General features: G+C 73.0%; 48 protein-coding genes and 1 riboswitch (1 of these 49 running past the window's edge). Of the genes, 25 read left to right on the top strand and 23 right to left on the bottom strand.

From position 1 onward, the window contains the following. The 3 genes in view from ACI782_RS15960 to ACI782_RS15950 are tightly spaced (at most 24 nt apart) and all read left to right on the top strand, a layout consistent with a single transcriptional unit that may run on beyond the window. Window positions 1–1,577, top strand: partial view of a branched-chain amino acid ABC transporter ATP-binding protein/permease gene (locus ACI782_RS15960; protein ID WP_456910894.1) — the 3' portion only. The gene continues 163 nt to the left of window position 1, outside the view; only the last 1,577 of its 1,740 coding nucleotides appear in the window; its start codon lies beyond the left edge, outside the window; the stop codon is at window positions 1,575–1,577. 2 nt (window positions 1,578–1,579) lie between these two features. Continuing rightward, window positions 1,580–2,269 (top strand): ATP-binding cassette domain-containing protein, encoded by a 690-nt coding sequence (locus ACI782_RS15955; protein ID WP_456910990.1) that lies wholly within the window; start codon window positions 1,580–1,582, stop codon window positions 2,267–2,269. Window positions 2,270–2,293: 24 nt separating this feature from the next. Beyond that, entirely contained in the window at window positions 2,294–3,730 is a 1,437-nt protein-coding gene (locus ACI782_RS15950; protein WP_456910892.1) for an amidase family protein, read from the top strand. A gap of 814 nt (window positions 3,731–4,544) precedes the next feature. Here the strand turns inward: ACI782_RS15950 and ACI782_RS15945 are convergent. Then, complete coding sequence (locus ACI782_RS15945; RefSeq protein ID WP_456910890.1) at window positions 4,545–5,435, bottom strand: universal stress protein; 891 nt, start codon at window positions 5,433–5,435, stop codon at window positions 4,545–4,547. A gap of 230 nt (window positions 5,436–5,665) precedes the next feature. Here ACI782_RS15945 and ACI782_RS15940 point away from each other — a divergent pair, with 230 nt between their 5' ends. After that, window positions 5,666–5,824, top strand: coding sequence for a 2TM domain-containing protein (locus tag ACI782_RS15940; protein ID WP_456910888.1), 159 nt, complete (start codon window positions 5,666–5,668; stop codon window positions 5,822–5,824). A gap of 491 nt (window positions 5,825–6,315) precedes the next feature. Here ACI782_RS15940 and ACI782_RS15935 read toward each other — a convergent pair whose 3' ends face one another. The 3 genes from ACI782_RS15935 to glgC form a co-directional block, all read right to left on the bottom strand. Further along, a complete protein-coding gene (locus ACI782_RS15935; protein WP_456910886.1) occupies window positions 6,316–6,882 on the bottom strand; it encodes a DDE-type integrase/transposase/recombinase in 567 nt (188 codons plus the stop codon). A gap of 58 nt (window positions 6,883–6,940) precedes the next feature. Beyond that, window positions 6,941–7,399 (bottom strand): hypothetical protein, encoded by a 459-nt coding sequence (locus ACI782_RS15930; RefSeq protein ID WP_456910884.1) that lies wholly within the window; start codon window positions 7,397–7,399, stop codon window positions 6,941–6,943. A gap of 175 nt (window positions 7,400–7,574) precedes the next feature. Then, window positions 7,575–8,813 carry a glucose-1-phosphate adenylyltransferase gene (gene glgC, locus ACI782_RS15925; protein WP_456910882.1) on the bottom strand — a complete coding sequence of 413 codons (1,239 nt, stop codon included), beginning with the start codon at window positions 8,811–8,813 and terminating at the stop codon, window positions 7,575–7,577. 285 nt (window positions 8,814–9,098) lie between these two features. On the opposite strand from glgC, the gene ACI782_RS15920 reads away from it, so the two are divergent. The 3 genes from ACI782_RS15920 to ACI782_RS15910 all read left to right on the top strand — a co-directional run bounded on the left by ACI782_RS15920 (window position 9,099) and on the right by ACI782_RS15910 (window position 12,198). Further along, complete coding sequence (locus ACI782_RS15920) at window positions 9,099–10,061, top strand: ROK family glucokinase (protein WP_456910880.1); 963 nt, start codon at window positions 9,099–9,101, stop codon at window positions 10,059–10,061. Between the two features lie 93 nt (window positions 10,062–10,154). Beyond that, window positions 10,155–11,630 carry a sugar porter family MFS transporter gene (locus ACI782_RS15915; RefSeq protein WP_456910878.1) on the top strand — a complete coding sequence of 492 codons (1,476 nt, stop codon included), beginning with the start codon at window positions 10,155–10,157 and terminating at the stop codon, window positions 11,628–11,630. Window positions 11,631–11,730: 100 nt separating this feature from the next. Then, on the top strand, window positions 11,731–12,198 hold the full coding sequence (locus ACI782_RS15910) for a hypothetical protein (RefSeq protein WP_456910876.1): 468 nt from the start codon (window positions 11,731–11,733) through the stop codon (window positions 12,196–12,198). A gap of 804 nt (window positions 12,199–13,002) precedes the next feature. Here ACI782_RS15910 and ACI782_RS15905 read toward each other — a convergent pair. The 4 genes from ACI782_RS15905 to ACI782_RS15890 all read right to left on the bottom strand — a co-directional run bounded on the left by ACI782_RS15905 (window position 13,003) and on the right by ACI782_RS15890 (window position 17,512). Continuing rightward, complete coding sequence (locus tag ACI782_RS15905) at window positions 13,003–14,070, bottom strand: DNA polymerase domain-containing protein (RefSeq protein ID WP_456910874.1); 1,068 nt, start codon at window positions 14,068–14,070, stop codon at window positions 13,003–13,005. A gap of 48 nt (window positions 14,071–14,118) precedes the next feature. Next, the gene (locus ACI782_RS15900; RefSeq protein ID WP_456910872.1) at window positions 14,119–15,675 is read right to left on the bottom strand and encodes an alpha/beta hydrolase; all 1,557 of its coding nucleotides are present in this window, start codon (window positions 15,673–15,675) and stop codon (window positions 14,119–14,121) included. A 62-nt stretch (window positions 15,676–15,737) separates the two neighbouring features. After that, complete coding sequence (locus tag ACI782_RS15895) at window positions 15,738–16,823, bottom strand: ATP-dependent DNA ligase (protein WP_456910870.1); 1,086 nt, start codon at window positions 16,821–16,823, stop codon at window positions 15,738–15,740. A gap of 5 nt (window positions 16,824–16,828) precedes the next feature. Continuing rightward, window positions 16,829–17,512 carry a signal peptidase I gene (locus ACI782_RS15890; protein ID WP_456910868.1) on the bottom strand — a complete coding sequence of 228 codons (684 nt, stop codon included), beginning with the start codon at window positions 17,510–17,512 and terminating at the stop codon, window positions 16,829–16,831. 85 nt (window positions 17,513–17,597) lie between these two features. Here ACI782_RS15890 and ACI782_RS15885 point away from each other — a divergent pair, with 85 nt between their 5' ends. Further along, window positions 17,598–18,554: a hypothetical protein gene (locus tag ACI782_RS15885; RefSeq protein ID WP_456910866.1), complete on the top strand. Its 957-nt coding sequence runs from the start codon at window positions 17,598–17,600 to the stop codon at window positions 18,552–18,554. Then, window positions 18,551–19,396 carry a hypothetical protein gene (locus ACI782_RS15880; protein WP_456910864.1) on the top strand — a complete coding sequence of 282 codons (846 nt, stop codon included), beginning with the start codon at window positions 18,551–18,553 and terminating at the stop codon, window positions 19,394–19,396. The genes ACI782_RS15885 and ACI782_RS15880 overlap by 4 nt, the downstream gene beginning before the upstream one ends. 16 nt (window positions 19,397–19,412) lie before the next feature. Here ACI782_RS15880 and ACI782_RS15875 read toward each other — a convergent pair whose 3' ends face one another. Both ACI782_RS15875 and ACI782_RS15870 read right to left on the bottom strand, forming a co-directional pair. Next, window positions 19,413–20,096, bottom strand: a complete 684-nt coding sequence (locus ACI782_RS15875) for a LuxR C-terminal-related transcriptional regulator (RefSeq protein ID WP_456910862.1) — start codon at window positions 20,094–20,096, stop codon at window positions 19,413–19,415. Then, entirely contained in the window at window positions 20,093–21,625 is a 1,533-nt protein-coding gene (locus ACI782_RS15870) for a sensor histidine kinase (RefSeq protein WP_456910860.1), read from the bottom strand. Before ACI782_RS15870 ends, ACI782_RS15875 begins: the two co-directional genes overlap by 4 nt. 251 nt (window positions 21,626–21,876) lie before the next feature. Between ACI782_RS15870 and ACI782_RS15865 the strand changes: the two genes are divergently transcribed. Beyond that, window positions 21,877–22,518 carry a hypothetical protein gene (locus tag ACI782_RS15865; RefSeq protein WP_456910858.1) on the top strand — a complete coding sequence of 214 codons (642 nt, stop codon included), beginning with the start codon at window positions 21,877–21,879 and terminating at the stop codon, window positions 22,516–22,518. A gap of 129 nt (window positions 22,519–22,647) precedes the next feature. Here ACI782_RS15865 and ACI782_RS15860 read toward each other — a convergent pair whose 3' ends face one another. Then, window positions 22,648–23,010: a peroxiredoxin gene (locus ACI782_RS15860; RefSeq protein WP_456910856.1), complete on the bottom strand. Its 363-nt coding sequence runs from the start codon at window positions 23,008–23,010 to the stop codon at window positions 22,648–22,650. 134 nt (window positions 23,011–23,144) lie between these two features. Between ACI782_RS15860 and ACI782_RS15855 the strand changes: the two genes are divergently transcribed. After that, entirely contained in the window at window positions 23,145–23,372 is a 228-nt protein-coding gene (locus ACI782_RS15855; RefSeq protein WP_456910854.1) for a type II toxin-antitoxin system Phd/YefM family antitoxin, read from the top strand. Window positions 23,373–23,387: 15 nt separating this feature from the next. Here the strand turns inward: ACI782_RS15855 and ACI782_RS15850 are convergent, their stop codons facing one another. Then, window positions 23,388–24,122: a dihydrofolate reductase family protein gene (locus ACI782_RS15850; RefSeq protein WP_456910852.1), complete on the bottom strand. Its 735-nt coding sequence runs from the start codon at window positions 24,120–24,122 to the stop codon at window positions 23,388–23,390. 1 nt (window position 24,123) lies between these two features. Next, the gene (gene treZ, locus ACI782_RS15845; RefSeq protein WP_456910850.1) at window positions 24,124–25,875 is read right to left on the bottom strand and encodes a malto-oligosyltrehalose trehalohydrolase; all 1,752 of its coding nucleotides are present in this window, start codon (window positions 25,873–25,875) and stop codon (window positions 24,124–24,126) included. Window positions 25,876–25,998: 123 nt separating this feature from the next. Here treZ and ACI782_RS15840 point away from each other — a divergent pair, with 123 nt between their 5' ends. Beyond that, entirely contained in the window at window positions 25,999–28,407 is a 2,409-nt protein-coding gene (locus ACI782_RS15840; protein WP_456910848.1) for a hypothetical protein, read from the top strand. A gap of 19 nt (window positions 28,408–28,426) precedes the next feature. Here ACI782_RS15840 and ACI782_RS15835 read toward each other — a convergent pair whose 3' ends face one another. From ACI782_RS15835 to glgX, 3 genes are all read right to left on the bottom strand, one after another. Continuing rightward, on the bottom strand, window positions 28,427–29,002 hold the full coding sequence (locus tag ACI782_RS15835) for a LysM peptidoglycan-binding domain-containing protein (RefSeq protein WP_456910846.1): 576 nt from the start codon (window positions 29,000–29,002) through the stop codon (window positions 28,427–28,429). Window positions 29,003–29,005: 3 nt separating this feature from the next. Next, window positions 29,006–29,166: riboswitch (cyclic di-AMP (ydaO/yuaA leader) on the bottom strand. A gap of 306 nt (window positions 29,167–29,472) precedes the next feature. Beyond that, window positions 29,473–31,818 carry a malto-oligosyltrehalose synthase gene (gene treY / locus ACI782_RS15830; RefSeq protein ID WP_456910844.1) on the bottom strand — a complete coding sequence of 782 codons (2,346 nt, stop codon included), beginning with the start codon at window positions 31,816–31,818 and terminating at the stop codon, window positions 29,473–29,475. A gap of 1 nt (window position 31,819) precedes the next feature. Continuing rightward, the gene (glgX, locus tag ACI782_RS15825) at window positions 31,820–33,934 is read right to left on the bottom strand and encodes a glycogen debranching protein GlgX (RefSeq protein WP_456910842.1); all 2,115 of its coding nucleotides are present in this window, start codon (window positions 33,932–33,934) and stop codon (window positions 31,820–31,822) included. A 441-nt stretch (window positions 33,935–34,375) separates the two neighbouring features. On the opposite strand from glgX, the gene uvrB reads away from it, so the two are divergent. The 5 genes from uvrB to ACI782_RS15800 all read left to right on the top strand — a co-directional run bounded on the left by uvrB (window position 34,376) and on the right by ACI782_RS15800 (window position 41,711). Beyond that, window positions 34,376–36,490, top strand: coding sequence for an excinuclease ABC subunit UvrB (gene uvrB, locus ACI782_RS15820; RefSeq protein WP_456910840.1), 2,115 nt, complete (start codon window positions 34,376–34,378; stop codon window positions 36,488–36,490). Between the two features lie 119 nt (window positions 36,491–36,609). Next, complete coding sequence (locus tag ACI782_RS15815) at window positions 36,610–36,963, top strand: MmcQ/YjbR family DNA-binding protein (RefSeq protein WP_456910838.1); 354 nt, start codon at window positions 36,610–36,612, stop codon at window positions 36,961–36,963. A gap of 281 nt (window positions 36,964–37,244) precedes the next feature. After that, window positions 37,245–38,426: a TerC family protein gene (locus ACI782_RS15810; protein ID WP_456910836.1), complete on the top strand. Its 1,182-nt coding sequence runs from the start codon at window positions 37,245–37,247 to the stop codon at window positions 38,424–38,426. A gap of 168 nt (window positions 38,427–38,594) precedes the next feature. Continuing rightward, window positions 38,595–39,701, top strand: a complete 1,107-nt coding sequence (locus ACI782_RS15805; protein ID WP_456910834.1) for a TerC family protein — start codon at window positions 38,595–38,597, stop codon at window positions 39,699–39,701. Window positions 39,702–39,746: 45 nt separating this feature from the next. Then, window positions 39,747–41,711: a S9 family peptidase gene (locus ACI782_RS15800; protein ID WP_456910832.1), complete on the top strand. Its 1,965-nt coding sequence runs from the start codon at window positions 39,747–39,749 to the stop codon at window positions 41,709–41,711. A gap of 125 nt (window positions 41,712–41,836) precedes the next feature. On the opposite strand, the gene ACI782_RS15795 is transcribed toward ACI782_RS15800, so the two are convergent. Next, on the bottom strand, window positions 41,837–43,075 hold the full coding sequence (locus tag ACI782_RS15795) for a polyhydroxyalkanoate depolymerase (protein WP_456910830.1): 1,239 nt from the start codon (window positions 43,073–43,075) through the stop codon (window positions 41,837–41,839). A gap of 171 nt (window positions 43,076–43,246) precedes the next feature. On the opposite strand from ACI782_RS15795, the gene ACI782_RS15790 reads away from it, so the two are divergent. From ACI782_RS15790 to ACI782_RS15770, 5 genes are read left to right on the top strand one after another with little or no spacing between them, the layout of a single operon-like run. Further along, window positions 43,247–44,500, top strand: coding sequence for an alpha-hydroxy acid oxidase (locus tag ACI782_RS15790; RefSeq protein WP_456910828.1), 1,254 nt, complete (start codon window positions 43,247–43,249; stop codon window positions 44,498–44,500). A gap of 8 nt (window positions 44,501–44,508) precedes the next feature. Beyond that, the gene (locus ACI782_RS15785) at window positions 44,509–45,510 is read left to right on the top strand and encodes an acetamidase/formamidase family protein (RefSeq protein ID WP_456910826.1); all 1,002 of its coding nucleotides are present in this window, start codon (window positions 44,509–44,511) and stop codon (window positions 45,508–45,510) included. Window positions 45,511–45,525: 15 nt separating this feature from the next. Beyond that, a complete protein-coding gene (locus ACI782_RS15780; RefSeq protein WP_456910824.1) occupies window positions 45,526–46,287 on the top strand; it encodes an SDR family NAD(P)-dependent oxidoreductase in 762 nt (253 codons plus the stop codon). Between the two features lie 9 nt (window positions 46,288–46,296). Then, window positions 46,297–46,578 (top strand): hypothetical protein, encoded by a 282-nt coding sequence (locus ACI782_RS15775; RefSeq protein WP_456910822.1) that lies wholly within the window; start codon window positions 46,297–46,299, stop codon window positions 46,576–46,578. Between the two features lie 28 nt (window positions 46,579–46,606). Continuing rightward, window positions 46,607–47,035 (top strand): ester cyclase, encoded by a 429-nt coding sequence (locus ACI782_RS15770; protein ID WP_456910820.1) that lies wholly within the window; start codon window positions 46,607–46,609, stop codon window positions 47,033–47,035. Window positions 47,036–47,050: 15 nt separating this feature from the next. Here ACI782_RS15770 and ACI782_RS15765 read toward each other — a convergent pair whose 3' ends face one another. The 6 genes from ACI782_RS15765 to ACI782_RS15740 all read right to left on the bottom strand — a co-directional run bounded on the left by ACI782_RS15765 (window position 47,051) and on the right by ACI782_RS15740 (window position 53,686). Then, on the bottom strand, window positions 47,051–47,476 hold the full coding sequence (locus ACI782_RS15765) for a hypothetical protein (RefSeq protein ID WP_456910818.1): 426 nt from the start codon (window positions 47,474–47,476) through the stop codon (window positions 47,051–47,053). 247 nt (window positions 47,477–47,723) lie between these two features. Next, on the bottom strand, window positions 47,724–48,161 hold the full coding sequence (locus tag ACI782_RS15760) for a PPOX class F420-dependent oxidoreductase (protein WP_456910816.1): 438 nt from the start codon (window positions 48,159–48,161) through the stop codon (window positions 47,724–47,726). A 190-nt stretch (window positions 48,162–48,351) separates the two neighbouring features. Further along, a complete protein-coding gene (gene tkt / locus ACI782_RS15755) occupies window positions 48,352–50,460 on the bottom strand; it encodes a transketolase (RefSeq protein ID WP_456910814.1) in 2,109 nt (702 codons plus the stop codon). Window positions 50,461–50,503: 43 nt separating this feature from the next. Then, window positions 50,504–51,025, bottom strand: coding sequence for a ribose-5-phosphate isomerase (locus tag ACI782_RS15750; RefSeq protein ID WP_456910812.1), 522 nt, complete (start codon window positions 51,023–51,025; stop codon window positions 50,504–50,506). 45 nt (window positions 51,026–51,070) lie between these two features. Then, window positions 51,071–52,795: a dihydroxyacetone kinase family protein gene (locus ACI782_RS15745; RefSeq protein ID WP_456910810.1), complete on the bottom strand. Its 1,725-nt coding sequence runs from the start codon at window positions 52,793–52,795 to the stop codon at window positions 51,071–51,073. 78 nt (window positions 52,796–52,873) lie between these two features. Beyond that, window positions 52,874–53,686: a GolD/DthD family dehydrogenase gene (locus tag ACI782_RS15740; protein ID WP_456910808.1), complete on the bottom strand. Its 813-nt coding sequence runs from the start codon at window positions 53,684–53,686 to the stop codon at window positions 52,874–52,876. Between the two features lie 156 nt (window positions 53,687–53,842). Here ACI782_RS15740 and ACI782_RS15735 point away from each other — a divergent pair, with 156 nt between their 5' ends. The 3 genes from ACI782_RS15735 to ACI782_RS15725 all read left to right on the top strand — a co-directional run bounded on the left by ACI782_RS15735 (window position 53,843) and on the right by ACI782_RS15725 (window position 57,568). After that, window positions 53,843–55,378, top strand: a complete 1,536-nt coding sequence (locus ACI782_RS15735; protein WP_456910806.1) for a sugar ABC transporter ATP-binding protein — start codon at window positions 53,843–53,845, stop codon at window positions 55,376–55,378. Between the two features lie 46 nt (window positions 55,379–55,424). Further along, window positions 55,425–56,444 carry an ABC transporter permease gene (locus ACI782_RS15730; RefSeq protein ID WP_456910804.1) on the top strand — a complete coding sequence of 340 codons (1,020 nt, stop codon included), beginning with the start codon at window positions 55,425–55,427 and terminating at the stop codon, window positions 56,442–56,444. A gap of 83 nt (window positions 56,445–56,527) precedes the next feature. Further along, complete coding sequence (locus ACI782_RS15725; protein ID WP_456910802.1) at window positions 56,528–57,568, top strand: substrate-binding domain-containing protein; 1,041 nt, start codon at window positions 56,528–56,530, stop codon at window positions 57,566–57,568. Window positions 57,569–57,671: the final 103 nt, after the last annotated feature.

The following is a 57,671-nucleotide window of genomic DNA, read 5'->3' as shown; positions in this document are numbered from 1 at the left end:
TCGACCTCGCCTGGGGCCGGGCGGGGGTGATCAGCATCGGCCACGCCGCGTTCTTCGGCGTCGGTGCCTACGGCGTCGCCATCGCCACGGAGCGGGACATCGCGCTGGCGCTCGCCGTTCCGGTCACGCTCGTGGTGGCCGCGGCCGTGGCCCTCGCCGTGGGGCTGGCCGGTCTCCGGCAGGGCACGTCGCCCTCGACCATGGCGGTGCTCACGCTCGCCCTGACGCTGCTCGTCGAGCAGGCGGCCCGCTCCCTGCTCGAGCTCACGAACGGCACGAACGGCCTGTTCGTCGCGTCGGGCGGGATCGTGGGCGCGTTCTACCTCGTCGCAGTCGTGGTCGTCCTCGTGGTGGCGGTGGTCTGGGTCGTCGTCCTGCGGGGGCGGTTCGGCCGGCGGCTGCTCGCCGTGCGCATCAACGAGGCTCGTTCCGAGCACTTGGGGATCGACCCGCGCCAGGTCAAGATCACGGCATTCGTCCTCAGCGCGGTCGTGGCCGCCGTGGCGGGCATGCTCGCCGCGCCCGTCGTCGGGCTGGTGTCCCCGGGGATCGCCGGCATCGTCATGTCCACCCAGGTGCTGGTGTTCCTCGCCGTCGGCGGGCGCGGCTCCATCGCCGGTGCCTTCCTCGGCGCCGCGCTCGTGACCATCGGCCAGGAGTACCTCGGTGCGGCGATCGGCAGCTGGTACCTCTTCGTGATCGGCGTGCTCTTCGTGCTCGTCGTCCGGTTCGCGCCGGGCGGCCTGGTCGGGCTCGCGACAGCTCGTCTCCGCCGGCCGGTGGCCCAGGCCGCGGCCCAGGGCGCGGTGCTCCGGGCCCGGGCGGAGCAGCCGGTCCGCGCTCCGTCACATCCTCCGCGGCGCGGGAGCGACGAGCCCGGGACGCCGGCGGTCGAGGTCCGCGGCCTCGTCAAGAGCTTCGGTGCGATGCCGGTCATCCGCGGCGTCGACCTCGCCATCGCGCCCGGTGAGGTGGTGTGCCTCATCGGCCCCAACGGGGCGGGCAAGACGACCCTGCTCAACCTCGTCGCGGGTGACCTCGAGCCGACCCGCGGGGAGATCCTCCTCAAGGGGCAGGCCGTCACGGGGTCGAGCCCCCACCACCGGGCGGCCCTCGGCCTGGGCCGGCTCTTCCAGACGCCGAGCGTCTACCCGGAGCTCACCCCGGCGCAGAACCTCGCGATCGCCCGGGCGGAGGCCCACCAGCCGGTGGCCCTGCCCGCCGAGCTCGGACGCTTCGCCGACAACGACGACGTCCTGACCCGAGACCTCTCGCTGGCCGACCAGCGGGCCCTCGAACTGGCCCTCACGATCGCGTGGGGTCCGGAGATCGTGCTCCTGGACGAGCCAGCCGCGGGGCTGTCCCACGAGGACTCCACGCGCCTGGCCCACACGCTCCGGGCGATCAGCCGGGAGCTGGGCTGCACGCTCGTCGTCGTCGAGCACGACATGGACATCGTCAAGCAGTTGGGCGACCGGGTGGTGGTCCTCGCCGACGGCAGGGTCCTGGTCAGCGGGGACATGGACGAGGTGGCCGACCACGACGAGGTCCGGGCCGCCTACATCGGGGCGGTGTGACGATGCTGAGGATCGAGCACTTGACGGCCGGGTACGGCAAGACCCGCATCGTCGACGACGTCACCGTCGAGTTCGCGACCGGCGAGGTCGTCGCGCTCCTGGGCCGCAACGGCATGGGCAAGACAACTCTGCTGCGGGCTCTCTTCGGGCAGTGCGACGTCTTCTCCGGCACGCTCTCGTCGGGGGACGTCCCCCTCCCGCTGGGGAGTCCCGACGGTCTTGCTCGGCGAGGGCTGTCCTTCCTGCCCGACGACCGGGGTGTCTTCCCCAGCCTGACGGTCGAGGAGAACCTCCGCCTCGCCCGGCGACGCGGGCACACCCCGCCCGTGGACGTCTTCTCGGTGTTCCCGGTGCTCCGAGAGCGTCTCTCGCAGCCGGCCGGTCAGATGTCCGGCGGCCAGAAGCAGCAGCTGGGCCTCGCCCGCGCGATGCTGGCGGGCGAACACGCCATCGTGGTGGACGAGTTCTCCCAGGGCCTGCAGCCCTCCATCGCCAAGGGCGCGCTGGAGGCCCTGCGCACCATCGCCGCGACCGGGGTGACCGTCCTCCTCGTCGAGCAGGGACCGCAGCTCCCGCTCACGTTCGCCGACCGGGTCCTCGGCATGGTCAAGGGCCGCCTCGTCTTCGATGAGCGCGTGCTCCGGCTGCGGACCAACCCCGAGCCCCTGACGAACCTGCTCGTCGTCGGCTGATCCGTCTCCCAGAGAGGAACCCCCTTGTCCGACACCATCTGGCAGTGGTCCGCCGTCGAGACGGCCGCCGCCATCCGCAACGGCCTCATCTCCTCCCGCGAGGCCGTGGCCTCGACGCTCGAGCGGATCTCCGCGGTCAACCCGACGGTCAACGCGCTCGCGGAGGTGCTGGCCGACGACGCGCTCGCCGCAGCCGACAAGGCCGACGCCCGCCGCCGGGCGGGTGAGCCGCTGGCCCCTCTGCACGGCGTGCCCGTCACCACGAAGATCAACAGCGACCAGGCAGGACTGGCGACGACGGGTGGAGTGACCGCCTTCGCCGAAGCGGTCGTCGAGCAGGACGCCCCGCACATCGAGAACCTGCGCAACGCCGGCGCGGTCTTCGTCGGCCGGTCGAACACGCCTGCCTTCTCCATCCGGTGGTTCACCGACAACGAACTGCACGGACGGACCCTCAACCCCTGGGATCCAGCCAGGACGCCCGGGGGCTCCAGCGGCGGTGCCGCCGCTGCGGTCGCCACCGGGATGGGGGTCATCGCGCACGGCAACGACATCGGTGGCTCGATCCGCTACCCCGCGGCCAGCTGCGGAGTGGTGGGGCTCCGCCCGACCCCGGGCCGGGTGCCGACCTGGTACGGGCCCTGGGAGGATGACCAGCTCCTCGGGGTCCAGGCGATGCTGGTCCAGGGCCCGTTGGCGCGATCGGTGGACGACGTCGCCCTGGGCCTGCGAGCCATGGCGACCTACAACCCCCGCGACCCGTTCAACGTCCCGGCACCGCTCGAGGGGCCGCCGCTGCCGAGGCGCCGCGTGGCCGTCCTCCGCGACGTGGGGGTGGCCGCGATCGACCCGGCCGTCGACGCGGCCATCACGTCCGCCGCTCGCTGGCTGGAGGACGCCGGGTACGAGGTCGAGGAGGTCCGGCTGCCGCTGTTCGCCGAGGCGTGGCGTCTCTGGTGGCTGCTCGTCCAGGGCGTCGAGTTCGAGGACCTCGGCCTGGCCATCGAGGAGCACGGCGACGAGGCGATCCGTCGGTCGGCGGACAACCAGTTCGCCGTCACCAAGCGCATGCACAGCGACTTCGGCCTCGACGCCTACGTGCGCGGCTATGCGCGGCGGGGGACGCTCATGCGCGAGCTCCAACTCTTCCTGCAGCGCTACCCGGTGCTGCTCACGCCCGTCTCCGCGGAGCGGACGTTCGAGATCGACGCCGACGTCAAGGACGTCGACCGCATGGAGCAGGTCATCAAGGCGCAGTGGCCGATGATGTCCCTGGCCCTGCTCGGCTTCCCGGGCCTGTCCGTCCCGGTGACGAGCGGCGGTGGCCTCCCCATCGGCGTGCAGCTCGTCGGCCAGAAGTTCCGCGAGGACGTGCTGCTGGAGGCGGGCCGCGTCCTCGAGGCGCGCAACGACGTCGCGACACCGATCACGCCGTCGTTCCATCCCGGCGCCGCGGCCTGACACCGTCTGACAGCGAGGCCCCTGGGCGGCAGTCGCCGTTCAGGGGCCTCGCTGTGCCGGGCGGGTTGAGGCGGTGGGCCGCCGGTGACACCGCGAGGCCCAGGTAGGTTGAGACGTCGGCGTCGGACTGATCGAGCTGTCAGTCGTCTCCGCTGGCAGGACGCCTCGCTCGGCTGGGCTGCACGCGCATGGGCTCGCCCGGCATCTTCGGGGAGCGGGACCCGAAAGCGCTGTTCACAGCGGCATGACCGCAGGTGGCGCCGGAGCGTAAGCCGGTGGGTTATCGGGCGAGTTCTCGGGCCCAGCTCCGCGCCTGCTGCTGTTGCCGGTGCCACACGGTCCACGTGCACGGTAGCCGGTCGCTGCGCCGGGTCTCCGGTCCGTCTCCAGTTCTGGTGCAGCCGCGCTCCGGCGGGAGGCCGGAGGCACCCTCGTCTGGGGCTCGGCGGTCTCAAGGTGCTGGACAGCGGGGTGGGCCCCGACCTGCTTGGCGATGGCAACTGCGCAAACCCCGGCGGTCCCAGGACCACGTACCTGCCGGCGCCAGGCCCTCTCATCGTCCTGCCGCCGGGACGCCGCGGGTGCGCCGACGGCTCATCGACCCGGGCGTTCGCCGGCTCGCCCAGGGTCAGCGCGGAGGGGTTAGCCCAGCTACCCGAGGCGGCCCGCCGGGTCCATGATCCGGTGGCCCCGGTGAGTGAACCCAGCGCCCACCTGCGGGACCTGCACGCGCGGACCGTCGCGGACCTTCGCGCGGCGGTGTCCGGAACGTGGGCGTCCGAGAATGGGGTCTGAACGCCCCCATGACGAGAGGTCACGACTCCCGCGCGGGCTGGATCTCCGGCGCGCCGGGGTGGACGACGACGGAGCACGACGCGTGCGTCACCACGTGCCGGCTCACCGACCCCCGTCGCATGCCGGCGAAGCCGCCACGGCCCCGCCGACCGACCACCAGGAGGTCGGCCCCCTCCGCGGCGTCCAGGAGCGCGGTCGCCGGGTCGTCCTCCACGACGTCCTGCTCGACCCCGATGGCGCCCTCTCCGCCGAGTGCTTCGGCGACGCTCATGGCCAGGATGTGCGTGCTGTGCGCGGCCCAGTCGAGCTCCTTGCCCGCCGTGACCCCGTAGGCGACCGGAACGTGCCAGGCGATGACCGCGCGGAGGTGCGCTCCGGTGGTGCGGGCCTGCCGGCCCGCCCAGCGCAGCGCCTGCTCCGACTCGGAGGACCCGTCCACGCCGACGACGACCAGACCGGTCGGGGCCCGGTGCCCGTGGACCACCACCACGGGACAGGCGGCGCGGGCCGTCACGTGCTGGCTCACTGAGCCCAGGAGGAGGCCGGGGAGGCGGCCGTGCCCCCGGGAGCCCACGACCAGCAGGTCGGCGTCGCGGCCAACGTCCATCAGCACCTGCGCGGGGTGCCCCTGCTGCACGTGCCGGACGACCCGCGCGGCATCGGCCGCGCCCAGGGCGTTCCCCACCGTCTTCTCCAGCAGAGCGGCGGTGTCCCCGGACAGGTCGAGGTCTCCGATGACCGGCCCGTCGTACGGCATCGGGACCTCCCAGGCGCTGACGGCGTGCAACTCCTGGCCGGTCAGCCGCGCCTGTTCCGCGGCCCAGCGCAGCGCATCCTCGGAGGAGGCAGACCCGTCAACCCCGACGACGATCCCTCCGGCGGCCTGCTGACCGGTGCTCGGAACGCTCACGAGGACCTCCTGAGAGACGCTGGCGGCGCGGTGCAGCCCCGTACGTGGTGTGGCCGCGTCATCGGACGTCCGGTGGGGAAGGTCCGACAGGGCCGAAGGTCGTCACGCCGCACGGCCGTCGGCCGTCACCTGGTGAGGCGGGCCCGGCGTGCCCGTGGACTGCTCGACTGGGATGGCGCATCCACGCGACATGTACGTCCTCGTGCTGACGGGTCCTCAGCATCGTCCTGGTGACGCAGACCGACGAGGACTTCCTCTGGTTCTTCTTCCCCCTCGTGGGCTGGGGAATCGGCCTGAGCGCGCACTACCTGCACGCCGTCCGGTGGGCCCGCCGCGAACTGCAGGTCCGTCAGTCCACGATCGAACGGTGGGCGCCCAGCCGGGGCTGAAGGGGCGCTCGCGGCCACCGAGCCACGGAGGAACCAGGCGCAGACCCGTCACTCCCGCGGCGTCTCGGTCGCCATGGTCCTCGCCGCGGCGGTCGCCGCGGGTCAGCTCGTCGAGCACCGGCGCGCGGCCGCGGTCTGTCAGCCGGCGGGCGTAGCGGACGTTCTGGCTGTCGAGGTCGATCGTCCGTGGTGCTCCGGGAGCAGCCCCAGGCGCCCGGAACGGCGACTGGATGAGTACGCCAGATCCACTGCAGGACGTGGGCTGTCTGTCGAGTGAGCCCTGTGCTTCCCTGGCATCGAGCGCTGGATCGACCGTTCTCGCTGGTGGGACGCTTGGCGCGGCTCGGTTGGACCCGCATCGGTTCTCCTAGCATCTTCGGGGAGCGGGACCCGGAAGCGCTGTTCAGAGCAGTGAAAGCGCAGGTCGCACGTGAGCGTAAGTAGGTGAGTTGTCGGGCGAGTGAACCGTCCCCGGTTCTGCAGCGGGGCGGTCATGCCGGTAGCGGATGCTGCTCGGCGGTGATGGAACGGTTGCACTCCTGGTCGACCTCGCTCGGCGGCCTGTGCCCGAGGGCGCTGTGCAGGCGGGTGGTGTTGAGGCAGTGCACCCAGGACAGGGTGGCCAGCTCGAGGTCGCCGACGCTGCGCCAGGGTCCGTCGGGACGGGTGCACTCGGTTTCGTACAGGCCGATCAGGCTCTCCGCCTGGGCTTTGTCATAGGAGCCCCCCACGCTGCCGATCGAGGCGACCGCGCCGGCCTCGGCCAGCCGAGCCTGGTATCGAATCGCGGTGTATCGACTGCCGGCGTCGCTGTGTTGAACCACGCCGGTGACGTCTTGACCTGCTCGCTCCCGGATCCTCAGGGCCACCTCGAGTGCGTCCAGCGGCAGCTTGGTGGACATCGCCGAGGCGGTGCGCCAGCCGACGATGCGGCGGCTGAACGCGTCGCAGACGAAGGCGGTGAAGGACATGCCCGACCAGGTCGGCACCCAGGTGAAGTCCACCAGCCACGACCGGTTGGGTGCCGACGCGGTGAAGTTGCGTTGCAAGAGGTCCACCAGCCGGCCGTCGCGGCATCCGGGCGGCTGTCCGGAGCGTCCGGCCGCGGCGGGCTCCCTACTGCCCGTCGGCGCGCATGAGGTGCTCCGCCTGTCGGCGCGAGACCGGCCGGCTGTTCACGCCGCCCTCGGGGCGCAGCTGGGCGTGCACCTTGCGCATCCCATACAGGCCGCGGCCGATCTCGCGGTCGCCGTGCACGGCGCGGATCCGCTCAGAGACGACCGCGTCCCGCTGGGCGCGGGCCGACGGTGGGGGGTTCTGGCCGCCAGGTAGGTGCTCGGGGGGCGATCTCAGGCCGTGCTCGCGCGGCACCCGGCAGATCGGCTCGACTCCGAACTCCAGCCGATGCACTCGTGAGGATCGCTTCGCCCGGCGCAGTTCGCGAACCTCCCGCTGCAGCTCGCGCAGCCGAGTGCGCTCGTCGCTGGTCAGTCCCGGCTCGGCGCCGGCGTCGACGCGGGCCTGCCTGGCCCAGTGCCGCAGCGTGTCGCTGTTGGTCCCCAACTGCTCGCCCACCCGGATGCACGCCGCCGTTCACGCTCAACCTCTCCGGGCCGTCGACGAGGTCGCTGCCGAGGCGGATCGACCGGTCACGCAGCTCGTCCGGGTACTTCCTCGGTGCAGGCACGATCCCACTCTCCCGTGGATTCGGACCCGCTATGAGACAGGGGACGGTTCACCGGCGTCGCACTCACTTCATGATCTCCCGTCCCTTGCCGACCACGGTGATGCCCGCCTCGGAGACGACGAGGCCGCGGGCACGGTCGTCGTCTTTGTCGACGCCGATCTCGACGCCCTCGCCGATGCGGACGTTCTTGTCGACGATCGCATCGCGGAGCACGGCCCGGCGGCCGACGTGCGTGCCGTCCAGGACCACGGACCTCTCGAGGGACGCCCAGCTGTGCACGACCACGCCGGGGGAGAGCACCGACTCGCGGACACAGCCACCGGAGACGATGACGCCGTTGGACACGATGCTGCTGATCGCCCGGCCGACCCGGTCGCCGTCGTCGTGCACGAACTTCGCTGGCGGCCGGGACGGGATGTGGGTGAGGATCGGCCAGCGCTCGTTGTAGAGGTCGAATGCCGGGGTCGCCGCGCAGAGATCCATGTGGGCGTCGAAGTAGGAGTCCAGCGTGCCGACGTCGCGCCAGTAGCGCTCGGTGCCGGCCTTCTCCCCAGGGACGTCGTTCGACTTGAAGTCGTACACCTGCGCCGCGCCCTGCCCGACCAGCATCGGGACGATGTTGCCGCCCATGTCGTGCTTGCTGTCCTCGTCGGCGGCGTCGGTGCGCAGGGCGTCGAGCAGCGCCTCGGTGCTGAAGACGTAGTTGCCCATGGACGCGAAGGTCTCATCGGGGCGGCCGGGCAGCGCGGGCGGATCGGCGGGCTTCTCCAGGAAAGCCTCGATCCGCTGTCCGTCGTCCGCCGTCTGGATGACGCCGAAGGCGGTGGCCTCCCGGCGAGGCACAGGGATGCCCGCGACCGTCACCCCGGCGCCCCCGTCCAGGTGCTGGCGCCACATCTGCCCCGGGTCCATGCGGTACACGTGGTCGGCGCCGAAGACGACGACGAGGTCGGGGCGCTCGTCGTTGATGAGGTTCAGCGACTGGAGGATCGCGTCGGCCGAGCCGGTGTACCAGCGGGGGCCGAGGCGCTGCTGGGCCGGCACCGTGGTGACGTAGTTGCCGAGCAGGTTCGACAGTCGCCAGGTCGTCGTGATGTGGCGGTCGAGGCTGTGGCTCTTGTACTGCGTGAGCACAGCGATCTTGAGGATGCCGGCGTTGACGAGGTTGGACAGGGCGAAGTCGATCAGCCGGTAGAGGCCACCGAAGGGTACGGCGGGCTTGGCCCGGTCCTCGGTCAACGGCGCGAGCCGCGTGCCCGCACCACCGGCCAGCACGATCCCGAGGATCCTCGGCTCCGCCATTCCGCACCTCCTGGGCCGCCCGCCAAGGGCCTCGACGACCTGTTGTCCCCGTGGTGGACGGACGTGTGGCTCCGAGCCTGGAACGAGGCCTCATCTCGAGCCGGATCACATCATGCTCGTAGGGCCTCCTGATCGGAACCGGAGCCGGGGACATCCACGGGAGTCCCCGATGCCGGGCGTTTCCCGGCGATCTCCGGTCCGACCACCAGACGGCGGACCCGCTTCCGGTGGCATGGGGTGCGGGGAGGGAGCAGAGTCCACAGTGCTTTGGATCACACCGCACCCATGACCGGGGGGGCGACCATGGCACTCGCGATCGGCGTCGACATCGGCGGCACCAAGGTCGCCGCCGGGCTGGTCGACGAGCAGGGCGGCATCGTCGCCAGCGCCCGGCGCGACACACCGTCGCACGACCCGGCCAGGATCGAGGAGATCATCGCCGACGTCGTCCGAGAGCTGCAGGCCTCCCACGAGGTCGAGGCCGTCGGCATCGGGGCGGCCGGGTTCGTCGACGCCGCACGATCCACCGTGGTCTTCGCGCCCAACCTGGCCTGGCGTGACGAGCCGCTGCGCGTCAACGTCGAGAAACGGTGTGGGCTGCCGGTCGTCGTGGAGAACGACGCCAACGCGGCGGCCTGGGCCGAGGCCCGCTTCGGCGCCGGGCGGGGGCAGCAGTACCTCGTCGTCCTCACGGTCGGGACCGGCCTCGGCGGCGGCCTGGTGACCGGCGGGGAGCTGTACCGGGGGCGGCAGGGGATCGCCGCGGAGTTCGGGCACGTGACGGTGGAGCCGGGCGGACGGCGGTGCGGCTGCGGTGGCCGTGGTTGCTGGGAGCGCTACGCCAGCGGCCGGGCGCTCATCCTCGAGGCCCAGGAGCTCGCCACGGTCTCGCCGGCCATCGCCGGTCGGTTGCTGGAGCTGGCCGGTGGCCGGCCGGAGGCGATCTCCGGGCTGCACGTCACGCGCGCGGCCCAGGACGGGGACGAGGCCGCGCTCGAGGCGTTCCGGGTGATCGGCACCTGGCTGGGCCAGGGCATGGCCGCCCTCACCGCGGTCCTGGACCCGGAGGTGTTCGTCCTCGGCGGTGGGGTCTCCGCCGCCGGGGAGCTGCTGCGCGAGCCCGCAGAGCGGTCGCTGCACGAGCGGATCACGGCGCGCGCGTACCGGCAGGTACCGGACGTACGGCTCGCCGAGTTCGGCCCCGAGGCCGGGATCGTCGGCGCGGCCGACCTGGCACGACGCCGGTGAGGCAGGACGGGGGAGTGGACTCGCGGGGGTGTGAGACGGCACGGCCAGGCGGCACAGGGGTGTGGCGCGGGAGGGACGGCGGAGGGGGATCCGGTGAGCGAGCACGGTTCGTTTGATCAGCACGCGTCCATCTACGACGAGACGGACACCGGCAGCGGTCGCAGCGCGGTGCGGATCGCGTCCGTGGCCGCGCTCGGCGGCTTCCTCTTCGGCTACGACAGCGCGGTCATCAACGGTGCCGTCGCCGCCGTCGAGGACCGGTTCAACGCGGCCCCCGGCCCCCTGGGCTTCGCCGTGGCCTCGGCCCTGCTCGGCGCCGCGGCCGGTGCCCTGACCGCCGGGAGGTTCGCCGACCGCTTCGGCCGGCTGTTCACCATGAAGGTGGCCGCGGTGCTGTTCTTCGTCAGCGCGCTGGTCACCGGGTTCGCGCCCAACCTGATCGTCCTGATCATCGGCCGCATCGTCGGCGGCATCGGCGTCGGCGTGGCCTCGGTCATCGCCCCGGCCTACATCGCGGAGGTCGCGCCGGCGCGGATCCGGGGCCGACTCGGCTCGCTGCAGCAGCTGGCCATCGTCAGCGGCATCTTCCTCTCCCTGCTGGTCGATTTCGCCTTCGCGGCCGCGGCCGGGGGATCGCGCGAGCCGTTCTGGTTCGGCCTCGAGGCGTGGCGGTGGATGTTCCTCGCCATGGCCGTCCCGGCTGTGGCCTACGGCCTGCTCACCCTGACCATCCCCGAGTCCCCCCGCTACCTCATCGCCACGCACCGGATCCCCGAGGCGCGCCGGATCCTGGGCACCCTGCTGGGCGAGCGCGGTCTCGACATCAAGATCAACCGAATCCGGGAGACGATGCAGCGGGAGAAGCCGCCCTCCTGGGCCGACCTGCGCGCGCCACGGAGCGGGCTGCTGCCGATCGTCTGGGTGGGCCTGGGCCTGTCGGTCTTCCAGCAGTTCGTCGGGATCAACGTGATCTTCTACTACTCGAACGTGCTGTGGGAGGCCGTCGGCTTCAGCGAGGCCGACGCCTTCGTCATCACCGTGATCACCTCCGTGGTGAACATCGCGACCACCCTGATCGCGATCGCGTCCGTGGACCGTTTCGGCCGGCGACCGCTGTTGCTCATCGGCTCGGTGGGCATGGCCGTCACGCTGGGCACCCTTGCCGTGATCTTCGGGACCGCGCCGCTGAACGCCGAGGGCAACCCGGTGCTCTCGGGCGCCACCGGTCCGATCGCGCTGCTCGCCGCAAACCTGTTCGTCGTCGCTTTCGGCATGTCCTGGGGGCCGGTCGTCTGGGTCCTGCTGGGGGAGAAGTTCCCGAACCGGATCCGCGCGGCAGCGCTGGCCTTCGCCGCCGGCGGTCAGTGGGTGGCCAACTGGCTGATCACCGTGAGCTTCCCGGTGTTGAGCGACGTGTCCCTGGGCCTGGCGTACGGCTTCTACACCGTCTGCGCGGTGCTGTCGTTCATCTTCGTGCTGCGCTGGGTGCGGGAGACCAAGGGTGTGGAGCTGGAGGAGATGCACGCCGGCGCCGGTGCCGTCCGCGGCGGTGCTCGCCAACCCCGCTGAGGGCTCGCCGGCCGCGGGCGCGGACGTCGAGCGGATCCTCGATCCGGCGGCATGTCGGGTCAGAACACGTCCCGTAGGTCGACGAGCGGAGGTCGATCACATGCGCAGGTACCTCGTCGTGGCGAACCAGACCCTCTGTGAGAGGGAGCTCCGGGAGGAGATCGGCAAGCGGGCAGAGGCGGGTGATACCTCGTTCTACGTGCTCGTACCGAACACCCCCGCTGCCCACTACCACGTGGTCCCGGCGGCCGGTGGCTTCGTGCCCATGGCCAGCATGGTCACCGGCTACGGCGGGCCGGAGACCGACGAGGAGGCGACCGAGGAGGCTCGGGATCGACTCTCCCGGTTTCTCGCCGATCTGGCCGGGCTCGGCGTCCAGGCCGAGGGACACGTCGGCAGTGCCCACCCGCTCGACGCCGTCGAGGAGACAGTCTGCGACCGGGACTTCGACGAGATCATCGTGGCGACCCTGCCCAAGCGGATCTCGCGCTGGCTCGGCTCGGACGTCCCGCACCAGATCGAGCGCCGCTACGGGCTGCCGGTCACCACGGTCGTCAGTCGAGCCTGACCGGCAGACTCCAGGGCGGCCAGCACATCACCACCATCGGAGCGATCGAGAGGGAACGCCGTCACCACCTGCCGTGCAGACACCACCTCCCTCCTCGCGGTCACCGACCTCCAGCAGGGAGAGGCGGCGACCTGCTGGTCAGCCAACGCGGAGCGTTCGAGCCACGGGGGCCCTCGATGATCTCGCCGTTTCGTGGTCAACCTCGCGGTAGACGTCTGGGGCACGCTCGGCGGCGACATCGAGGGTCGGATGAGATGCCGTGCAGGCGGACGCGGCAGGGTCCGACCGGCGGTCGGACAGCCATCGGCTGAAACGGCGGACGCTCTGGCTGTACGGCTCGATCGTCCGCGGCGCTCTCGCGGTGGCGCGCAGGTGCCGCTGGAAGGACGCCACCAGGTCCTCGAGCCGGATCGCCACGGCGGCGGTTCATCGAGCGAGTGAGCGCTGTGCCAGGCCTGCGGTCGCGCCGGGAACAGGCGTCCTCGCTGGCAGGACGCTTGGCGTGGCTGGGCTGGACCCGCATCGGCCCGACGGTCGACGGGGCCCTACCGTCGCCGTTCACGGTCGACGGGGCCGGCATCCCGGGCGGAACCAGGCTGTGGGCGACCCACGACAACGGCGGCCCGGCGATGGAGCCGAAGCGCTCGCCGAGCCGGCAACTCATCCGCGGACCGACCGTCTCCGCATCGAGCTCGGCACACAGCGCACGACTGGAGAACGACTGCAGAGGTACACGAGAAGCCCGCACAGGCTCGTGATCGCCCGGTGGAAGCGCGCTGAGGGCGTGCGTCGTCCAGCGTCCGATCACTCGTTCCCGCTGGTGGGGCGCTTGGCGCGGCTCGGTTGGACCCGCATCGGTTCTCCCGGCATCTTCGGGTAGTCCGGGGGATAGGGCAGGTCGCCGAGCCCCTCGTCCTTCGCCTGCCGCTCGGCCAGCTCCAGCAGGGGCTCGATGCCGAAAGCGTGGTCGGCCAGGCCGGCGTGCTTGTCGCCGGCCTCCTTGAACCGGGCCGGCATGGTCAGGACGTCGAAGTCGGTCGGGTGGACGTCGGGCAACTCGTCCCAGTCCACCGGGGCCGAGACCGGGGCGTGCGGCTTGGGCCGGATGGAGTACGCCGAGGCGATCGTGCGGTCCCGGGCCATCTGGTTGTAGTCGATGAAGATCTTCTCGCCGCGCTCCTCCTTCCACCACGACATGGTCACGCGGTCGGGGAGCCGGCGTTCCAGCTCGCGGCCGAAGGCGATGACCGCCCGGCGCACCTCGGGGAAGGTCCAGCGCGGCTGGATCGGCACGTAGACGTGCACCCCGCGCCCCCCGGACGTCTTCGGCCACCCCTGCATGCCGAACTCCGCCAGCAGCTCGCGCACGTGCGGGGCGACCCACACGGCGTCGGAGAAGTCGGTGCCCGGCTGCGGGTCGAGGTCGATGCGGATCTGGTCGGGAGACTCGACGTCCGACTTCGACACCGGCCACGGGTGGAAGGTCAGCGTCCCGAGGTTGGCGCACCACGCCACGACGGCGACCGAGTCGGGCGCGACCTCGTCGGCGGTCCGGCCGCTGGGGAAGGTGATGTGCGCCGTCGGCACCCAGTCGGGGGCGTTCTTCGGCACCCGCTTCTGGTAGAAGGCGTCGCCGGTGTTGTCCACCCGCGTGGAGAGCCGGGCGCCCTCGAACACGCCGCCGGGCCAGCGCTCGAGCGTCGTCGGCCGGTCCCGCAGCGCGTGCAGGATGCCCTCGCCGACCGAGACGAAGTACTCGACGACGTCGATCTTCCGGATGCCGCGCTGGGCGAAGTACGGCTTCTCCGGGTTGGAGACCCGCACCTCGTGCCCGTCCACCTGCAGGAGGACGGCGTCCTTCGCCGCGGCCATCACCGCACCGCCCCGTGGTCGATCTTCACCCGGCGCACCCTAGGGGGCTCAGGCCGGGCACGTCAGCCCGTCCTGCGGCACGGTCAGGTCGATGAGGTAGGCGTCGACCGCCGCGTTGACGCAGTCGGTCTTCGGGTACGCGGTGTGCCCCTGGCCCTGCCAGGTCATCAGGACGCCGGAGGTGAGGTCCTCGGCCATGTCCTGCGCGCCGGGCAGCGGGGTCACGGGGTCACCGGAGTTGCCCACGACGAGGATCGGCGCGCTGCCCTCGGCGTCGCGCTCCGGCACCGGCGTGCGCTCGGCGTCCCACACCGAGCACGTGTAGAGGCTGGCCGCGGAGCCCGCGCCGAACAGCGGGTAGCGCTGCCCCCAGTCGGCGGCGAGGGTGCGGACCTCGTCCTCCGGCACCTGCTGTTCGGGGTCGCTGTCGGCGCAGTTGATCGCCAGGTTGGCGTCGATGAGGTTGGAGTACGTGCCGTCCTGGAGCCGGCCGTAGTAGGAGTCGGCCAGGGAGAACAGCTGCTGGGAGTCGCCCTGCTGCGCGGCGGCCAGTCCCTGCGCCAGCTGCGGCCACGCGCTGGTCGTGTAGAGCGCCGCCTGGATCGCGGTCATCACCACGCCCGGGGTGGCCTGCCGGGTCTCGCCCTGGCGCGCGCTGGGGATCGGGGTCTGCCCGGCTTGGGCGAGCAGGTCGGTGACGAACTTCCGCGGGTCCGCGCCGAGGGGGCAGCCGGCGACCAGTCCGGTGCAGTTGGCGGCGAAGGCGTCGAACCCGGCCTCGAAGCCGGCGGCGCTCGCCTCGGCGTCCGCCCGCGGGTCGGTGTCGGGGTCGACGGCGGCGTCGAGCACCAGCGCGCGCACCCGGTCGGGGAACAGCTCGGCGTAGGTCGAGCCCAGCGTGGTGCCGTACGAGTAGCCGAGGTAGGTCAGCTGCTCGTCGCCGAGGGACTGGCGGATCAGGTCCATGTCCCGCGCGGTGTCGACGGTGGTGAAGCTGCCGAGTGCGTCGCCGTACTCCTCCGCGCAGCCGTCGGCGGCCTCCTCGGCCAGCGCGAACACCGTGTCGAGTTGCTCGTCGCTGACCGGGCGCGGCTCGGCGGCCACCATCCGGTCCTTCAGCTCGTCGGGGACGCACTCCACCGGCGTGGACAGCCCGACCCCGCGCGGGTCGAAGCCGACCAGGTCGAAGCGGCGCAGCACGTCCTCCGGCAGGGTCAGCGCCCGGCCGATCGCGGCGTCGGCGCCGGACGCACCCGGGCCGCCGGGGTTCATCACCAGCGAGCCGATCCGGTCGGTCTGCCCGGCCAGCCGCGCTCGCACCAGGAAGATCGGCATCGTCGCGCCCTGCGGCTCGTCGTAGCTGATCGGCACCTCGGTGCGACCGCACTCGAACAGGATGTCCCGCTCGCTGCCCGGGGTGCCGGCGACCAGGCCGGAGATCTGCTCGTCGCAGTCGCTCCACGAGATGTCCTGCGCCTCGGGCGCGGCCGGGGTCGTGGGGGACGGCGAGGGGTCCGCGGAGGTCGAGTCGGAGAACGAGGTGCAGCCGGAGGCGGCCAGGAGCACTCCGGAGACGGCGGCGACCAGGCCGCGGGACAGACGCATGATCACGAGCCTAGGAGGGTCTCGGCGGCCCCGCAGGGACGGCCGTCGATCTCACCGGGCTCCTACCCCGCGAGCACCTCGGCCAGGTCGTACCGGACCGGCACCTCCAGTTGCTCGTACGTGCAGCTGCGCGGCTCGCGGTCCGGGCGCCAGCGCAGGAACTGCCCGGTGTGCCGCAGCCGGCGACCCTCCAGCTGGTCGTACTTGATCTCGACGACGAGCTCCGGCCGCAGCGGCACCCAGGAGAGGTCCTTGCCGGCGTTCCACCGGCTCTGCGCCCCGGGCATGCGGTCCCCGTTGCCGTTGCCGTTGCCGGTGCTGGTGTCGGCGTTCGCCCAGTCCTGCCAGGGGTGTCCCTCGAGGGCCTCGGTGCGGTAGGGGGCCAGCTCCTCGACCAGCTCGGCCCGCCGGGCCATGGGGAAGGACGCCGCGACACCGATGGACTGCAGGGTGCCGGCGTCGTCGTACAGGCCGAGCAGCAGCGAGCCCACGATCGGCCCGCTCTTGTGCCACCGGAAGCCGGCGACGACGCAGTCGGCGGTCCGCACGTGCTTGACCTTGGTCATCAGCCGCTGGTCGGGGCCGTAGGGCAGGTCGGGGGCCTTGGCGAGGACGCCGTCCAGCCCCGCGCCCTCGAACTCCTCGAACCAGCGCTGAGCGGTGGCGGCGTCCTGCGTGATGGCGGTGACGTGCACCGACTGGGTGCCCTTGCCGATCACCTCCCGCAGCCGCGCCTGCCGCTCGGCGAAGGGCCTCTCCATGAGCGACTCGTCGCCGATCGCCAGCAGGTCGAAGGCGACGAAGGACGCCGGGGTCTGCTCGGCCAGCAGGTCGACCCGCGACTTGGCGGGGTGGATGCGCTGCAGCAGCGCCTCGAAGTGCAGCCGGTCGCCCTGCGGCACGATGATCTCGCCGTCCACCACGCACTTCTCGGGCAGCGCGGCCTTGACCGCGGCCACCACCTCCGGGAAGTAGCGGGTCAGCGGGCGCTCGTTGCGGCTGCCCAGCTCCACCTCGTCGCCGTCCCGGAAGACGATGCAACGGAAGCCGTCCCACTTGGGCTCGTAGTACATGCCCTCGGCCGTGGGCACCTTGGTGACGGCCTTGGCCAGCATCGGCTTGACGGGCGGCAGAACGGGCAGGTCCATGCGGGTCAGTCAAGCAGTCCGATCCGGGAAGGGGGCGGCGGAACGGCCGGGCGGGCCATCTGGAGGTGCACCGTGTCGGCGTCCACCGGGGGTGCGGACGCCGTCCGCTCGCCGTCAGCAGTGGCCGCCGGGTCGTCGGGGCGCTTGCGTTCCGGCCGGGGTCCGGGCGCCACGGCCAGGACGGCGCACACGAGGACGACGAGGAAGCCCAGCCCCTTCGGCGAGTGGAGGACAGCGGCCGCCCGGCCGAGCTCCGGGACGCCGAACCACAGCTCGCCGCGGACGGCGGAGGCGGGGACCGGGTCGATGTCCGGGGCGTTGTTTGCGTCGCCCTGGGTGGTGAAGACGGGGGCGTCCCCGGGGTCGTCCACGGCGATGATGCGGTGGGTGACGAGCTCCGGGGCGTCGGGACGGCGCTGGAACGTGATGACGTCGCCCACCTGCAGCGAGGTCGGGTCCTCGACCGGCTTGGTGAAGACCATGGCGCCGACCGGGAGCCCCGGGGTCATGCTGCCGGTGAGCACGGCGAGCGCCGCGCCGCCGGTCACCATCGGGTAGACGACCACGCCCAGCGCGGCTCCCGACCCGACGAGCAGGACCAGGCCGAGCACCCACGAGGCCACGCGGCGCAGGGCGTGCACCGCCAGGCTGCCGGTGGGCGCATCCGGGGCAGGGGCAGGGGAGGGCACGCTCCGATGCTCCCCGGTGCGCGGAGCCCCGGCATCATCGATTTTGTCGATGCGCGCCTCTCTCCCCCCGCACGAGCATGGGCGCGTGCGCCGATCCCTGTCCGCCCTCGGCGCCGTGCTGACCGCCGGAGCCGTGCTCCTGCCGGCCGGCCCGGCGGCGGCCGGCGAGACCCTCGCCCCCGGCGGCACCCAGACCTTGACCGTCACCCTCCCGGACTGGGCTCCCCGGGCGGACCGGCTCGGCGTCTCCGTCAGCGGGCTCGTCCAGCTCGAGAACGACTGCGTCGAGCCGGAGTCCGAGTCCGGCGACACGACCTGCAACAAGCGGCAGGGTGAACTCGCCGACTTCCTGGAGGCCACGGTCGCTGCGGGAGTCGGTGGCGAGAACTGCCAGGCCGGTGAGGGCGTCACGTTGTACCTGTTCGGCGCGCCCACCGCTTTCGACGTCAGGGACGTCGACTGCCTGGTCCTGCGCCTGCACTTCCCGGACGGGGAGAGGGCGGTGCCGGACAACGTCGCGCAGTCCGACAGCATCACCTTCACCCTCGACGTCGTCGGCGAGCAGGACTTGACGAAGGGACCGGTCCGCGGAGGCGGCAACCAGACCGCGCAGTCCAGGGGCACCGCGACCTCGGGCGGCGGCAGCGACCCCGTCGACGGCGCGACCGTCGCCTCGCCGGACTCCGGTGGCGGCACCGCTCCCGGCGTGCCGCCGGGTCCCGCCGGGACCGGCGGGGCGCGACCCGGCACGGCAGCAGGCAACGGCGTGGGCGCTGCTGCGGGCGGAGCCCCGACCGCGCCCGTGGGCGATGCGGTCGCCGTCCCGGAGGGCGTCGCGCCGTCGGGGGAGAAGACGGTCATCGGTCAGGCGGCCATGCCGGTCACGGTCGACGACGACGGGCTGGGCGTGGCGACGGAGTCGGCGACGTCGTCCCTCGTCGCCCAGGTGCTGAGCTGGGGCAGCCTGTTCCTCGGCGCGGTCGTCCTCGGGGGGCTGGTCTTCGTGCTGGTGCGCCGTCGCCGTCGGGAGCGTGCCGCGTGAGGCGCCGGACCGCCCTGGGCCTGGGGGCCGTGCTCGCCGGCAGCGTGCTGTTCGGCGCCGGCGGGACCGTCGCCGTCCTGAGCGACACCGCGTCCATGTCGGCCGAGGCGGGCGCGGGCTCGCTGAGCCTGAGCAACGCCTCGTCGCGGCCCGGCAAGGTGCAGCTCCAGCTCGGCAAGACCGCGGAGATCTCGTTGCGCGCCGACACCGGGGGCAGCGAGGGAGTGGTGCTGCAGGTGTCCGTGGTCGAGAACCCCGGCGCTGCAGCGTGCCCGACCGCCGCCCTGCTCACGATCGGCGTGCCCTCCGTTGCGGGGCTGCAGGAGACGCCCCTGTGCCAGCTCGACCGTCCCTCGACCTTCCTCCTCGAGCTCGACGGTTCGGCGGACGCAGTCGACGTCCCCATGACGGTCATGGCGACCGCATTGCCGGCCACCCGGGCGTCGGACATCTCCTGGGAGGGCTACCTGCGCTTCACGCTGCGGCACGCGCACGGCGGCTTCAGCGACCAGGAGGACGTCGCGGTCCACGTCGTCACGCCGCCAGGCCAGAGTGGCAGCGCTCCGGGCCAGGGCGGCGCCAACCCGGGCAACGGGCAGCGCGGGGGTGTGAAGGACAAGGACGACCGGAGCGCGTCCACGGCTGCCACCGGCGTCACGCCGGGGCCCCAGCCTGCTCCGGAGCAGTCCCCGAACACCGCGACGAGTGCGTCGGGCTCCGCGCAGGGCGAGGCGACGCCCCCCGGCACCGGCGAGCCGACCACGCCTGCGGATGCCGGGGAGCCGACCACGACGACCGGTGCCGAGGCCGGCGCTGCGGATGCCGAGGGCAGCGGGGCCTGACCCGTCCCGGCCGACGTCAGCGGGCTGAGGACGGCGGCAGGTCCAACCAGCCGGAGCGGCGGGCCAGGGCGACCGCCTGCAGCTGCGACGTGACCTCCAGCTTGGTCAGCACCGCGCGGATCTGGGTGCGCACGGTCGCCTCGCTCACGTGCGCGGTGGCCGCGATGGTCGCCGCGGGCATGCCCACCGCCAGGCAGCGCAGGACCTCGGCCTCGCGGGCGCTCAGCGACCGGAACGGCGCCAGCCGGGCCGACTCGTCGGCGCGGGCACGGCGGGCGGCGGCCAGCAGGTCCTGGCGGCGTCCCTCGTCGAGGACCGGCTCGCCCGCCCGGACCGCGGTCACCACCCGCAGCAGGTCGTCCAGGTCGGTGGCCTTGGGCAGCACGGTCACCGCTCCCCGCTCCAGCGCGGTGCCCCACGTGTCGTCCCCGGTCTCGCCGGTGACGACGACCACGCGGCAGCCGGCCGCGGTGAGGGGAGCGACCAGGTCGAGGCCGTCGATGGGGACGTCGTCCGCACCCGTGCCCAGCCGCAGGTCGAGCAGCACCGTGGCCGGCGCGGCCGCGGCGCACGACTGCTCGATGTCCCCGGCCGAGCGGGGCGGCACGCGGACGGCGGGGATGCCGGCGGCCCGCAGGCCGATCTCGACCGACTGCGCGAACAGCGAGTGGTCGTCCACCAGCAGCACCGGTTCGCTCATCCGGCCACTCCCAGCGCACCCACCTCGGCCTCGGCCGCCTCGCGGGGGCGGGGGATGGCGGGCACGGCGAGCGCCTGCGCCGCGCGGTGCACCGGGAGGGTGAGGCGGAGAGCGGTGCCGACGGCCGAGTCCTCGATGACGAGGTCGCCGCCGTGCCGGCGGGCGAGGTCCCGGGAGATGGCCAGGCCGATGCCCTCGCCGGGGCTGCCGGGGCGGCGGGTGCCCGCCTCGAAGGCGGCCGCGCGGCGGGCGGCCGGCAGGCCCGGTCCGTTGTCGGTGACGGTGACGGTGAGCCGGTCGGCCACCTCCACGCGGACCCGGCACAGCGCACCGGGGGCGTGCACGAGCGCGTTGCCCAGCAGGTTGCCGAGGATGACGGCCAGCGCGTCGCCGTCCACGCGCACCGGCAGCTGCTCCGACGGCGCCCAGTCCACGCGCAGCCCGCGCTCGCGGTGGCTGATCACCAGCGCGCGGACCAGTTCGTCGAGGTCGACGTCGCTGACCGACGGCGCGCGGTCCGGCAGGCGCAGCATGCGCTCCAGCCGGGCGAGCTCGACGGCGACGGTCTCCTCGAGGTCGGCGCGGGCGGCGGCGTCCTCCGGCCTCCTGAGGTGTCGGACGGCGGAGGAGCCGGCGCGGATGCCGGCCACGGTCGCCCGGGCGTCGTGCAGGCAGCCGCGGGCCTGCTGCAGCTGGCGCTCGTGCCCGGCGAGCTGCTCCAGCAGTCCGGCGACGTAGCGCTCCTGGCCGGCCAGCGCGTCGGTGAGGCCGCGCGCGGCGATGACGATCGCGGCGAGCGCCGCGACGACCGTCCCGAGGTCGTGGACCGTCTGGACCGCGGTGGTGGCCTCCGGCAGCACCGCCCGCAACCCGCCCACGGCGGTGACGGCTCCGACGACGGCCGCGACCACGGCCATCGTCCGCGTCGAGGAGCGGTCCCCGGCGCTCAGCGGGTCGAGGGTCCAGGCGGCGACGGCCACGGCCAGCCACGGGGCGCCGGCCAGCGCGAACGACGCCGGGACCGTGGCCCACGCCAGCTGCGGCCAGTGGCCCACAACGGCGACCAGCGCGAGGGCGACGCCGGCGACCAGCAGCGCGGTGAGCGCGACCACGACCGCCCGCTGCAGCCGCGGCCGGGTGACCGGGTCGGTGAACGCGCGCAGAGTGACGACGGCGGACCACGCCACGACACACAGCCCCGCGGCGCTCGCGACGGCCGGCCAGCGCTTGTCGAGCAGGGCGTTGACTGCGATGGCGGTCGGGGAGGCCAGCCCGAGGAGGACGAAGCCCGCCCCGGTGTGCCAGGACGTGCGCGTGCCGGTCACCCGCCAGCGGAGCAGGAAGCCCGCGCCGGCGGCGAAGAGGGCGAGGACCCCGACCACCAGCAGGACGGTGTGCCGGGCCCGGTCGCCGGCCAGCAGGAGCACCGCCAGCGCGGCCAGTGCCGCCGCCAGCCGGCCGGTCGAGAGGTCGGTCAGCTTGCTGCGCGCCGCGCGTGCCAGGGCACGCCCCCTCGTTGCAGTCCTCATGTGTCGCACACCGTTTCCAGAACTCCCCGTTCTCGCGGAGATGAGCACATCACACGACCGGGTGACACCCGACGAGGGGAGGGGCGACTGCGTCGAGCGGGTCGGATGTGACGGACGAGTCACGCTTGGTGACGAATCAACAGATCTGACGATGCCGCGGCACGGGTCCGGACCGGAACCTCGATGTCGTTCGCCGCGCAGAGGTCCGGCGAGAACCGTCGTGACGACGGGGACACCGACAGGAGACACCCATGAAGAAGATCGCCATCGCCGCCGCCGCCATGGGTGGCACCGCCCTCATCGCCTTCGGTGCCAGCGGCACCTTCGCCGCGCTGACCGACACGGAGACGGGCGCCCGCGCCACCGCCGGCGCCGGCACCCTGGACCTCACCGTGGGCGGCGGTGTCGCGGCCAGCAGCGCCAACGCACTCAGCCTCAACCCGGGTCAGTCCGTCACTCTGCCGTACTGGGTCGAGAACTCGGGCACCGTTCCCGGCAAGCTCTTGGGCGGCCTTCAGGTCACCAACGAGGACCGTGGTTGTGAGGAGCCGGAGAAGACGGCGGCTGCGAACTACACCCCTGACACCAGCTGTGACTGGGGAACCGGTGGGGAGTTCTCGCAGTTCGCTACGGCCGAGTTCTTCACCGCCTCCGCTGATAACGCCGAGGCGTGCGAGGCCGCGACCGGTGGCACTAAGTTCGGCACCGCTACCCCGACCATCGACCAGGCCGTTCAGGCGACGGCAGCCGGGGTGTTGGAGTTCGGCTCCCTGGCCGGGGACGCGGGCAAGTGCATCGTCCTCAAGGTCACGCTGCCCACGAACGTGACCAACGTCGTCCAGGGTGACGTCGCCCAGATCACCTTCACGGGCACTCTGGAGCAGCAGGTCTGACGCTTCCCTCGCGAGGGCGGTCCGGGTTCTCCCGGGCCGCCCTCGCGGCGTTTGCGAAGCCGGCCGGGACCCGGTGGCTGCGGTCGGGACTGCAGGTCCTGACCGGCCGGGCGGCCGCGATGGGGTTGCTCAGTAGCTGAAGGTGGTCGCGCCCTCGTCGCCGATCCACTCCCACAGGGGCACCGTGCCGGCGAGCTCGGCGCCCTTGATGAGAGCGCCCGCGTCCAACTGCTTGGCGTTGAAGCAGATGGGGCAGACGAACCATCGCCCGCCCGCCGCGCTGTAGCGCTCGAACAGGCTCGGCAGCGGAGGACAGCCCTCGCACGCGGTGCCGGTGGCGACGCCGTCGATCGCGAGCCGCACGGCCTCCTTCGCGAGGAAGACGACCGTCGGCCGGCCCGACTCGGCCGCTCCGACCGCCATCAGCAGGGCCACGGTGACCTTCTCGGGGTCTTCCAGGCCGGTGCTCAGGCTCACCACTGCCTTGCCCATGTGTTCCTCCTGGTCGCGTACCGGACCGGCGTGGCCCGGTGCGGCGACGCTAGGAGGGCGGGGGCAGGACCGGCACGGGTCGGAGGTCCCGACTCCGGTGCACCCCTCGCGGCTCCGCGAGGAGACTGAGTGCCATGACCAGGTCGGTCGACGTGTACGAGGCGAAGACGCACCTGTCCCAGCTGATCGAGCGGGCCGCCGCCGGCGAGGAGATCGAGATCACCGACGGCGGCAGGGTCGTCGCCCGGCTGGTCAGACCTCGCCGGACGCCGAACTTCGACTTCGACCGCGGCAACGTGTGGATCGCCGACGACTTCGACGACGACCTGCCCGAGGAGCTGCTGCGGGCCTTCGAGGAGTGACGGCCGCGCGGGTCGTCAGCCGAGGGCCTGCCCGACCGCGTACCGGGTGAACAGGACGCCGTCCTCCTCGAGCACCTGCCGCAGCTCCAGGCGGACGGCGTCAGCCAGGGGCACGGGGAGCAGGTGCGGCTCGCCGGCGCCGACGAGGGCGGGCGCCACGGTCAGGTCCAGCTCGTCGACCACCCCGGCCGCCAGCGCCGAGGACAGCAGCGCCGGACCGCCCTCGCACAGCACCTGCTCCAGCCCGCGCCCGGCCAGCTCGTCGACCGCGAGCGGCAGGTCCACGTCGTCCTCCCCGCAGACCAGCACGGTCACCCCCGCGTCGGCCAGCGCGGCGCGGCGAGCGAGGTCGGCAGCCGCGCAGGTGACCAGCAGCGTCGTGGGCACGGCCAGCCGGTCGCCCGGGGCGAGGGACGCCCGCCGCGACACGACGGCGATCGGGGCGGACGCCGGCCGGCCGAGCGCGGTCCGCAGCGCCGTGACCGCCGGGTCCGCCACGACCGGCCGGTAGCCCTCGGTCGAGGCCGTCCCGTGCCCGACCAGCACCACGTCGGCCAGCGCGCGCAGGGCCCGGAAGACCCGCTTGTCGCCGGGTGAGCCGAGGCCCGCGCTGCGGCCGCCGACGGTGATCGCGCCGTCCAGCGAGGCCACGAAGTCCACCCGCAGCGACCGCCCGGGCGGCAGCCGGTAGGCCTCGGCCAGGGCGTCGTCGTCGAGGTCCTGCGCCGGTCCGGGGAGCAGCCGGCGCACGTCAGGCGGTGGTCAGCACGGCCGCGCTCTCGGCCGGCATCGTGACCGTCCTGCCGTCCAGGACGGGGAGTTCGCCGGTGGCGAAGAGGACGTCCACCGCAGGGCTGTCCAGGTCGACCTCCCGGGGCTGACCGGCGAGGTTGACCGCGATCCGCAGGGTCCCGCGGTGCACCACCAGCCAGCGGTCGGCGTCGTCCCAGGTGACCTGGACGCGCGACAGGTCGGGGTCGACGAGGTCGGGGTGGGCGCGGCGCAGCGCCAGAAGCGCACGGTGCACCGCGAGCAGCCGCGCGTGCGGCTGCTCGCCGACCTCGCTCCAGTCCAGCTTCGAGCGGGTGAACGTCTCCGGGTCCTGCGGGTCGGGCACGACCTCGGCGTCCCACCCGTGCTCGGCGAACTCGCCGATCCGCCCCTCGGCCGTGGCCCTGCCCAGCTCCGGCTCGGGGTGGCTGGTGAAGAACTGCCACGGGGTGCCCGCGCCCCACTCCTCGCCCATGAACAGCATCGGCGTGAAGGGGCTGGTGAGCACCATCGTCGCCCCGACGGCGAGCAGGTCGGGGGAGAGGGACGCCGAGATCCGGTCACCGACGGCGCGGTTGCCGATCTGGTCGTGGTCCTGCAGGTAGCCGAGGAACTTCCAGCCGGGCAGCAGCGCGGTGTCGACCGGCCGGCCGTGGTGCCGGCGGCGGAAGCTGGACCACGCGCCGTCGTGGAAGTAGGCGCCGCTGAGCGTCTTGGCCAGGCCGGACAGCCCCGCGGCGGCGAAGTCGGCGTAGTAGCCCTGGCCCTCGCCGGTGAGCGTGGCGTGCAGCGCGTGGTGGAAGTCGTCGCTCCACTGCGCGGTCAGGCCCATGCCACCGGCCACCCGCGGGGTGACCAGGCGGGGGTCGTTGAGGTCGCTCTCCGCGATGAGGGTCAGCGGGCGGCCCTCGGCCACCGACAGGCGGTCGACCTCCTGCGCCATCTCCTCGAGCACGTGGGTGGCCCGCTCGTCGACCAGCGCGTGGACGGCGTCCAGCCGCAGCCCGTCGACGTGCATGTCGCGCAGCCACATCAGCGCGTTGTCGATGACGTAGCGGCGCACCTCGTCGGAGTCGGGGCCGGAGAGGTTGACCGACTGGCCCCAGGTGTTCGCGCCCTCCGCGAAGATGGGCATGAACAGCGGGAGGTAGTTCCCCGACGGCCCGAGGTGGTTGTAGACGACGTCCTGGATCACGGCCAGCCCGCGCTGGTGGCAGGCGTCGACGAACCGCTGGTAGGCGGCCGGCCCGCCGTAGTCCTCCTGCACCGTGTACCAGAGCACGCCGTCGTAGCCCCAGTTGTGCGTGCCGTTGAAGCCGTTGACCGGCAGCAGCTCGACGAAGTCGACCCCGAGCTCCACCAGGTGGTCGAGCTTGCCGATCGCCGCGTCGAGCGTGCCCTCCGGCGTGAACGTGCCGACGTGCAGCTCGTAGACGACACCACCGGCCAACGGCCGCCCGGTCCAGGCGGAGTCACCCCACCGGTACGCCGACGGGTCGAACCGGCGGGAGGGCCCGTGCACGCCGCCGGGCTGACGCCGCGAGCGCGGGTCCGGGTACACCTTCTCGTCGTCGTCGAGCAGGTACCCGTAGTCGGCCTCCGGCCCGGCCTCGACCTCGGCACGCCACCAGCCGCCGTCGTCCCGGTGCATGTCGTGCACCGTGCCGTCGACCTGGAGCCGGACCCGCTTGGGCACCGGCGCCCAGACGGAGAACTCGACGGGTTCGGACATGCGGGGGACCTCCGGGGAGCGCACGGATCTGCCTTCCCCTCGTGGGGAGGCAGGTCCAGCATTCCCGCCAACCCGGCGGTCAACCGCGGAAAGTCCACCGGTGCGCCGGGCTGGGGGAACGCCATGGCGACGTGGGTGGAGCTGCGCGTGCACGGCGTCAGCGGGACGCCGGAGAGCGAGATGCTCGAGACCGACCACGTCGCGGCCACGGGAGGCAACGCCTCGGTGGCGCACGTGCGCCGGACAGGGCCCGACCACACCCCGCTGCCACCGGAGGACGACGGCCGGGTGCTCGAGGCCTTCCACTGGGGGCGACTGACCTCGGGTTCCCGGTGGCGGGCCCTCTGGCTGCTGCTCGTCCCGTTCGGCATCGTCAACGCGTCGCAGTTCATGCTCCCGGCGGCGCAGGGTCGGGCCGGGCGGATCGCCCGAGCGCTGGTGAGCGGGGTCCTGCGGGTCCTGGGCCTCCTGCTGACCCTCGTGTTCGTCCTGTCGGTGGTCATCGGCGTCGTCGACCTGCTGGCCTGGCAGGCGCTGGGGCAGCGGGCGGACCTCCCGCTCGGAGGAGGGCGCCCCGAGCCGGTGGTCCTCGGCCTCGCCGTGACCGCCGTCGTGGTCCTCCTGCTCTCCCGCCTGGGGACGGACCGGGCTGCGCCTGCGGCCCCGGACAGCCCGTTCGCCGACCCAGGCCGGCACCAGCGCACCGGTGGGCCGCGGCCGGGCTTCTCCTCGCCCGACTTCTTCCGCGGCGACCCCGACGCCCCGGTCCTGCGGCGGCTGCACGTGGCCGCCGCCCTCGCGCTCCTGGCCTGCTTCTCGTTCGCGGCGGCGGGGGACGGAGGGTGGGCGCGGTGGTCGACCGGCGTGCTCGCCGTCGCCGTGGTGCTGGTGGCGATGCTCGGGGACGCGCCGGGCACCAGCGGCACGGCGTTGGACGTCGCCGGCAGTGCGTGGGGACGCGTGGCCCGCTGGCTGAGCCTCCTGGTGCTGGCCACGTCGTCCCTGCTCCTCGCGGCGGGCGGGACCACCCTCTGGCGGCTCGGCCCGACCGCGGCCGCGTCCGGCAGGTCCCTGCCCTGGTCGGACGGGGCGACCGCCGGCCTCTGCGCCGCCGCCCTGCTCGCGCTGGCCCTCCTCGCGGTCACCGTGCTGGTCCTGGCCGCCCTGACGCCCGAGGACCCGGCGACCCCGGCTCGGCTGCGGCGACTGGCCGGCGGCTGGGCCGGTGGGCTGGTCGCGACCGCGGGCTGCTTCCTCGGCATCGGCCTGGCCGCCGGGACGACGTACCTGGCGCAGGTCGCGCTCGACCTGGTGCTGGACGCGGGCGTGGAGGTCCCGACGTACCTGCAGCGGATCGCCTATGGCTGGGGCGTGGCGGTGGCCCTCATCGCGGTCGTCGGCGTGCTCGCGTGGTCCCGCCGCGCGGCGGCGGCGCGGCGACGCCGCGCCGTCGTGGCCGCCATGTACACCCCCGACGGCGCCGACCGCCCCCGGCTCTCGGACGCCGGGCTCGAGCGGGTGGCCCGCGCCGTGTCCGCCGCCCGCCTGAAGAACGTGCTCGCGCCGGTGTTCGTCGTCGCCGCCCTCGTCGGCTGGGTCCTGTCGCTCGCCGCCGTCGCCGAGCAGGTGCGGAGCGGGTGCGACCGTGCCGCCTGCGCTCCGGGCGACCTCCCGTCCCCGTGGGGCTGGGCCAGCGCGGTCACCGCTGACGGGCCCTGGGCGCGGGGGCTCGTCGGCTTCGGCTCCGCCGTCCTGTTCCTGTTCGCCGTCGCCCTCGCCGTGCTGGGATCCCGGGCGTTCGTATCCGCGCCGGAGGGCGCCCGGTGGCGACGCAGGGTCAACGTCGTCTGGGACGTGATCGCGTTCTGGCCGCGGGCGGCGCACCCGTTCGTGCCCGCGGCGTACTCGCAGGTGGCGGTCCCGGCGCTGGTCGACCGCATCGAGTGGTTGCTCTCCGAGGAGGGGGAGGCCGACCAGGTGGTCCTGGCCGCGCACAGCCAGGGGAGCCTGGTCAGCCTGGCCGCGCTGCGCTCGATCGCTCCCGAGCTCTACCCGAGAGTCGGGCTGGTGACCTTCGGCTCCCAGTTGCGCATGCAGTTCTGCCGCGTGTTCCCCGCGCACGTGGGCCCTGGTGTGCTCCGCTGGCTCAGCGACACCTGGGGGGAGCGCTGGGTGAGCCTGTTCCGCGAGACCGACCCGATCGCCGGGCCGGTCCGGAGCTGGGACCGGACGCCCGAGACCGGCCCGCTCCGGTCACGCCGGCTCTGGGACGACGGTCCGGAGGAGGACTGGCGCGATCCCCGCACCCTGCGACGGGTCTGCGGCGGCGAGTGGCGCCTGCTGGACCCGGTCGCCTCCGACCCGGACAACCAGTCCGCGCCGGAGCCGCCGCTGTTGGCACACAGCCGCTACTGGGCCGACCCGGACTGGCCGATGGCGGTCGGCGTCGCCCGGGGCGCGGCCGCAGCTCGACGGTCGATGCCGTCGCCCGGCGCCGGCCAGGTCACGGGGGGCCAGCCCGGCCCCCCGTGACCTGCGCGGACGGTGCGGCTCAGACGACGAGCGACTGCCCCACGTAGACGAGGTTCGGATCGCTCACCCGGTCCTGGTTCCGCGCGTACAGGTCGCGCCAGCTCATCCCGTGGGCCGCGGCGATGGTGCCGAGCGTGTCCCCGGCCCGGACGACGTAGCTCCCGGCCGCCGTGCGGTGGTCCCGTGACGCCCGTTCGGGTTCGGTCGCGACGGGGGCCGCCGCCTGCGCCGACGACCCGCCGGTCAGGTACCGGCCGCAGTTCGGCCAGGCGCCGATGCCCTGGCCGTCGAGGGTGCGCTCGGCGACCACGATCTGCTGCTCCTTGCTGGCCAGGTGGGCGTTGGACGCGAACTCGTGCCCGCCGTAGGCGGCCCAGGTGCTCGCGCTGAACTGCAGGCCGCCGTAGTAGCCGTTGCCGGTGTTGATGTGCCAGTTCCCGCTGGACTCGCACTGGGCGACGCCGTCCCAGTCGTGCTCCGCGGCCGAGGCCGTGCCGGGGAGCGCGAGGGCGGACAGGGCCGCCGCACCGGTGAGGACGACGGCGCCGCGACGCAGGGCGCGTGCGGGCGTGCGGGATCGGTCGTGCTGGGGCATGGAGGATCCTCCGATCGACCGCCGGCGGGGTGAGCTGTCGGGTTCGGGCGGATCGGTTGCCCGGCCGCGGGTCGCGGCTTCACCCCGAGACGCGCAGCGCTGTTCACTGCAGCGCGCCGAGAGTGGGTCCCCCACCCCCGTCCACGGTCGTGCAGAGGTCGGACGCCGCCGGACGGGGTTGGGCGGGACGGCGCCGTGCCCGGCCGGACAGCCGGAGCACGGGCGGGACGCTAGGAGCGGACGCCCGGGTCCGCGCGCGGCGACGGGCGTTGCGCGCCGGCGTGGCGCGACAGGCCGGGCCGGGGGCAGCGCACCGCCCTCGGCCGACAACTCTCCGTCGTGAGTCCGGGAACGTCGTCGAAGGCCACCCTCCAGGGGCCCTCGGCCTGAGCCTCGTGACGTGCTGGAGCGGCCCCTCTGCAGGGTCCCGCCGCGAGCCTGCGAGTGGCGGGGGGCAGAGGGGTCCTCTCTCAGTCCCGGACGAGCAGCGCCACCGGCAGCCGCTCCAACGCCGCGCCGACCGGCAGTCCGGCGGCGTCGGAGACGAACCGGTCGCCGGTGAGCAGGTCCCGCCACGACCCGTTCGGCAGCTGCAGCGCGGTGTCGCCCCAGCCCCCGGAGGCGGCCAGCCCGACCGGCAGCCGGGTCGCCACGGTCACGACGCCGCCCCGGTCGAAGGCCACCACGTGGCCGGCCGCGGCGCCGGTGGCCTCGACCGGCTGGTAGCCGCCGAACCACCCGGGGTGCTCGCGGCGGGCGCGCAGCGTCCGGGAGACGACGAGCAGCTTCGCCGCGCCCTCGTCGTCCACCGGCGGCACCCAGCCCTCGTCGAGCCGGGCCAGCAGGCGCCGGCGCAGCCCGTAGTCCACGGGGCGGCGGTTGTCCGGGTCGACCAGCGAGAGGTCCCACAGCTCGGTGCCCTGGTAGACGTCCGGGACGCCGGGCATGGTCAGCTGCAGCAGCTTCTGCGACAGCGAGTTCGACCGGCCCGGCGGCGTGATGCGGGCCACGAAGCCCTCGAACTCAGCGCTGGTCGTGCGGTCGTCGTACGCGGCGTCCACGAGCGCGTGCAGCCGCGCCTCGAACTCCTCGTCGGGGTCGGTCCACGTGGTCGACGTCCCGGCCTCGCGCGCCGCCTTCTCCGCGTAGGCGTGCGCCCGCTCCCGGGACAGCGGCCAGGCGCCGACCAGGTTCTGCCACACCAGGTGGGCCAGCGGCCGGTCGGCGAGCCGGTGCCGGGCCAGCCAGCCGCGGACCAGTCCCGCCCACTCGGTGGGCAGCTCGGCGAGCACCGCCAGCCGCGCCCGCACGTCCTCGCTGCGCTTGGTGTCGTGCGTGGACAGCGTCGTCATCGACTGCGGCTTGCGCGCCAGCCGGCGCCCCTGCGCCTCGTGGAACTCCGCGACGGTGCTGCCGAAGCGGGCCGGGTCGCCGCCCACCTCGTTGAGCGCGACGAACCGGGCCCAGCGGTAGTAGGCGGTGTCCTCCACGCCCTTGGCCATGACTGGGCCGCTGGTCTGCTCGAAGCGGGTCGCCGCCTCGGTGCCGGCCTGGGACAGCACCGGGTGCAGCGCGTCGAGGGCGTCGGCCAGGTCGGGACGGCGGGACCGCACCGCGGCCACGGTGGCGTCGAGGTGCTCGCGGCCGTCGGGCAGGTAGGTGCGGTAGACCGGGAACGCCGCCAGCAGCTCGGCCAGGGCCTCGGTCTGCTGCTCCCGCGAGATGCCGGGCAGCTCGCCGATCACCCGCACCAGGCGGGCCACCTCCGAGCCGAGCATCCCGTCGGTGACCTCGCGCTTGCAGGCGTGCACCAGCGCGGCGTACTCCACGGCCCGGCCGGACAGCTCGGTGTCCAGCGCGGTCAGCGCAGGCTCGCCGGCCGGGTCGACCAGCACGTCGTCGACCTCGGTCAACGCGTCGTAGCCGGTCGTCCCGGCGGTCGCCCAGCTCTCCGGCAGGTCCTCACCGGGCTCGAGGATCTTCTCGACCACCGTCCACCGGTTACCGGACAGCCGGGCCAATCTCTCCAAGTACTCCCTGGGTCTGGCGAGCCCGTCGGGGTGGTCGATCCGCAGCCCGTCGACCGCGCCGGCCGCGACCATCTCCAGGACCAGCCGGTGGGTGGCGTCGAAGACCGCCGGGTCCTCGGCGCGCAGCCCGGCGAGGGTGTTGATCGCGAAGAACCGCCGGTAGTTGAGGTCGGTGTCGGCGCGCCGCCAGTCGACCAGCTCGTAGTGCTGGCGGGCGTGCACCTCCTGTGGCGTGCCCCCATCGGTGCCGGGGGCGATCGGGAAGCGGTTGTCGTAGTAGCGGAGCTCGCCGTCCACCACCTCCAGCTTCTCGACGTCGTCCGCCGACCCGAGGACCGGGACGCGCAGCTTGCCGCCGCCGAAGTCCCAGTCGATGTCGAACGCCGCGGCGTGGGCGCTGTCCCGGCCGTGCTGCAGCACGTCCCACCACCACGGTGCCTCCGCCGGGTCGGCGACGCCCATGTGGTTGGGCACGAGGTCCAGCACGAGGCCCAGGCCGCGCCCGTGCAGCGCCTCGACCAGCCGGTCGAAGCCCTCCCGCCCGCCGCGCGACTCGTCGACGTGCGCGTGGTCGACGGTGTCGTAGCCGTGGGTGCTGCCCGAGGCCGAGCGCAGCAGCGGGGACGAGTAGGCGTGGCTCACGCCCAGGTCGGCCAGGTAGCCGGCGACCGCCGCGGCGTCGTCCAGGGGGAAGTGGGCGGTGACCTGCAGCCGGTAGGTCGCCGTCGGGACGTCGCGGCGGCGCTCCTCGCTCAGCGGCTCGCTCTCGGGGGTCGGCTCGCCCACGTCAGGACCGCCGCGGCGCGCTGAGGACCACCATGGAGCGGTCCTGCAGCGTCATCGTCTCGCCCGGCTTGAGCTCGAGGGGTTCGACCTCGCCCATCTCGGCGGTGTCGAGGCGGACGGTCCAGGACCCGGCGTACTCCTCCGACGGCAGGCAGAAGTCGATCGGCTCGGAGGAGCCGTTGAACGCCAGGTAGAAGTGGTCGTCGACGACGTCGTCGCCGCGCTCGTCGGTCTCGCGGATGCCGTGCCCGTTGAGGTACATGGCGATCGCCTTGCTGAACCCGGCGTCCCAGTCGTCCTCGGTCATCAGGTCGCCGGCGGGCGTCAGCCAGGCGACGTCCTGCACCGGCGCACCCTCCTCGCGCCGGACCGGCCGGCCGTGGAAGAACCGGCGCCGTCGGAAGGTCGGGTGGTCGGCGCGGATGCGGGTCACCAGCTTGGTGAACGCCAGCAGGCCCTCGTCGACCTCGTCCCAGTGGACCCAGGTCAGCGGGGAGTCCTGGCAGTAGCCGTTGTTGTTGCCCTGCTGCGTGCGGCCGAGCTCGTCGCCGTGCAGCAGCATCGGCACGCCCTGGCTGAGCATCAGCGTGGCGAGGAAGTTGCGCCGCTGGCGGGCCCGCAGGGTGAGCACCTTCTTGTCGACGGTCGCGCCCTCGACCCCGCAGTTCCAGCTGCGGTTGTGGCTCTCGCCGTCGTTGTTGCCCTCGCCGTTGGCCTCGTTGTGCTTCTCGTTGTACGAGACCAGGTCGGTGAGGGTGAAGCCGTCGTGGGCGGTGACGAAGTTGATGCTGGCCACCGGCCGCCGCCCGGAGTGCTGGTAGAGGTCCGAGGACCCGGTGATCCGGCTGGCGAACTCGCCGATCGTGGCCGGCTCTCCGCGCCAGAAGTCGCGGACGGTGTCGCGGTACTTCCCGTTCCACTCGGTCCACAGGGCGGGGAAGTTGCCCACCTGGTAGCCGCCCTCGCCGACGTCCCAGGGCTCGGCGATCAGCTTGACCTGGCTGACCACCGGGTCCTGGTGGACCAGGTCGAAGAACGCCGACAGCCGGTCGACGGCGTGCAGCTCGCGGGCCAGCGTCGAGGCGAGGTCGAAGCGGAACCCGTCGACGTGCATCTCGGTGACCCAGTAGCGCAGCGAGTCCATGATCAGCTGCAGCGCCTGCGGGGTGCGGGCGTTGAGCGAGTTCCCGGTGCCCGTGTAGTCCATGTAGTACTGCGGGTCGTCCTCGACCAGCCGGTAGTACGCCCGGTTGTCGATGCCTTTGAACGACAGCGTCGGGCCCAGGTGGTTGCCCTCGGCCGTGTGGTTGTAGACGACGTCGAGGATCACCTCGATCCCCGCCTCGTGCAGGGTCCGGACCATGCCCTTGAACTCCTGCACCTGCATGCCGTTGTCGGTGTTGCTGGCGTACTCGTTGTGCGGTGCGAAGAAGCCGATCGTGTTGTAGCCCCAGTAGTTGCGCAGGCTCTTCTGCTGCAGGGTGTCGTCCTGCACGAACTGGTGCACGGGCATGAGCTCGATCGCGGTGACGCCGAGGTCCTGCAGGTGCGCGACGACCGCCGGGTGGGCGATGCCGGCGTAGGTGCCGCGCAGCTCCTCCGGGACGTCGGGGTGGGTCATCGTCAGGCCCTTGACGTGGGCCTCGTAGATGACGGTCTTGTGGTAAGGCGTCCGCGGCGGCCGGTCCACGCCCCAGTCGAAGTACGGGTTGACGACGACGGACTTCGGCATGTGCACGGCCGAGTCCTCGTCGTTGCGCTCACCGGAGTCGAAGTCGTAGCCGAACACCGACGGGTCCCAGTCGACCTGGCCGTCGATGGCCTTGGCGTAGGGGTCGAGCAGCAGCTTGTTCGGGTTGCAGCGCAGTCCCTGGGCCGGGTCGTAGGGGCCGTGGATGCGGTAGCCGTACCGCTGGCCGGGCTGGACGCCGGGCAGGAAGGCGTGCCAGACGAAGCCGTCCATCTCCGGCAGCCGGATGCGGGTCTCCGTGCCGTCGTCGTCGAACAGGCACAGCTCGACCTTCTCGGCCACCTCGCTGAAGATCGCGAAGTTGGTGCCGGTGCCGTCGAACGTGGCGCCGAGGGGATAGGCGGCGCCGGGCCACACCTGGTTCATCAACGGGGTCCTCCTGCGTGGCGCCCCCGGGGCCGGGGGCCGGTGGCCTCCGGCCGCGGGGCGTCGGCGGGAGGTCGGGGCGTGCTGCTCCGTCGTCCCCGTTGCCCTGCCCCGCGGCCGCCCAACCCTCCGGGCGCCGACTGAGGTGGAGATCTCGCTCACCCCCGGCCCGGGACGACGACGGCCCCCGCGGAGTTCCCACGGGGGCCGTCGTGCGCAGGTCCGGCCGGGGCAGTGACGCTGAGGTCCGACCTCGCCCGGGCGAGTGGCCTCGGGTGGCGCTGGTCCTCGGCGCTGACCGCTCCTGCGAGAGGGGACGCTAGGGGTGGCCGTACCCCATGGCAAGCACCGTCGGCCACCCGGTCGGCCCCGCCCGCCCCAGGAGTGCGCCGCCGTCGCACGGGCCGCGTCCTGTCACACCCCCGTCGTACCGTCGTCGACGTGCGCGCAGCCACCCACCTCCGCCCCACCCAGGGGCGCTTCCGCGTCGTCAGCGAGTTCCAGCCCTCGGGCGACCAGCCGGCCGCGATCAAGGCGCTGGCCGAGAAGGTGAACGCGGGGGAGCAGGACGTCGTCCTCCTCGGCGCCACCGGCACGGGCAAGTCGGCCACCACCGCGTGGCTGGTCGAGCAGGTCCAGCGGCCCACCCTGGTGATGGCGCCGAACAAGACGCTCGCCGCGCAGCTGGCCAACGAGTTCCGGGAGCTGCTGCCCGACAACGCCGTCGAGTACTTCGTCTCGTACTACGACTACTACCAGCCCGAGGCGTACGTCCCGCAGACCGACACCTACATCGAGAAGGACTCCTCGATCAACGAGGAGGTCGAGCGGCTGCGGCACTCGGCCACGCAGGCGCTGCTCACCCGGCGCGACGTCGTCGTGGTCGCCACCGTCTCGTGCATCTACGGCCTGGGCACCCCCGAGGAGTACGTCGACCGGGCGCTGAAGATCTCGGTGGGGGAGGAGCGCGACCGCGACGAGTTGCTGCGCACCCTGGTCACCGAGCAGTACACCCGCAACGACCTCAGCTTCACCCGCGGCACGTTCCGGGTGCGTGGCGACACCATCGAGGTCTTCCCGGTGTACGAGGAGCTCGCCGTCCGCATCGAGATGTTCGGTGACGAGGTGGAGCGGCTGTACTACCTGCACCCGCTGACCGGCGAGGTGGTCCGCGAGGTCGAGGAGCTGTTCGTCTTCCCGGCCACCCACTACGTGGCCGGCCCCGAGCGGATGGAGCGGGCGATCGCCTCCATCGAGGCCGAGCTCGAGCAGCGGCTGGCCGAGCTGGAGCGGCAGGGCAAGCTGCTGGAGGCCCAGCGGCTGCGCATGCGCACCACCTACGACATCGAGATGATGCGCCAGGTCGGCTTCTGCTCCGGCATCGAGAACTACTCCCGGCACATCGACGGCCGCGCCGCCGGCAGCGCCGGCGCCTGCCTGCTCGACTACTTCCCCGACGACTTCCTGCTCGTCATCGACGAGTCGCACGTGACCGTGCCGCAGATCGGCGGCATGTACGAGGGCGACATGAGCCGCAAGCGCACGCTGGTCGAGCACGGCTTCCGGCTGCCCTCGGCGATGGACAACCGACCGCTGAAGTGGGAGGAGTTCACCGACCGGATCGGGCAGACCGTGTACCTGTCGGCCACCCCCGGCCCCTACGAGCTGGGCCGCACCGGCGGCGAGTTCGTCGAGCAGGTGATCCGCCCGACCGGCCTGGTCGACCCGGAGGTCGTCGTCAAGCCGACCAAGGGCCAGATCGACGACCTGGTGCACGAGATCCGGGTGCGCACCGAGCGGGACGAGCGGGTCCTGGTCACCACGCTGACCAAGAAGATGGCCGAGGACCTCACCGACTACCTGCTCGAGCTGGGCATCAAGGTCCGCTACCTGCACTCCGAGGTCGACACCCTTCGCCGGGTGGAGCTGCTGCGCGAGCTGCGGCAGGGCGAGTACGACGTCCTGGTCGGCATCAACCTGCTGCGCGAGGGCCTCGACCTGCCCGAGGTGTCGCTGGTGGCGATCCTGGACGCCGACAAGGAGGGCTTCCTCCGGTCGGGCACCTCGCTCATCCAGACCATCGGCCGCGCCGCCCGCAACGTCTCCGGGCAGGTGCACATGTACGCGGACTCGATCACCCCGTCCATGGCGCACGCGATCGAGGAGACCAACCGCCGGCGGGAGAAGCAGATCGCCTACAACACCGAGCGGGGCATCGACCCGCAGCCGCTGCGGAAGAAGATCGTCGACATCCTCGACGGCATCTACCGTGAGGCGGAGGACGCCGAGGCCGCGGAGCTCATCGGCGGTTCGGGCCGGCAGCAGTCCCGCGGCAAGGCGCCGGTGCCCGGGCTCTCGTCGAAGAAGGCCGGCAAGGCGGGGTCGATCGACGTCCAGGGCCTGCCGCGCAACGAGCTGGCCGACCTCATCGCGCAGGTGAACGACCAGATGCTCGCCGCCGCCCGCGAGCTGCAGTTCGAGGTCGCCGCCCGGCTGCGCGACGAGCTGGCCGAGCTGAAGAAGGAACTGCGGCAGCTCGACGCCGCGCACGCCTGAGGCGATCCGGGCTCGACCTCGCCCCGGCCCCGTCCAGAGGCTCGCCCGGCCCCGTCCCGGGCTCCGCCCTGAGCCTGCGAAGGGCGGGAGGACGGGGCCCTTCTCCTATGGTCGCGCGGGTGGAGCGGGACGAGCTGATCGCGTACTGCCTGGCCAAACCCGGCGCGGAGGAGACCTACCCCTGGGGCGACGCGGAGCTGGTCGCCAAGGTCGGCGGCAAGGCGTTCGCCTTCATCGGCCTGGACGCCGGCACCGTCGGGGTGAAGTGCGGCCGGGACGCCGCCGAGGCCGCCGAGTGGCGGGAGCGCCACCCCGGCGCGATCGTCGCCAGCTCCTACATCGGGCGCTACGGCTGGAACGCCGTCGACTGGACCGGCCCGGTGCCCGACGACGAGGTCCGCGAGTTGGTCGACGCCTCCTACGACGCGGTCGTCGCCGCGCTGCCGAGGAACCGGCGGCCCGCCGCGCCCTGACGCCCGCGGTGCGCGGACGCCGTCCGTGGCCGGCGCCTCCGGTGGTCGACGTCACTCCGGGTGGCGGGAACCTCTCGAGCGGCCCGTCCGTGCTCACTGTGGATCCACGGTGCGCCGGCGCTGCCGCCTGCCCGCCGCCGGGTCCACACGTGGAGGGGAGTATCCCTACGCGGCGGGGTCGTCACCACGGGGTCGCACCGACCCTCGGTCCTGCCGGTCGCGCCCGCGGCGGGAGAGACCTCCGGCACTGACACGTCTGCCAGTACCGGAGGTAAGCACCCGTGGACGTCCCCTTCTGGATCTGGGCGGTCACCGTCGCCGCCATCGTCGGCATGCTCGTGTTCGACTTCGTCGGCCACGTGCGCACACCGCACGCACCCACCCTGCGCGAGTCGGCTGTCTGGTCGGCGGTCTACGTCGGCATCGCCGTCGTGTTCGGACTGCTCGTGCTGTGGTTCGCCGGGCCCGAGTACGGCGGTGAGTACTTCGCCGGCTTCGTCACCGAGAAGAGCCTCTCGGTCGACAACCTGTTCGTCTTCGTGCTCGTCATGAGCAGCTTCGCGGTGCCCCGCGAGCTGCAGCAGAAGGTGCTGCTGTTCGGCATCGCCTTCGCCCTCGTCCTGCGGACGGCGTTCATCCTCGTCGGCGCGGCGGCCATCGAGAACTTCAGCTGGGTCTTCTACGTCTTCGGCGGCTTCCTCATCTGGACCGCCTACGCGCAGGCGAGGGGCGGCGGCCACTCGCACGACGAGCAGTTCAAGGAGAACGGCGTCCTCCGGCTCACCCGGCGGCTGGTGCCCACGACCGAGGACTACCACTCCGACCGGCTGACGACGACGATCCACGGCAAGCGCCACATCACCCCGCTGGCGATCGCGCTGGTCGCCATCGCGAGCGCGGACATCCTCTTCGCCGTCGACTCGATCCCGGCCATCTTCGGCCTCACCCAGGAGACCTACCTGGTCTTCACCGCCAACGCCTTCGCCCTGCTCGGCCTGCGCCAGCTGTTCTTCCTGCTCGACGGCCTGCTCGACCGGCTGGTGTACCTCTCCTACGGGCTGGCGGTCATCCTGGGCTTCATCGGCGTCAAGCTGGTCGTCCACGCGCTGCACACCAACGAGCTGCCGTTCCTCAACGGCGGCGAGCACGTCACCGTGGTCCCCGAGATCCCGACCTGGCTGTCGCTCACGGTCATCCTCACGACGTTGGTGGTCACGACCGTCGCGAGCCTGGCGAAGAACCGGCACGACCGGGCCCGCGGCGAGACCGTCCGCGGCGCCGATCGTCCCGCGCCGGACGCCGAGACCGTCCGCGGCGCGGATCGTCCCGCGCCGGACGCCGAGACCGTCCGCGGCGCGGATCGTCCCGCGCCGGACGTGACGCCCGTCCGCGACCTCGCGTCGAGGACGGAGCCCGCAACCGGTACGGTGAGCGTCACGGCCCCCGACGGGCGCAGCCACTGACGGCTGCACCGCGCCGAGGGTGCACGGTGGAGGGGAGTATCCCCGCGCGGCAGCGTCGTCATCACGAGGTCCCATGGCCTCCGGTACTGCCGGTCGCCGGCCCCCTCGGCCGGCGGCGGGAGAGACCTCCGGTGCTGACGGCTGCCAGTCCCCGGAGGAAACGACTGCATGGAGCTACCCGTCTGGTTCGAGGTCGCGACGTTCGTGGGTCTCACCGTCCTGCTGCTCGCCGACCTCGCGATCGTGGCCCGCCGGCCCCACGAGCCCTCCTTCAAGGAGGCGAGTCTGTGGGTCAGCTTCTACGTCGCCCTGGCGCTCGTCTTCGGCGTGCTGCTGCTGATGTTCACGAACGGGCAGTTCGCGACCGAGTTCTACGCGGGCTGGCTGACCGAGTACAGCCTGTCGGTGGACAACCTGTTCGTCTTCGTGATCATCATGGCCCGCTTCCGGGTGCCGCGGCACCTGCAGCAGGAGGCCCTGATGGTCGGGATCATCATCGCGCTGGTCCTGCGGGGCATCTTCATCCTGCTCGGCGCCGCGCTGATCGCCAAGTTCACCTGGGTCTTCTACTTCTTCGGCGCCTTCCTGGTGTACACCGCGATCAACCTGGTCCGGCACCGCAACGAGGACGAGGACTACGAGGAGAACGCCTTCGTCCGGCGGATGCGCCGGGTGCTGCCGATGACCCCGGACTTCCAGGGGGCGAAGATCCGGGTCACGGAGAAGGGCCGCAAGCTCTGGACGCCGATGATCATCGTCTTCCTCGCCCTGGGGACGACGGACCTGATCTTCGCGCTGGACAGCATCCCGGCCATCTTCGGGCTGACCCGGGAGCCGTTCATCGTCTTCACCGCCAACGTCTTCGCGCTGATGGGCCTGCGGCAGCTGTACTTCCTGCTCGGCGGGCTGCTCAAGCGGCTGGTCTACCTGTCGCTGGGCCTGGCGGTGATCCTGGCCTTCATCGGCGTGAAGCTGGTGATGGAGGCGCTGCACGAGAACACGGTGCCGTTCATCAACGGCGGCGAGCACATCGACGCGGTGCCGACCATCCCGATCTGGCTGTCGCTGACGATCATCCTCGGCGTCCTGCTCATCGCCACCGTGGCCAGCCTGATCAAGACCCGCGGCGCGATGCCCGAGGAGAGCCCGGCCGAGCCGGAGGTCGCCGACCGGACCGGCGCGGTCGGCCCGGCCGCGTCGGCCGAGGCGGAGTCCGTGGTCGAGGCGCGGGCCACCGACGTGCCGGAGTCCGCCGAGCAGCACCGCCACCCGTGACGGGGAGCCGTCGGGGCTGCTCCGGGCGGGGCTGACGGCGCGGAAGTGCTGCCCGCCGACCTCGCCCTGCTGCGCACCCCTGGGGTCCCGACGGTCTCCCCGGACGGCCGGATGGCCGTCGTGGCCGTCACCCGGCTCGACCTGGCCGCCGACGAGTACCGCAGCCGGCTGTGGGCCGCGCCCACCGACGGCTCGGCGCCCGCCCGGGTGCTGACCTGGGGGGCCCGGGACACCGCGCCGGCGTTCTCCCCGGACGGCCGGTGGCTGGCCTACCTGGCCGCCGAGCCGGGCGGTCGGCCGCAGGTGCACCTGCTGCCGACCGCCGGCGGGGCGCCGCGGCGGCTCACCGACCACCCGCTGGGCGCCGGCGCCCCGGTGTGGTCGCCGGACTCCCGGAGGCTGGCGTACACCGCGCGGGTGCCGGAACAGGGGCGGTACGGCACCGACCCGGCCGTCGGGCCGGAGGCCGAGCCGCCGCGGCTGATCACCACCCTGCGGTACCGGCTGGACGGGGTCGGCTTCCTCGTCGACCAGCACAGCCACGTGTTCGTCCTGGACCTGCCCCCGGGCGGCGCGGACGACGGGACGCCGCTGCCCCGGCCGCGGCAGCTCACCGACGGCCCCGCCGACGACGCCGACGTCGCCTGGAGCCCCGACGGCGCGGAGCTGGCCTTCGTGTCGTCGCGGCACCCGCGGGCCGACCGCGACCTGGTCCGCGACGTCTACGCCGTCCCGGCGGCGGGCGGGCCCCTGCGGCGGGTCACCGACGGGGGCGCCGACTGCTCGCTGCCCGCGTACGACCCGTCCGGCGGCCGGCTGTACCTCACCGCGCGCCCCGACCTGGGTCCCGACGGCGCGGACGACGCCGCCCGCAGCGCCACGCTGTGCCGGGTGCCGGCCGCCGGCGGGCCGCTCGAGCCGGTGCTGGACCCCGAGCACACCGACCGCGGGGACGAGACGCCGGCGACGGTGCTGGGCGAGGGCGCCGCCGTCCTCGGCGTGCAGCGGCGCGGTGCGGTGGAGCTGCTGCGGGTGCCGCTGGACGGCGGGCCGCCCGAGGCCCTCGTCGACGGGCCGTTCACCGTCCGCGGGATCGCGGTCGGCGGCGGCGTCGTCGTCGCCACGGTGGCGCACGACCGCTCCGCGGGTGAGCTCATCGCGATCACGCCGGGCCGCCGGCGGCTGCTCACCGGCTTCGGCCGCGCCCTGGGTGCCACCGGCCGGTTGCACCGGCAACGCGAGGTCACCGCGACCGCACCCGACGGCGTGCCGGTGCACGGGTGGGTCACCGTGCCCGACGGCCCCGGTCCGCACCCGGTGGTGCTGCTGGTGCACGACGGGCCCTACCGGCAGTGCGGCTGGTCGCTGCTCGACGAGGGCCAGGTGCTGGTGTCGGCCGGCTACGCCGTCGTCCGGTGCAACCCGCGCGGCTCGTCCGGCTACGGGCAGGCGCACGGCCGGGTGCTCCGCGGCGCGGAGGGCACCGTCGACGCCGCCGACGTCCTGGCCTTCCTCGACGCGGCGCTGGAGGACCCCGCCCTGGACACCGACCGGGTCGGCGTCCAGGGCACCGGGTACGGCGGCTCCCTCGCCGCGCTGCTGATCGGGCGCACCCCGCGCTTCGCCGCGGCGGTCGTGGAGGGCGCCGACCTCGACGCGGCGGAGCTCGCCGGCGCCACCGGGTCGATCACCACGCCGACGCTGGTCGTCCACGGCGAGCAGGACTGGCGCTGCCCGGTCGAGCCGGCGCACCGGTTCTACGCCGGGCTCAAGCGGCGCGGGGTGCCGTCGGAGCTGCTGCTGTTCCCGGGGGAGGGGCACGAGCTGGCCCGCTCCGGCCGTCCGCGGCACCGGCTGGCCCGGCTGGAGCACCTGCTGCGCTGGTGGGCCCGCTGGCTGCCGACCGCGGGGGACCCGGCCGAGGAGCGGGACGGCGAGGAGGCGGGCGGCGACCCGCTGCCGGACGCCGACGTCCGCCCGCTCACCGTGCGCGCGACCCGGCTGGCCTGAGCGTGGCTCGCCGGCGCCCCCGGGAGGACGCCGGCGAGCAGGAGATCAGCCGGCTGTGACACGGACCGGCTTCCGCGCCCCGGTCCGCTCCTCGCTCGTTCCTCGCTGCGGTGCTCCCGAGGCTCTCAGCCGGCGGCGGCCCGCTCGGCCGCGTGCTCGGCGATGAACGTGCGCAGCACCGGGTACACCTCGGCCTCCCAGCGGGAGCCGCTGAAGACGCCGTAGTGCCCGACACCCGGCTGCAGGTGGTGCCGCTTGTGGTCGTCGGGGATCCCCGTGCAGAGCGCGTGCGCCGCCTCGGTCTGGCCGGGGGAGCAGATGTCGTCGCGGGCGCCCTCGACGGTGAGCAGCGCCGTCCGCCGGATCGCGCCCGGGTCGACGGGCTGCCCGCGCCAGGTGAAGCGGCCGGTCGCGAAGTCGTGCTCCATGAAGATGCGGCGGACCGTCTCCAGGTAGAACTCGGCGGGGACGTCCATCACCGCCCCGTACTCGTCGTAGAACGCACGCGTCGCGGCCGCCCGCTCGGTGTTGCCCGCCACCAGGTCGCGGTACATCTGCAGGTGGGCGCCCCAGTGCCGGCGCGGGTTCATCGACATGAACGCGGTCAGCTGGACCACGCCCGGGTAGACCCGCCGTCCGGCGCCGGGGTAGCGGGCGGGCACGGTGTCGATGAGCCGGCGCTCGTAGGCCGACAGGGGCCGGCGCGCCGCCGCCTCGTTGACCCGGTTGGGGTTGATGCGGGTGTCCACGGGCCCGGCCATCAGCGTGACGCTCAGGGGCTGGGCGGCGTCGTCCTCGGCGGCGAGCAGCGAGACCGCCGCCAGGACCGGGACGGCGGGCTGGCACACCGCGACGACGTGCGTGTCCGGCGCCAGGTGGCGCAGCGCCGCCATGACGTGCTCGATGTACTCGTCGAGCCCGAACGGGCCGTGCTCGACCGGGACGTCGCGGGCGTTGTGCCAGTCGAGGACGTGCACGTCGTGGTCGGACAGCAGCGTGCGGATCGTCGGCCGGATCAGCGTCGTGAAGTGCCCGGACATCGGCCCGACGACGAGCACCCGGGGCTGGTCGGCGACCGAGGGCTTGCGGAAGTGCAGCAGGGTGGCGAACGGGGTCGACGTGACGGGCTCCTCACGCACGTCGGCCAGGCGGTCGCCGACCGGCACGACGTCGATGCCGTACGCCGGCCGGTCGTGGGTGGGGCGGGAGCGCGCGACGATGTCGCAGGCGGCCTGGAGGTGGCGTACCGCGGTCCGGCCGGACAGTGCGGTCGGCAGCGTGGAGAGGGCCCGGGCGGTGACCCCGGAGGCCGCCACGACGGGTGAGCTCGCCCGGCGGTTCCACTCGTACGCGGTGTAGAGCATGGGGACCTGCCTGTTCCTCGGTGCGGCGACGGTGACGCGCGTCACTGTGCCAGCGACGTTAACGGCGGTTCGCGCGCGGCGCGCGGCGAGGACGACCGCGTCGTCCCACGGGTACCGCCTGCCCCACGGGTGCTGGCAGGGTGGGTGGACCGCCGTCCGGAGGAGGCCCGAGTGGTCGAGCGCCGCGTTCCCCGCTGGTCCGAGCTGCGCGAGCTCGTCCGCCCGCGCCGGCTGCCCGGGGACGCGACCGACCGGCGGCTCGCCGCGGCGGCGACCGTCGGGGACCTGCGCGCCATCGCCCGCCGCCGGGTGCCGCGTGCGGTCTTCGACTACACCGACGGCGCGGCCGGCGCGGAGGAGAGCCTGCGCCGCTCGCGCGAGGCGTTCACCCGCCTGGAGTTCCGGCCCAGCGTGTTGCGCGACGTCTCGGTCGTCGACCCGTCGACGACGGTCCTCGGCCGGCCGGCGGCGCTCCCGCTGGTCTTCGCGCCGACCGGCTTCACCCGGCTCATGCACACCGAGGGGGAGGTCGCCGTCGGGCGGGTGGCCGAGCGGGTCGGCATCCCGCACGCGCTGTCGACCATGGGGACGACGACGATCGAGGCCCTCGCCGCGGCCGCGCCGGGCGGGCGCCGGTGGTTCCAGCTGTACCTGTGGCGGGACCGCGAGGCCAGCGAGGCGCTCGTCGCCCGGGCTGCGGCGGCCGGCTACGAGGCGCTGGTGCTCACCGTCGACACCCCGGTGGCCGGGCCGCGGCTGCGCGACGTCCGCAACGGGTTCACCATCCCCCCGGCGCTCACCCTGCGGACGATGGCCAACGCCGCCGTCCACCCCCGCTGGTGGGTCGACCTGCTGACCACCGAGCCGCTCCAGTTCGCCTCCCTCCGGTCGTGGGGCGGCACGGTCGCCGAGCTCGCCGACCGGGTCTTCGAGCCGGCCGCGACCCTCGCCGACGTCCGCGACCTGCGGCAGCGGTGGTCCGGCGCGCTGGTCGTCAAGGGCGTGCAGACGGCGGAGGACGCCCGGGCGGTGGTGGACGCCGGTGCCGACGCCGTCGTCGTCTCCAACCACGGCGGCCGCCAGCTGGACCGGGCGCCGACGCCGCTGCTGGAGCTGCCGGCGGTGGTCGCGGCTGTGGGGGACCGGGCCGAGGTCTACCTCGACGGAGGCATCCTCGACGGCGCCGACGTCGTCGCTGCCGTGGCTCTGGGCGCGCGGGCCTGCCTGGTCGGCCGGGCGTACCTGTACGGGCTGATGGCCGGCGGCGAGCGCGGGGTGCAGCGGGTGGCCGACATCCTGTCCCGCGAGATCGCCCGCACGCTGCAACTGCTCGGCGTTCCGTCGGTCGCGGAGCTGACCCCCGACCGGGTCCGGCTGGCCGGAGCGGCCCCGGAGGCGTTGCCCGCGCCAGCTGCGGCTTCCTAGGGTGCGTCATGGACGTCGTCGAGGTTGTGCCGTCGTTCGAGCAGTACGCGTACACGTTCGGCGGGGTCGCCCCGCTGCGGCGGATCACCCCGGGGACGGCGCTGCGGGTGTGGTCCGAGGACGCGTTCAACGGCGCGCTCCGTTCCACCAAGGACCTCTGCTCCGAGAAGGTCGACCTGCGCTTCGTCAACCCGCAGACCGGCCCCTTCTTCGTCGAGGGCGCCGAGCCCGGTGACACCCTCGCGCTGCACTTCGTCGCGATGGAACCGGCACGCGACTGGGGCGCATCGGCCGCGATTCCGTACTTCGGCGGCCTGACCAGCACCGACCGGACGGCGACCCTGCAGGATCCGCTGCCGGACACCACCTGGATCTACGAGCTCGACCGCGCGGCCAACACGGTCACCTTCGTCGCGCAGCACACCGACCTGCAGGTCGCGCTGCCGGTGGAGCCGATGCTCGGCACGGTCGGGGTCGCCCCGCCCGGCGGCGAGGTGCGCAGCTCGCTGGTGCCCGAGCGCTTCGGCGGCAACATGGACACCCCGCAGATGCGGCCGGGCACCACCTGCTTCCTCGGGGTCAACGTCGAGGGGGCGCTGTTCTCCGTCGGCGACGGCCACTACCGGCAGGGCGAGGGTGAGGCGTGCGGCACCGCCGTCGAGGGGGCGATGACCACCACGCTCATCGTCGAGCTGGTCAAGGGCGGGGCGCCGCTGTGGCCGCGGCTCGAGGACGACACGCACTGGATGACCGTCGGCTCCAGCCGGCCCCTGGAGGACGCCTGGCGCATCGGCCAGGTCGAGCTCGTGCGCTGGTTCGGCGAGCTCTACGGGCTGCACCCGATGGACGGCTACCAGCTGCTGTCGCAGATCACCGAGGTGCCGATCGCCAACGTCGTCGACGCCAACTACAGCGCCGTGGTGATGGCCCGCAAGTCCCTGCTGCCGCGGGCCACGGCCTACGGCGGGCTGCACGACGACCTGCGCCGCCGCGCGGCGACCCTGCTCTGACCCCAGGAGGAACCCGTGGACCTGCAGCTCACCGGCTCTCGCGTGCTCGTCACCGGCGGCACCCGCGGCATCGGCCGGGCCATCGTCGAGACCTTCGTCGACGAGGGCGCCGTCGTGGAGTTCTGCGCCCGTGACGCCGGCGAGATCGAGGCGGCGGAGAAGGCGCTCGCCGAGCGCGGCGGGCGGGCCACCGGCGTCCAGGTCGACGTGCGCGACGGCGCGGCGCTGACCGGCTGGGTGGAGGCCGCGGCCGGCCGGCTGGGCGGGCTGGACGCCGTCGTCGCCAATGTCAGCGCGCTGGCCACCCCGGACACCGAGGAGAACTGGTACACGTCCTTCGAGGTCGACCTCATGCACACGGTCCGCCTCGCCAAGGCGGCGATCCCGCACCTGGAACGGAGCGGGAACGGCTCGATCGTGGCCGTCTCGAGCGTCTCGGGGCGGGAGTCCGACGCCGTGTCAGGGCCCTACGGGACGATGAAGACGGCGATCGTCGGCTACGTCTCCGGCCTGGCGCTGCAGCTGGCCGGCCGGGGTGTCCGCGCCAACGTCGTCTCACCCGGCAACACGTACTTCCCGGACGGCTTCTGGCAGGACATCGAGCGCGGCAACCCGGAGCTGTTCGCCACGGCGCTCGCGCTCAACCCGACCGGCCGGATGGGGACGGCGGAGGAGATGGCGCGGGCCGTCGTGTTCCTGTCCAGCCCGGTGTCCAGCTTCACGACCGGCACCAACCTGGTCGTGGACGGCGCCCTGACCCGCGGCATCCAGCTGTAGGGGCCGGAGGTGGCCATCGTCTACCCGGTCCAGGCCGACGCACCCGAGCCCGAGGACGGCACCGAGCCGGACTTCGGCGAGCTCGCCGCCGACCTCTCCGACACCTGGCTGGTCGAGGTCGCCGTCAGCGACGACGGGGACGACGCCTGCTTCGGTCCGCTCACCGCCCGCGCGGCCTGGGACCTCGCCCTCGGCATCGACGAACGCCGTCCGGGCTGGACGGTCTCCATCGTCCCGCTGCACGTCGCGTGCACGGCGGACGAGCTCGTCGCCCTCTTCGAGGAGGAGTAGCGCCGGTCACCGACGGGAGGAGACCACGATGACCAGCAGTCCCGACGAGGTCCGGAGCCTGGTCCGCCGGCTGGAGGAGGCGATGAACGCGCGTCGCCTCGACCTCCTCGACGAGCTCCTCGACCCCGGCTTCACGCGGCACAGCCAGGCGACCCCGGACCTGGCGATCACCAGCCGGGACCGGTTCCGGGAGTTCCTGCGTCAGGACGCGGCCACCTTCCCGGACAACACCCAGACCTTCTCCGAGATCGTCGTCGAGGGGGACCGGGCGGGGTTCTGGGCCACGTACGAGGGCACGCAGACGGGCCCGATGGGGCCGTTTCCCCCGTCGGGGCGGAGGGCGCGGTTCGACTTCGCCGGCGTCCTCCGGGTCGCGGACGGCCGGATCGCGGAACTGTGGGTCACCTGGGACAACGTGACCGTGCTGTCCCAGCTCGGTCACCTGCCTCCGGCGTGAGGGGCGGGCGGCCGCTCACGTCGCGGTGCCGGCGCCCTCCGTCGGGGCGGCCGGCTCCGCGGGGGTGGTCGCCGTCCGCCAGTGGCCGGGGCCCAGGACCCGCTCCCACATGACCCCGGCCACCGGGTAGCAGACGACCGCCCGCCAGGAGTCGTCCGACTGCCGCACCCAGCCCACGAGCTGACCGGGGTGCCAGCGCCCGTCGACGTGCCGGGCCTCGACGTCGATGGAGCCGGCGAGGAGCATCAGGTCGTCGGGCCCGGCGGTGAGGACGCCGATCGCGCTCTCCGGGGGCTCCCGGCCCGTGGCCTGCCGGATCAGCCACACGGCCAACCGGGCCGCCTCGGTCGGACGCCACAGCGGTGCGCTCCGGCCGATCGCGGGGACGCTGAGATACCAGTCGACTGCGCGGCGCCGGACGATCGCGACGTACTCGGGCATACCGGACCCCTCCGGCGTTCCTCGTCTCCCGCGAGTGCCGGGTGAGCGGTGTCGTGCCGCGGGACCCGGTCGCCGCGCACGGTGGAACAGCCTCCGGCCGGCGGGGAGAGCGTGCCGGAGGTCGGCGTCCCCGGTCGGCTGCTCGGCCGGGGCCGTCTGCCCGGCGCGGAGCCGCGACCGGGCGACCCCAGTCTTCGTCACGCGAGGCCGGGTGCGAAAGGGGCAGTACCCGTTTCGTATCCGCGCGTCAGGCGCCGTCCGCCGGCGGACCGCCGGCGTGGACCGCCCGCCGCGTCTCGTACCAGGCTCCGCCGACCGGCTCGCCGGCCGTGTTCCAGCTCCACGAGACGCGCGGCGTGATGCGCAGGAAGAACCCGGGGCCGACCATCCCGGCCCGCTCGACCGGGCCGTCGGCCACGCCGTACACCCGGATCCCGCGGGCCACGAACGGGTCCAGGGACGGCAGGTCGTCCATGACGAGGGCGACCTTGCGGCGGCCGGCGCCGACGTTGCGGAACTTGCGGGTGGTCAGGACGGTCGCGCCGGGGCCGCCGACCCAGAAGTGCGTCCCGTCGAACTCGACGGCGACCGGGACGACGTCGGGCTGCTCGTCCTCGCCCACCGTCGCGAGGCGGCCGATCCCGTGCGACCGCAGGTACGCGACCTCGTCGTCGCTGAACGCCACGCCGTCACCACCCGCGGGCGCGCCACTCGGCGAGGTGCGGGCGCTCGGCGCCGAATCGCGCCTCCTCTGCCGAGCCCTGCCGGGCCACCGCTCGTGACTCGGGGCAGCAGCCACCGGACGATCCCGGTCGTCCGGTGACGCACCGACGAGGCACCCCGAACGGGCTCACGGTGCCCGTGGACGGCCTCCCTCAGTTCTCCGGGGTTCGGGCGGCCACCAGCTCGCGGGCGGCCGCAGTCACCGCCTCGGGGGTGAAGCCGAACTTCGTCTGCAGGTCCTTGAGCGGAGCCGAGGAGCCGAAGGTGCGCATGGCGATGATCCGGCCGCCGGGGCCCACCCAACGATCCCAGCCGAAGGACGAGGCCTGCTCGACGGCGACGCGGGCGGTGACCGACGGCGGGAGCACCTCGTCGCGGTAGCTCTGCGGCTGCCGGTCGAACAACTCCATCGACGGCATGCTCACCACCCGCGAGGCGATGCCCTCCGAGACGAGATGCTCGTGCGCGGCCACGGCCAGTGCGACCTCGCTGCCAGTGGCGAGCAGGATGATGTCGGGAACGCCGTCGGGGTCGCCGGCGAGCACGTAGGCGCCCCGCGCCACGCCCGCCGCGGAGGCGTAACGGTCCCGGTCCAGCGTGGGCAGCGCCTGGCGCGAGAGCACGAGGGCGACCGGCTCGTGCCGCAGCGGCATGATGGTCCGCCAGGCCTCGACCACCTCGTTGGCGTCGGCGGGCCGCAGATCGATCATCCCGGGCATCGCGCGCAACGACGCCAGGTGCTCGACCGGCTGGTGGGTCGGGCCGTCCTCGCCGACGCCGATGGAGTCGTGGGTGAACAGGTGGATCACCGGCAGTTCCATCAGCGCCGACAGCCGCACCCCACCGCGCTGGAAGTCGGAGAAGATGAGGAAGCCGGCCTGGTAGGCGCGCACCTTCGACAACGCCAGCCCGTTGGCCACCGCCGCGGCGGCGTGCTCGCGCACGCCGAAGTGCAGGTTGCGTCCGCCCCGGTCGTCGGCGCCGAAGTCCCCGGCACTGGCGAAGGTGAGCCGGCTCTTGTTCGACGGTGCCAGGTCCGCCGACCCACCCAGCAGCCAGGGCACCCGCTGCGCGATCGCGTTGAGCACCTTCCCGCTGGCATCTCGCCCCGCCATGCCCTTGGGATCCGCGGGGAACTGCGGCAGGTCGGCGTCCCAGCCGTCGGGCAGCACACGGCGCTGCATCCTGTCCAGCGCATCGGCGAGGTCGGGGTACTCGATGGCGTAACGGACGTAGAGCTGTTCCCACTCGGTGCGCAGCTGCCGGCCGCGGCTGCGGATACCGTCCTGGAAGTCCGCGTAGACATCCTCGGGGACCAGGAACGTGGCATCCTCCGGCCAGCCGAAGAACCGCTTGGCCGCACGCACCTCCTCCTCGCCCAGGGGCTCCCCGTGCGCCGCCGCGGTGCCCTGTTTGGTCGGTGCGCCGTACCCGATGACGGTGTCGACGATGATCAGCGTCGGCCGGTCCGCGGTGACCTGGAACGAGGCGAACGCCCGTTCGAGGGCGGCCAGGTCGTTCGCGTCGGTGACGTGCTCCACGGCCCAGCCGAGGGCAGTGAAGCGACGGGAGACGTCCTCGCTGAAGGCCAGGTCGGTACTGCCCTCGATGGTGATGCGGTTGCTGTCGTAGATCCAGCAGAGGTTCGACAGCCGCAGGTGCCCGGCCAGCGACGCCGCCTCGGCGCCGATGCCCTCCATCAGGTCGCCGTCACCGCAGAGCGCGTAGACGTCGTAGTCGAACAGCTGGAAGCCCGGCCGGTTGAACGTCGCCGCCTGCCACTGACCGGCGATCGCCATGCCGACGCTGGTGGCGATGCCGGTGCCGAGCGGGCCGGTGGTGCACTCGACCCCGGAGGTCCACCGGTACTCGGGATGCCCCGGGGTCTTCGAGTCCAGCTGCCGGAAGCGACGTAGGTCGTCCAGCGAGACGGCCGGTTCCCCCAGGGTCTCGTACTGCGGGTTCACCGACTTGACGCCCGAGAGGTGGATCAGGTTGTAGAGCAGTGTCGAGGCGTGTCCCACCGAGAGCACGAACCGGTCCCGGTTCGCCCAGATCGGCAGCTCCGGGTCGTAGCGCAGGTGGTTCTGCCACAGCGTGTACGCCACCGGCGCCAGCGCCATCGCCGTTCCCGGGTGCCCGGAACGAGCGGCCTGGACGGCGTCCATCGCCAGGGTCCGGATGGTGTTGATCGACCGCCAGGTGCGGTGGGCGTCGCCAGCGGCCCCGTCGGTGGTGGAGACGTCGCGTCCCTGGGTCATGCTCTCACTCTCGCGTGTGCGTCGGGGCCGGGGCGGATCGGAGTCAGTCGCAGCGCGCCCGCGCCATGTCCTCCTCGAGCGCGATCTCGGTGGCGGAGTCGGCCTGCCCGGTCTCATAGCCGCGGATGGCATCCACCTTCGCCGCCGACGCGGAGGTGGGGTCGAAGCGGTAGCCCAGATACTCGCGGACCAGCCGCCGGGCCAGCTCGATGCCGATGACCCGCTGCCCCAGGCACAGCACCTGGGCGTCGTTGCTGAGCACGGCCCGCTCGACGGAGAAGCTGTCGTGCGCGGTCACCGCACGGATGCCCCGGACCTTGTTGGCGCTGATCGCCACGCCCAGTCCGGTTCCGCACACCAGCACCGCCCGGTCGGCCTTGCCCTCTGCGATCAGCTGGGCCGCGGCCACCGCCACGTGCGGGTAGGCGGTGGCGTCGTCGGCGTTCACCCCCACGTCGGTCACCTCGGCGACCCGCTCGTCGCCCTGGAGGTCCGCTTTCAGCGTCTCCTTGTACTGCAGTCCCGCGTCGTCGGACCCGACGACGACCCTCAGCCGATCGGACACGTGCATGCTCCTCTGTGCGTTCGTCGTTGGAAGCGGCGACAGCCGTCAGGCCTGGCCGAGGACACGGCCGACCGTGCGCAGGCAGGCGGCCAGGGAGACCGCCCCGGCGTCGGGCGTGCCGACGCTGCGCTCGGCCAGCGGACGAGCCCGGCCGACCTTCGGCCGCAGCGCGGCGGTGTCCTGGGCGGCCTGCTCCGCCCGCCGGGCGGCCTCGTCCCAGGCCGGCCACAGGTCCAGCCCGCTGTCCACGGCAGCGGACAGCCCCTCGGTGAAGGGCAGTAGTGCGTCGAGCATGGTCTTGTCCCCCGGCTCAGCCTTGCCCAGACGCACCAGGGCGTCGTAGCCGTCGCGAACCGCGGCGGCGACCACCTCCGGGGTCGGAACGCCGAAGTCGCCGATGCGCTGGCCGACCGCCGCGAGTGCCGCACCCCAGAGGACGCCGGAGGTCCCCCCGGCCTTGGCCGCCCAGGCGTCGCCTGCCTGGACGAGGACCGTGCCGGGACCGGCACCGGTGTCGAGGGCGGTGCGGGCGGCGTCGCGCGCGGCCGCCGTGCCGCGCACCATGCCACGGCCGTGGTCCCCGTCGCCGGCGACGGCGTCGATGCGCCCGAGCTCCTCCTCCATCCCGGCCATGTCCTGCGCCATCGCCGACACCGCGGCCACGACGCGGACAGCGCACTCGCGGGTCGCGTCGTCGACGACGACGGCTCTGGTCAGGCCGGCGGCGCTCGCGGTGGCCTCGCCGGTCGAGCGGAGTTCGCCGCCCTCGGCCCCGAGCGTGCCCTTGCGGTACGCGGGGGTGTCGGCCGGTGCCCGCCAGAAGCGGTCGAGCTCCTCGTCGAGCCACATGAGGGTGAGAGAGCACCCGGCCATGTCGAGGCTGGTGACCAGTTCGCCGACCTCGGGCTCGACCACCTCGAGTCCCGCGTCGCGCAGCCGGCGGGCCACGGAGGCCCAGAGGATGAACAGCTCCTCGTACTTGGTGCGCCCCAGCCCGTTGAGGATCGCAGCGACGCGGGTGCCGGCTCCCACCGGCGTCTCGGCGAGCAGCCCGTCGACCAGGATCTCGGCGAGCTCCGAGGCCGTGGGCATGGGCTGCTCGGCGACGCCGGGCTCACCGTGGATGCCCAGTCCCAGGCCCATCTTCCCCGCCGGCACGGTGAACAACGGGTCCTTGGCACCGGGCATGGTGCACCCGTCGAAGGCCACACCCAGCGTGCGGGTGCGGTCGTTGGCCAGCCGGGCCACGCGCTCCACCCCGTCGAGGTCGTACCCTTCCTCTGCCGCCGCGGAAGCACTCTTGAAGACGGTGAAGTCGCCGGCGATGCCCCGCCGTTTGGCGATCTCCGAGGCCGGCGCGCTGGCCACGTCGTCGGTCACCGCGAAGTACCGGGCGTCGATGCCCTCCGACCGCAGGCGGTCGACGGCGAGCCCGAAGTTCATGCCGTCGCCTGCGTAGTTGCCCGTGGTCAGCAGCACGCCTGCTCCGGCGTCCACAGCCCGGCCGACCGAGGCCGCCTCCGCGGCCGACGGCGAGGTGAACACGTTCCCGATCACCGCACCGTCGGCGAAGCCGGGGCCCACCACGCCGCAGAAGGCCGGATAGTGCCCCGACCCGCCGCCGACGACCACACCGACCTTTCCGGGCCGCGGGCGGGTCGCACGGACGACGCCGCCGGGGACGCCGACCACGCGGCCGGCGTGGGCGTCGAGGAAACCGCTGACCATGTCCTCGGTGAAGGTGGCCGGGTCGTCGTACAGGCGGGTCACGGACGTCCTCCCATGGACGAGGGGTGAGGGGTGCGCTGCATGCGAGCCGCTTGGCCGGGCTGGAGGCGGTGCCGGCGTTCAGCGGATGGTGTAGCCGCCGTCGACCAGGAGGTCCGCGCCGTTGACCATGCGGGCGGCGTCGGAGGCCAGGAACACGGCGGCCGCCGCGATCTCTTCCGGTAGGGCGAACCGGCCGGTCGGGATGAGTTCCTTGAGGGCGTCGCCCTTGGGGCCCTCCCATGCCTTGCGACCGAGTTCGGTGAGGACCACGGTCGGGGAGATCGAGTTGACCGTGACGCCGCGGCCGGCCCACTCGGCGGCGAGGACCTTGGTCACGCCGACCACTCCGAACTTGGACGCGCAGTAGGCGACGTGCTGGTCGAGTGCGACCGAAGCCGCCTGCGAGGCGAGGTTGATGATCGTTCCGCGCCCGGCCGCGAGCATGTGCCGCCCGACCGCCTGCGCCACGAGGAAGGTGCCGGTCAGGTTCACGTCCAGAGTCGTCCGCCAAGCGGACACGCCGATCTCCTCGGCGGGCGCCAGCATGACGACGCCGGCGCTGTTCACCAGCACGTCGATGCGCCCGAAGGCGCCGATCACCGCCGCGACGGCGGTCTCCACCGAGTCAGGGTCGGAGACGTCGCAACCGAACGCCCGGGCGCCATTGCCGATCACGTCGGCGCGCTGCTGGGCCACGTCACCGTCCAGGTCGACGATCGCCACCTGCGCGCCCTTGGACGCGTAAGCCTGGGCGATCGCTCCGCCGATACCGGACGCACCTCCCGTGACGAGGGCGACCTTCCCGTCCAGGGGGAACGACAGGTCCACGGTCGGATTCACGTCGGGCATGGGTATAGCTCTCCTCGGTAGGAGCGAACGGGCCGTGATCACACGGGCTCGGATGTAAGCAACACCACTGCTGCGGAGCAAACATCGCAGATGTGACAACCCTCGTCAACGCTCTTTACATCTCACACTCCGCTCGTTACTTTCCCGCCATCGCCACGTGGTAGGGGCCGCGGGCGGACAACCCTCCGGGAGATCTCCATGGCAACCAGTCCCGCGCTCGAGGTGCGAGACCTGCACAAGGCCTTCGGCGGGGTGCCGGTGCTCCGCGGAGTCAGCTTCTCCATGCACCCGGGCCGGCTCATCGCCCTTGCCGGGGAGAACGGGGCCGGCAAGTCGACCCTGATGAAGATCGCCACGGGCCAGCTGCGGCCGGACTCGGGGCAGGTCCTCATCGACGGGCACCTGCTCACCCACCACGACCCCCTGCACGTGCGCAGGCTGGGTGTGGCCATCGTTCCCCAGGAGCTGGCGCCCTACCCGGACCTGACCGTCTACGAGAACCTCTTCGTCGGTCGGGAGCGACGCACGCCGGCGGGAACGCTCAACCGGCGGACGATGATCGCCGAGGCCCGCGAGATGCTCGAGGTCTTCGACGTCGACGTGGACCCCCGCACCCGGATGAACCGGCTGTCGGTGGCCCTCACCCAGATCGTCGAGATCGCCAAGGCCACCACCTGGGGCGCCAAGGTGCTCTTCCTCGACGAGCCGACGTCGTCCATCCCCGAGCGGGAGGTCGACCGGCTGTACGCGGTCGTGCGACGCCTCAAGGAGCAGGGCGTCGCCATGCTCTACACGACCCACCGGATGGCGGAGATCCAGGAGCTCGCCGACACCGTCGTCGTCCTCCGCGACGGGCAACTGGTCCTCGACGCGCCCCTCGAGCAGACGTCGGAGGACGGGATCGTCCGGGCCATGATCGGCCGTGACCTCGGTGACCTCTTCCCCGAGACCGGTCCGGTGGCGTCGGAGGTCGGGCTGCGGGTGTCCAGACTGCGGCTCGAGCGCGGGGGCCCCGCCGTGGACCTGACCGTCAACAAGGGCGAGATCCTCGGGCTCGGCGGTCTGGTGGGCGCCGGGCGGACGGAGATCGTCGAGGCACTCTTCGGCATCCGTCACTCGGTGGAGGGCACGGTCGAGGTCGACGGCCGCACGGTCACCCGCAACGCGCCCGCAGAAGCCATCCGCGCAGGCCTGGCGCTGGTCCCGGAAGACCGCAAGGGAGCCGGGCTCGTCCTCACCCGCTCCGTGTTGGACAACGGCAGTCTCCCCCACCTGTCGTCGTTCTCCGTGGCGGGCTGGATCCAGGGACGTCGCCGCCGGGCCGCGGTGGGCAAGGCCACCGAGTCCGTCTCGTTGCGCTCCCGCGGCCTCGACCAGACCGTCGGGACGCTGTCGGGCGGCAACCAGCAGAAGGTCGTCCTGGCCCGTTGGCTCACCCACAACACCAACGTGCTGCTGCTCGACGAGCCCACCCGTGGCGTGGACGTCGGCGCCCGCGGGGAGATCTACGCGATCATCCGGGACCTGGCCGCTTCGGGGCTGGCGGTCGTCCTCGTCAGTTCGGACATGCCTGAACTGATCGGGCTGAGCCACCGGGTGCTCGTGGTTCGGGGCGGGGGTATCGCCGGTGAACTCGACCGCGCCGCCCTCGACCAGGATGACGCCCAGGAGCAGATCTTCCGCCTGGCCAGTGGCCAGGCCGCCCCGGTCACCGACGGTTCGTCCGCCGCCTGACTTCCGTCCCCGTCCTGCCGCGCCCCTCACCGTCCAGGAGACCCCCGTGAGCACATCCACGACCGTCACCGCACCGGGCCTACCCGCGCCCGACGAGGCGCCCGCCACGTCCCGCTGGAGCCGGGCGCGGATCGAGGAGCTGCTGATCCGCAACTCCATGGTCATCGTCCTGCTGCTGGTCATGGCCTACTTCAGCTACGAGAGCGCACGCTTCGCGACCCTCGCCAACTTCAGGACGATCCTCATCGCCGCAGCGCCGTTCGCGCTCGTCGCCCTCGGGCAGACCCTCGTGATCCTCACCGGCGGCATCGACCTCTCGGTGGGCAGCGTCATCGCCCTCAGCGCCATGACCGGCGCCTCGGTGGTCCTCGGCCATCCGGAGCGGCTGTGGCTGGCGGTGGCCGCCGGGGTCGGAGTCGGCATCCTCGCCGGCCTCGTCAACGGGCTGATCATCAGCCGGCTCAACGTCGCGCCGTTCGTGACCACGCTCGGCATGCTCACCGCCGCCTCCGGGCTGGCGTACGTCATCGGGGACGGTGCACCGATCAACGGCCTGCCCGGGGAGTACGGCCGGATCGCGAACACCGAGATCCTGGGCCTGCAGGCGCCCGTCATCATCATGATCCTCGGGTTCATCATCCTCGGTGCCGTGATGAAGCGGACCGCCTTCGGCCTGCGCATCTACGCCGTCGGCGGCAACCGCACCGCGGCCGAGGTGGCCGGCGTCAACGCCCGCCGGACGCTCACCAGCGTCTACGTCCTCAGCGGGGCCCTCGCAGGCCTCTCCGGGATCATCCTCTCGTCCCGCGTCATCTCCGGGCCGCCCAACCTCGGTGCCGGATACGAGCTGGACGCCATCGCCGCCGTCGTCATCGGCGGGGCGAGCCTCATGGGCGGCCGCGGCACCATCTGGGGCACCCTGCTCGGCCTCCTGCTGATCCAGACGCTGAACAACGGGCTCGACATCCTCGTCGTCCCGGCGTACTGGCAGGCGGTCATCAGCGGCGTCCTGATCGTCAGTGCCGTGGCGGTCGACATGTGGGCCACCCGGCGCCGCAGCACCTAGGCCCGGTCACCGAGTCGCACTCCAGCAAGCCCCGGGGCTCGACCGTGCCCCGTGTCCCGAGCACGACAGCAGAGGAGCAACCAATGGTTCGAGGAACGATGCGCCGTGGGGCGGTCGCCCTGGGGGGTGTCCTCCTGCTGGGCACCGCCGCCTGCGGCGCCGGCGACGAGTCGGTGAACGCCGAAGGCGAGGGCCCGATCCGGGTCGGCGTGACCGTGTACGACATGTCGTCGTTCATCACCCAGGGCCAGGAGGGAATGGAGGCCTACGCCGAGGCCAACAACATCGAGCTCCTGTGGAACTCGGCGGGCAACGACGTCTCCACCCAGGCCACCCAGGTCGATCAGCTGGTCAACGCCGGCGTCGACGCCATCATCATCGTCCCGGTGCAGGCTGACTCCCTCGGTCCGCAGCTGCAGGCGGCCCAGGCGGCGGACATCCCGGTGATCGCCGTCAACACGACGCTCACCGACGAGAGCACGATCACCAGCTCCGTCCTGCCCGACGACGTGGCCGCCGGGGCCCAGGAGATGCAGATGATGGCCGATGCACTCGGCGGCCAGGGCAACATCCTGGTCCTGCAAGGCCCGCTCGGTTCCTCCCCGGAGCTGGACCGCACCGAGGGCATCCAGTCCGTCCTCGCGGAGAACCCGGGCATCAGCGTCCTCGCGATGGACACCGCGAACTGGAAGCGGGACGAGGCCGTCAACAAGGTGAAGAACTGGATCTCCAGCTTCGGTGACCAGATCAACGGCATCGTCGCCGAGAACGACGACATGGGGCTCGGCGCCGTACAGGCCCTCAACGAGGCCGGCATGGACGTCCCGGTCGTCGGCATCGACGGCATCGAGGACGGCCTGGCGGCGGTCCAGAACGGGGACTTCATCGGTTCGTCGCTCCAGCACGGCCGCGTGGAGCTCGCGACCGGCCTGGCGGTGGCGAAGCGCGTCGTCGATGGCGAGCAGGTCGAGAAGCAGTACACCTACGTCATGCCGCCCATCACCCCGGAGAACGTCGACCAGTACATGGCGAACGTCGTGACGGAGAAGGACGCGTTCCTCGAGCGCCTCCCCGACCTGATCGAGCAGAACCTCGAGTCCGGGAACATCGCGAACGAGCAGTGACGCCGGACGTGGGGGGGGGGGGGGGGCCCGGCCCCCCCCCCCCCCGGTTGGGCGGCGCCCCCGCCGGGCTGGGGGCCCACCACCCGGCGGTGGGGGGGGGCGC

The organism is Geodermatophilus sp. SYSU D00703 (genome assembly GCF_054050155.1).
The sequence above is the reverse complement of the archived record's forward strand: the minus strand, read 5'-3'. Positions and strand labels throughout refer to the sequence as shown.

Excerpts from the sequence above, each read along its gene's own strand:
- ACI782_RS15895 (WP_456910870.1), bottom strand. The coding sequence starts at position 16,823 with ATGGACCTGCCCGTTCTGCCGCCCGTCAAGCCGATGCTGGCCAAGGCC.
- ACI782_RS15735 (WP_456910806.1), top strand. The coding sequence starts at position 53,843 with ATGGCAACCAGTCCCGCGCTCGAGGTGCGAGACCTGCACAAGGCCTTC.
- glgC (WP_456910882.1), bottom strand. The coding sequence starts at position 8,813 with ATGGCGGAGCCGAGGATCCTCGGGATCGTGCTGGCCGGTGGTGCGGGC.
- ACI782_RS15955 (WP_456910990.1), top strand. The coding sequence starts at position 1,580 with ATGCTGAGGATCGAGCACTTGACGGCCGGGTACGGCAAGACCCGCATC.
- ACI782_RS15860 (WP_456910856.1), bottom strand. The coding sequence starts at position 23,010 with ATGGGCAAGGCAGTGGTGAGCCTGAGCACCGGCCTGGAAGACCCCGAG.
- treZ (WP_456910850.1), bottom strand. The coding sequence starts at position 25,875 with ATGTCCGAACCCGTCGAGTTCTCCGTCTGGGCGCCGGTGCCCAAGCGG.
- ACI782_RS15920 (WP_456910880.1), top strand. The coding sequence starts at position 9,099 with ATGACCGGGGGGGCGACCATGGCACTCGCGATCGGCGTCGACATCGGC.
- tkt (WP_456910814.1), bottom strand. The coding sequence starts at position 50,460 with ATGACCCAGGGACGCGACGTCTCCACCACCGACGGGGCCGCTGGCGAC.
- glgX (WP_456910842.1), bottom strand. The coding sequence starts at position 33,934 with ATGAACCAGGTGTGGCCCGGCGCCGCCTATCCCCTCGGCGCCACGTTC.
- ACI782_RS15910 (WP_456910876.1), top strand. The coding sequence starts at position 11,731 with ATGCGCAGGTACCTCGTCGTGGCGAACCAGACCCTCTGTGAGAGGGAG.
- ACI782_RS15905 (WP_456910874.1), bottom strand. The coding sequence starts at position 14,070 with ATGGCCGCGGCGAAGGACGCCGTCCTCCTGCAGGTGGACGGGCACGAG.
- ACI782_RS15795 (WP_456910830.1), bottom strand. The coding sequence starts at position 43,075 with ATGCTCTACACCGCGTACGAGTGGAACCGCCGGGCGAGCTCACCCGTC.
- ACI782_RS15765 (WP_456910818.1), bottom strand. The coding sequence starts at position 47,476 with ATGCCCGAGTACGTCGCGATCGTCCGGCGCCGCGCAGTCGACTGGTAT.
- ACI782_RS15900 (WP_456910872.1), bottom strand. The coding sequence starts at position 15,675 with ATGCGTCTGTCCCGCGGCCTGGTCGCCGCCGTCTCCGGAGTGCTCCTG.
- ACI782_RS15870 (WP_456910860.1), bottom strand. The coding sequence starts at position 21,625 with ATGAGGACTGCAACGAGGGGGCGTGCCCTGGCACGCGCGGCGCGCAGC.
- ACI782_RS15855 (WP_456910854.1), top strand. The coding sequence starts at position 23,145 with ATGACCAGGTCGGTCGACGTGTACGAGGCGAAGACGCACCTGTCCCAG.
- ACI782_RS15840 (WP_456910848.1), top strand. The coding sequence starts at position 25,999 with ATGGCGACGTGGGTGGAGCTGCGCGTGCACGGCGTCAGCGGGACGCCG.
- ACI782_RS15875 (WP_456910862.1), bottom strand. The coding sequence starts at position 20,096 with ATGAGCGAACCGGTGCTGCTGGTGGACGACCACTCGCTGTTCGCGCAG.
- ACI782_RS15770 (WP_456910820.1), top strand. The coding sequence starts at position 46,607 with ATGACCAGCAGTCCCGACGAGGTCCGGAGCCTGGTCCGCCGGCTGGAG.
- ACI782_RS15725 (WP_456910802.1), top strand. The coding sequence starts at position 56,528 with ATGGTTCGAGGAACGATGCGCCGTGGGGCGGTCGCCCTGGGGGGTGTC.
- ACI782_RS15805 (WP_456910834.1), top strand. The coding sequence starts at position 38,595 with ATGGAGCTACCCGTCTGGTTCGAGGTCGCGACGTTCGTGGGTCTCACC.
- ACI782_RS15865 (WP_456910858.1), top strand. The coding sequence starts at position 21,877 with ATGAAGAAGATCGCCATCGCCGCCGCCGCCATGGGTGGCACCGCCCTC.
- ACI782_RS15785 (WP_456910826.1), top strand. The coding sequence starts at position 44,509 with ATGGACGTCGTCGAGGTTGTGCCGTCGTTCGAGCAGTACGCGTACACG.
- ACI782_RS15835 (WP_456910846.1), bottom strand. The coding sequence starts at position 29,002 with ATGCCCCAGCACGACCGATCCCGCACGCCCGCACGCGCCCTGCGTCGC.